The organism is Butyrivibrio sp. LC3010, from assembly GCF_000424385.1.
Taxonomy (GTDB): domain Bacteria; phylum Bacillota; class Clostridia; order Lachnospirales; family Lachnospiraceae; genus Butyrivibrio.
Window position 1 is genome coordinate 57,672 of record NZ_AUJU01000022.1, and the last position, 48,670, is coordinate 106,341.

Here is a 48,670-nt window from a genome sequence, read left to right on the forward strand (position 1 = left end):
TGTTGTCGACTGTCGCAACACTGTCATCTGTTGATCCCCACAGTACCGGTATCTCAGCATATTTCGCAGGCTTAACTGTTGCAGTTAACTGGAATGTACCCTTATCCTTTTTGAATTCCTTAGAGGTCTCATTGAGCTTTATGTTCTTAACCTTTACTGTCTTTGCAACGGTCAGGTGCAGCAGATAAACATTGCCGTCCTTCTTGTCGGTGATCGTAATATCACATTTACCCGCCTTTACCGTTGTAACTACGCCCTTTGCTGAAACCTTGGCAATCTTTTTATTTGATGATCTGAATTTATATGCAGATTTGTTTTTCGTGGTCTTTACAAGTGTTCCGTATCTTGTCACGCCTATCACGAATTTCATGCCGGTCATGACTCTGACATTCTCTTCCTGGGAAGCCATGACTACGCCCGGCTGAGCTGCCGGTGAAAAAGGTGTTGCACCCTGAGTGTTAACCGTTGCTGCCTCAGTGCCGGATCCTGTGTCTGTACTCTGACCTGCTGCAGCACTATTGTTCGTATCTATAACAGCATTATCTGTGGTCGCCAGAGCCTGTATTATCGTAGCTGAATCATTCCCGCCTGTACTTGCTGCTGAAGCAGGCGCAGCTTCCTCTATATCAATTTCCTTGGTGTAGGTACCTGCATACTTAAGCTTTGCAGCACTTACATTCACAGCAGGAAACGATGTGAATAAAACAGATGCAGCTATCACACCTGCCAATATTTGATTTTTTAGTCTCATGAAAATACCCCCGAAATTTACAAAACTTTTATGTCAGCATAATTGTATCACAAATAAATTAAAAAAACTCCCCATTTCAGAAGAAAAAGGGAGCTTTTAATCTCAATATCGTACAAAATATAAATCTATTTCGTATTTTCAGTCTTAAGGAATGTGCTTTTCACACTCTTTTTGCTATGATCACAAGTCTGTGGGTAGCTATATAAAAATGGGGCCTCACTCTGGATGAATCATCATCCGGAGTGATAGCCCCATTAAACTTTATACATACTTCGCCATGCGATTAAGATTAGAATTTACCAGCCTTAGCAGCTTCTTCGATTGAAACGGCTGTAGAAACAGTCATACCAACCATCGGGTTGTTACCAGCGCCGATAAGACCCATCATCTCAACGTGTGCAGGAACTGATGAAGAACCAGCAAACTGAGCATCTGAGTGCATACGACCCATAGTATCTGTCATACCATAGGAAGCAGGACCTGCTGCCATGTTATCAGGATGAAGTGTACGTCCTGTACCACCGCCTGAAGCAACTGAGAAGTACTTCTTACCAGACTCAGTACGCTCCTTCTTGTAAGTACCTGCAACGGGATGCTGGAATCTTGTAGGATTGGTTGAGTTACCTGTGATAGATACGTCAACGTTCTCCTTCCACATGATAGCAACACCTTCCTGTACATCGTTAGCGCCGTAGCAGTTAACCTTTGCACGAGGTGAATTTGCATCCTTTGAGTAGCACTTTCTGAATACTTCCTCTACCTCACCTGTGAAGTAGTTGTACTTTGTCTCTACATATGTAAAGCCGTTGATACGGGAAATAATCTGTGCAGCGTCTTTTCCAAGACCGTTAAGGATAACACGAAGAGGCTTTGTACGAACCTTGTTAGCCTTCTCTGCGATACCGATAGCACCCTCAGCTGCTGCGAATGACTCGTGACCAGCAAGGAATGCGAAGCACTCTGTATCCTCTTCAAGAAGCATCTTACCAAGGTTACCATGTCCAAGACCAACCTTACGACGGTCTGCAACAGAACCGGGGATGCAGAAAGCCTGAAGGCCGATACCGATAGCTGCAGCAGCCTCAGAAGCCTTACGGCAGTTCTTCTTGATTGCGATAGCAGCACCTACTGTGTATGCCCACTTAGCGTTTTCAAAGCAGATAGGCTGAATGCCTTCGATGAGGCTGTATACATCAATGCCTGCTGCCATTGTAATATCTTTACATTCTTCAATAGAAGAGATTCCATATTCCTTAAGGCAAGCCAGGATCTGGGGCTCTCTTCTTTCATATGATTCAAATAAAGCCATTATATTTTCCTCCTTACCTTTATCACTGTTTTCTGGGATCGATGAATCTTGCAGCATCAGCTACACGGCCATACTGACCCTTAGCCTTATCAAGAGCTGTGTTAGCGTCGTCGCCAGCCTTGATGAAGTCCATCATCTTTCCGAAGTTAACATACTTATATCCGATGATCTCGTCATTCTCATCAAGAGCGAGGTCTGTGATGTAACCATCTGTAAGCTCAAGATAACGAGGTCCCTTATCAAGTGTTCCGTATGTAGTACCAACCATTGAACGTGATCCCTTACCAAGATCCTCAAGACCAGCACCAATCTGAAGTCCATCCTCTGAGAATGCAGACTGTGTTCTACCATAAACAATCTGAAGGAACAGCTCTCTCATAGCTGTGTTGATAGCGTCACATACAAGGTCTGTATTGAGCGCTTCAAGAACAGTAAGACCCGGAAGAATTTCAGCTGCCATAGCTGCTGAGTGAGTCATACCTGAGCATCCGATAGTCTCTACAAGTGCCTCCTGTATAATGCCTTCCTTAACGTTAAGGGAAAGCTTACAGCAACCCTGCTGAGGAGCACACCAGCCAATACCATGTGTATAACCGGAAATGTCCTTAATCTCTTTGGACTGAACCCACTTAGCCTCTTCAGGAATGGGAGCAGCACCATGATGTACCCCTTGTGTTACGGGACACATATTTTTTACCTCTGTTGAGTAAATCATAAGTACCTCCTTAGAATTTAAGATATAGTGATTTTATAGTGATGATCTTACAATCTATCTGCAAAGAAACGATTACGTCCATAGTATTATATATGTCAAAAGGGCGCACTCTTCCCTGCTTACTAAACACTACAATTGAGATACTACCAAAAATACCTTGTTTTATCAAGATTTATCTAGACTTTTCCTTTATAAAATATTGATAAACAAAATCCCTACTGCCATATTTCGGCAACAGGGATTCTATAATCATTTCGATATGCAATTAATTATTCAGATACTCTCTTATAGGTCCTGAAGGTATAGGTTGTATCAAAATATGCCTGTTCTTCACTCTCCTCATAAAGTACCCAGTCAGGATCCTCGTCTAGATTAGTAAAGAATCTGTCTGCCTCAAAGGTTCTGTCAATCTTTGTTACAATGCAGGTATCGCACATAGGAAGAAGCTGCTCATAAACGCTGGCACCGCCTATGCAATATACGATATCAGTATCATACTCTTTAATAGCTTCTTTGAGTTCATCAATATCATGAACAACAGTGGCATTCTTTACCTCATAATCTGAATTGGTTGAAAGTATTATGTTCTTTCTTCCTTCAAGAGGCTGCTGTCCGGGAAAAGTCTCAAGTGTTTTTCTTCCATAGACAAGAACCTTCCCCATGGTCTCTGCTCTGAAATTCTTCATATCATTGGGAATTCTTATAAGGAGCTGTCCCTTATTTCCTATTGCCCAATGTTCGTCTGCTGATAAGATAATCTTCATTTTATTCCTCCTGTATAAACAATAGTCTATATCTGACTAAACCGTAAACATCCAAAAAACGTACTCTAATGGTACTCACACAACTTCTACTTTTTTATCATAAAAACCCCTGATATGTAAATAAATATCACATATCAGGGGATTAAGTTTTATATTGCTATCGGTATATTCTGTATCTGCTCTCCTGCTACTTCATAGTTTTCAAGAGATACATCGTTTCTTGTAAACTGATAAAAATCATGGATATCAGGGTTTAAGCTGAATTTCGGTGCCGGCTTTGGCTCTCTCTTAATCAGCTCCTTGATGATATCTACATGTCTGTCATAAATATGTGCATCAGCAATTACATGTACCAGCTCACCCACATTCATATCACATACCTGAGCCAGCATGTGAACAAGAACAGAATACTGAACAACATTCCAGTTATTTGCTGCAAGTACATCCTGTGAGCGCTGATTAAGGATTGCATTAAGTGTCAGCTTATCTTCACCTTTTTTCTGTGTAACATTGAAGGTCATGCTATAGGCACAGGGGTAAAGGTTCATCTCAGACAGATCCTGGTGTACATAAATGTTAGTCATTATCCTTCTGCTGAAGGGATTGTTCTTAAGATCGTAAATCACTCTGTCTACCTGATCGAACATTCCCTCTTTATACTTGTGCTTGACGCCCATCTGATAGCCATAGGCTTTTCCTATAGATCCGTTCTCATCTGCCCATTCATCCCACACATGGCTGTGAAGATCATTGATATTATTGGACTTCTGCTGCCATATCCAGAGCATCTCATCTGTAGCACTCTTAAGTGCGGTCTTTCTAAGTGTCATAATCGGGAACTCTTTTGAAAGATCGTAACGATTGACTACTCCAAATTTCTTGATAGTGTACGCCGGAGTCCCGTCCTCCCAGTGAGGGCGAACTTTTTCACCCTCTGTACTGGTTCCGTTTTCCAGGATATCCTTACACATATTTATAAAAATCTCATCAGCTTTACTCACTGTACTTCCTCCGAGTTATTATTAAAGCTTATATTTTGCGCCTGCAGTGATCTTCTTCTTCAGAAGCTTTTTGTATGCTGTCTTATGAGCTCTGTCAGGGCAATATACAGATGCCTTCTTCTGAACATTTTTGAATGCGTCTTTTCCTACTATGTTAAGAGACAGGGTCTTGAATCTGATGTTCTTAAGATTCTTGCAATCACAGAAAGCAGCCTTCCTGATTCTGGTGATGTTTGAACCGATCTCAAGGTTCTTAATCTTTGCGTTGCCCTTAAATGCATTCTTCTCAATCTCAGTTACAAGATAAGGAATACCACCGATTGTTACCTTATCCGGAATCTTAAGTGTCTTGGGTACGCTGTTCTTATTAGTAAGACCTGTAACAGTAACAGTACCTGTTCCGTCACCCTTTACACTGGTGATCTTGTATGTAAAGCCATCTGACTTTGCCTGAGCATTCTTAGGAACAACTATTGTGTAATATTCAGTAGGTGAATATACACAGTTGGAAACCTCTATTGTGCTCTCAAGTGCTGATCTGTAGTTCTGGATTGAACCAAGTCTGATGCGAATCTTATTTGCAGGATAACCAAGTGCAAGAAGATCAGGATCGTTAGCCTTTAAGGTATATGTCTTTACTCCGCCGTTTCCAATATACTTTGTCCTTGTGTTGTCTCCATACTTAAGCTCAAGCTGGAATCCATCATATGAACAAAGGCTGTTATAGGTATTGGCCTTCTGCTCATTGTTCCAGGTAAAGGTCATGGATCCATCAGGATTGGCAACTGCCTTGAAATCACCTGCAGGAACAAACGGAACAAACTTAACGCAAAGCTTGTTTACAACGTCGATATGTCTTGAAGTGCTGTCACCATCAAAGGTTGACATGTGAATATAGTAAAACTTTTCCTTCTCAAGACCGCTGACAGGCATAACAATGTCAATTATTCTGGTGCCGCCATCCTCTCTGTAGGAAACGCCATCACCGCCTGTAGCTTCCTTTATAACAGTGCCGTACTGATCCTTGATCTGTACAGTTGTCTTACCGTTTGTCTTCTTATCTCCACACTTGATCTTGGTTGCAAAGCTAAGGAGATATACTCCTTCATCTTTCCCTGTCTTGAATTTGTAGAAATATGAAGCATTATCAGTTACAGCCTCTTCATAATAATGTGTGTTGTAGCTAAGCTCTGTAGCCTGCTGCTGGGTAGAATACCCATGGATAAGATCCCCTTCTTCTGCGTGTACACTCATAGGAAGTGCTGCTGCCAGCATCAAGCATGCAAACGCAGTTACTATTCTTTTTTTCATACCATTTCCCTCGCTATTAAAAAATACAAAACTTCCGGCACATTCATAAAACTAAACAAATAATGTGTTTTACAAACATACCACATACAACATATAGTCTACCACAAAGAATTCTTAGAAACAATTAGCCGCAAAAAAACTTCCCGCACCTCCTGTCAGAGTACCTGGGAGGCGGTGTGGGAAGTCGTTTTTACAGAATATTTAATTCATTGATATAGGTTTCAAGCGATACTTTTTACACCTACATCATTTACTATATTTTGACTTATTGATTACTCAATTTTGAAAATTTACTCCTTACCGGTTATGACTTTTCGAACGATAAAAAGGAAAAACCGTTCAAAATCCTGTTTATAAATACTCAGTTCTCCCACTTATCACATAGGGCAAGAATCTGATCAGCAAATTTTGCCTTATCCTTATTGGTCATACCCTCGCTCCTTGCAATGATCGCAGTAAGTCTTGCACCTGCAGCCTTAAGTCTTGTGAATACATCAGATACCAGCTTGCCGGCTTTCTTAACTGCTGCCTTGGGAACGCCCTCTTTAATTATCTGTCCCGAGATAAGGTCAACCTCTGTTCCGCTGTAGGGTGCATAGGTTTCGTATCCGTACTCATCCCTTAGACAATTGGCAAAAGAGGTACAGGTTCCGTCTTCACCATGGACGATAAATACTCTCTTTGGTCTCTCCTTAAATCCCTGAAGCCAGTTTATGAGTCCTCCCTTGTCGGCATGTCCCGAAAGTCCGGAAAGTCTGCATATTTCAGCCTGAACATCAATAGTTTCACCGAAAAGCCTCACTTCATCAGCGCCATCAATTATGCTTCTGCCGGTAGTGCCGATAGACTGATATCCCACAAACAGTATCGTTGATTCAGGTCTCCAGAGATTGTGCTTCAAGTGATGCCTTATTCTTCCTGCCTCGCACATACCTGAAGCCGAGATAATTACCTTTGGAGTCTCCTCTTCATTTATGGCTCTTGATTCCTCAGTTGTAATTGCAAGGTTAATCCCCGGAAACGATATCGGATTGATATGCTTTTTAACAAGGTCCATAGCCTCATCGTCATAACATTCCATAGCGTGATCCGTGAACACTTCAGTTGCTTCAACCGCCATGGGGGAATCCACGTAAACAGGGAAATCATCCACCGCTGTCACGAGATGTTCTTTTTTAATAGTCCTGAGGAAATACAGCATTTCCTGAGTTCTTCCAACCGCAAAGGAAGGAATTACAACATTTCCGCCCCTTGCAAAGGTTCTGTTCAATATCTCAGTGAGCTCTGCAACATAATCAGGTCTTTCCTCGGCGTGATATCTGTCACCATAGGTGGATTCCATGACCACATAATCTGCCGTGGAAGTATAGGCAGGGTCCTTAATTAATGGCTGGTCCTTATTCCCTATGTCACCTGAAAATACAATTTTCTTTTCGGCGCCCTTTTCCGTAAGCCAGACCTCTATGCTGGCAGATCCTAAGAGATGTCCGATATCAGTGAACCTTATTACCACACCGTCACATACTTCTATTTTCCTGTTATAGTCACAGGGAACTATGTGTCTTAAGGTGTTATCTGCATCTTCCATGGTATAAAGCGGCTCTATCTGCTTTATATCCTTGTTACGCTTTCCCTTGCGGCTTCTCCACTCTGCCTCCTGCATCTGTATATGCGCACAGTCGCGAAGCATTATGCTGCACAGATCCGCAGTGGGTCTTGTCATAAAAATTTTACCGCGAAATCCTCTTGCATATAACAATGGTAAATTGCCGGAATGATCCACGTGGGCATGCGTAAGAAATACATAATCTATCTCAGCGGCACTGACCGGGAGCTCCACATGTTCAAATGAAATGCGCCCCTGCTCCATGCCATAGTCAACAAGAATGTGCTTATCACCAATCTCCAGGTAATGGCAGCTGCCTGTAACTTCATGATCCGCACCAATGAAACCAAGCTTCATAGGCACCTCCTTTTTGCAAAATCCATTGCAGTCTATATATTAATTTTAAGTCTAATAAATCGAGCTTGCAAATTAAGAAACTATAAACCGAAGCAGTATTATATTTTTCTGTCTGAAGCCATAAGAATACAATTCCCTCCGCCGGGACAGGGAACAATTCTTGTATATCTGAAAATGGTTTTCAAAATGGAATTCGTCATATGAGTCTGCATGGAAATGACATCCGGAGCCTCGTTTATCATATTGAGGGCATATATTCCTCCGGGATTCATCATGGAATATACACTTTTTAATGCGTATTCGGAAAGAATAGTTTTAGACACTTCACTTCCAGTATAAGCATCGAAGATAACCAGATCATATTTACTTACAGAAAGGGAATTACCTGAAAAATTAAAGTCCCTGATGAACTCGTAGCCATCCTGAATTTTAACCGTGATTCTCTTATCACTAAGATCGAGGTCAAAGAACTTTTTGGCAAGTTCAACATAGCCTGCATCAACCTCCACCACGGTGATACGTCTTTCCGGATGGTCCTTAAGATAGAGCTTTGGAATCACAAAACCGCCGCCACCGAAAAGCAGGCAGTTATTAAGTCCTTTATGATGTGCTACCATAAGCTTTAGTGTTTTCATATAGTTAAAAAGAGGGTCTCTGTCCCCATATTTATCAAGGTACATGCCCGACTCTCTCACGTTATCACACAGAAGGAGCCTGACCGCTCTGCCGTTTTCAATGGTATCTCTTATCTCGATGTGTTTGTCTGCCGATTTAAACCTGGTCCTTGGAAACAGATATAGTGAAAGCTGCTCGAGCAGATTCATGTAAACGTCCTCCCAAAAGTTTTCTTACCTGGGATTTTATCATATTTGATATGGAGAGTTTAATTATTACTCATCCTCACAGAAAGTAAACTTATTACCCTCTACCTTTTTGCTTAAGTAAGTTCCCTTATCTGCAAGCTCATACAGCTTTTCGAAGGGCTGCTTTTTTTCTGCATCATAGAATGCAACTCCCATGCTGATGGATATTTTCTTACCATTCATCTCAGGAATTTCTATCTGATCTATTTTATTAAAAAATCGCTGCAGGATCCTTGAACCAAGCTCAGTATCTTTTACTTCCACAACGAATGCTGCGAATTCATCGCCTCCAAGTCTGAACACAACATCGGAATCACGGAAGGAGTCTTTAAGGGCTTTTGCAATGGCTATCAGAACCTTGTCTCCAACTGCGTGACCAAAGGTGTCATTGACAAGTTTAAACTTATCTGCATCCATCAGGCAGAACATTCCACAGGATACGGTAGGGAGCGTTTCGCGAATGCGCTGCTCTCCGCTTCCTCTGTTCATGATTCCTGTCAGGCGGTCGGTCTCAGACAGCATTCGGAGTTTTTCCTGCTTCTTTTTATCATCATCAATTGACTCAACTGCAAGAAGCACCTGCGCTATCCTGCCATCATCATGTCTTTTCATTGAAATGTAGCGCATGCGCAGCCAGTGTTCATTTGCATCCACAAACTCGCAGGTTATTGTATTGACGCTTTCCATTCTTTCATCAAGTGTCGACAGATCAAGAAAGCTCCCCAACATCCCAACGAAACGCTCTGCACATATCATCTTCACGAATTCACTTATCCTGGAGCTGTAATTCTGATAATTTCCGCCAAGGACAACATCTGTATCTTCATTTTTCCGGATTACAGATATCATATCCGTCTCTATATCTATAGCAATCATTGCCATATAAATATCCGCAACCGCCAGCACTTCATTGCCCAGATGCTCTACTTCATTCTGTTTATAGCCTATATAATTAAAGGTCACAAAAGTCGCTGCCATGACTAAAAAAAGCACTACAGCAGCTGCAAAATAAATTGTCCTTAAGGAGCTGAAAGCATCCTTCTCATTGATAATAACCGCGATGTACCAGTCTTTACTGCACCTGTCAAAAAAGGTTGCATATTTCTTCCCGTTGTTTTCCAGGATAGTGCTGCCATCATAGCTTTTTATAAGGGAATCCACCAGCGCTTTGCCGAATTCGCCCCTGTCTTTACTGTAATCTTTCCCGACCTCCAGATAATCGGAATGAGCTATGACCATTCCGTTTTTATCCAAAATAATAGCTTCCTCGGCGTTATTCTGAACAATTATTCGCTGCAGAAGATCCTGGAATTCAACCATAAAAAGGTCAACAGCAATAACACTCTCCCCGTCACTTAAAAGTTTGCTGGCAGAGATCATCATTATATGTGTCTGTTCATTAAGGAATGGATTGGAAATAACCGTGCGTCCTTTATTGGATATGGCATCGGTGTACCATGGACGCTCCTTCGGATCATAGGAATCGTTCGGAACCCAGCCGCTTCCATCCAGATATTCTCCTCTTATATAGCCATATAGACCTGTGTTGATCCCTTCGATAAGACCAGAATACACCTCGGTCTCACCTTTCAGATATTCACGTATCTCATCACTTGATGAGCCCTTATTTATCATTTCATCTATTGTGATCGAAGAGAAATTTACAGCATCGATAGGTGCTTTCAGATAGTAATCAACCGAATTTGCAGCCTCTGTTACATTATTTTTCCACGCACTGACAAGACTATCCTTGGCTGATATGTATAAGCCATAGAATAATCCACTCATTAAAAGCCCGGTAATGATCATTACCACAAAAGCCATAAATAATAACTTCGCATTTAATTTGAATTTTCTATTAAACAGTCGGAATTTCATCATGGATCCTCATAATGCGAATGTCATTCTTTGGTCAGCGCGGTCCGCATCTCCTTCTCGCACGATTTTAAGACATCATCAACACTTGCATTCCTGTCGAATACAATTTTATCCATGTTGTTTCCAAAAATTATATTAAGATCAGTAAAGTGTTCAGAGGTTTCATCCGCAGCCATCTTGGGATCAAGCGTGGTTGCTATCTCCTTGAACAGCTCCATCTCTTGCTTGTGATTTGCATAAGTAAGCTCGGTTTCCAAAAGACTCTTGCGCACAGGGATAAAGTCGCCTATTTCACAGAAAGTCTTCATCTGCTCCTTGCTTGTTATATACTCTGCCACTATAGCTGCTGCTTTAGGATATTTTGTATCTTTATAGCAAAATAGTGCATTTCCGCCCATATCAGTGCCTGTCTTGCCATTCTTTTGAGGCATGTAGGTCACACCCCAGTTGTCTGGCATGTTTTTCTGCATAAATGAGCAGTGCCAGCTTCCGGCAAAGTCAAATGCAACTTCCTCAGAGACGAAAAGGTTATTGGCTTCCTGGGGACCTGTGAAACCGGACTCAGAAAACAGATTTTCATCTCTCATGTCCTTATAAAACTGAATAGCCTCGCGAAACTCCTTGGAATCAACTGTTATTTTGGTCTGATCCTCACTAAGAAGTGCTCCACCGTTCATATAAACAAATGGAAGAAATCTGTAGCCTAAATTGTTTTGCCATATTCCCGTACCTGCATAATAAAGTCTGTTGTCTTCCTTTACTTTGCGGGCAATTTCCTTTAATTCATCCCAGGTATACGCATCAGCCATGCTCTTGGGGATTCTGATGCCGGACTTCTCAAACATGCGCTTGTTATAAAACAAGGCGATGACATCAGTGTGATGCGGCAATGCAACCACCTTTCCATTATGAATGCCACCCATCATGAAACCTTCATTGATATCCTCAAGGCTTTCTCTTGACAGATAAGGTGTAAGATCAAGCATGCTGTCCTGTAACTTGAACTGTCCCAGGTACTGATACTGATATCTCATGACATCAGGCCAGTCTCCCCGGCTGATTCTTGAATTTATAACATCTCTGTACTCTGTTGAGGGGTATCTTTGTCTGATGATTGTTATCTCAGGATGGTCATTCTCGAGCTGGTTTAAGACAGTATCCCATGCCTCCATATCCGTAGGAGATCCGTCCCAGAAGGTAAATTCTATGGTTGCCCCTTCTTCTGCAACAAGATTCTCAGGATTGCCGGCATTATTTAAAACCTCCTCAATAACTGCCTGCGCGGAGGGTGTTGCTTCGACACCTGCAGTATCAGCAGTGCCATTACCGCATCCCAAAGAAAAAACTGTTGAAACCAACAACCAAGATGAAATGATTTTTTGAAGTTTGTTATTCCATTTAAATCCCATCGCAAAATCCCCTCAAATTCATTTAATAGTAAACAGTTTAATTTGTTTCCATTATACTTTAAAACTGTGGCTAATAACTGACTTTATAAAGATTTAACAGACTTTGAGGTCATCGACATATGACAACATTTTTGACAACATTGGAACTGTTTCAGGGTGCTTTTGGGAAGATTATCCACGATACCTGATAAACAAAATGTTTGCTCACAAACTCAGATAAAATCAAATAAAAATGGTTGTTCAGGACTAATCATGAACAACCATAAAAAATCCTGAGCATTAGCCCAGGATTTCATGTTCATCATACCATGGAATTAATTGATTCCATCGCAAATATCAGGATCTGTACGGGCAGCATACTAAAGAAAAGCCTTGATAGCATTCCTAAGGTTTTCTCGTTATGCATACTTCTCTCGCCTCTTTTCAATTATGTCGTTTTTTTACATTGTCTCCATATATTGTCTTAAAGTCATCTTTCATTGAAATAACAACCCAGCCATGCTCACGCCATTTTTCCGCTTTTTCCAAAGCTTTTTCAGGATTTCCGTTGTCGCATTCATTATCATCAGCAATCAGCATGAAGGCCTTACTGTAATATGGATTATTAGCAGTAGTATAAACACCCATACTCTCATCTCCACTGCTGTTTCCAAAACTAAGCACCGGCTGTTTTCCCAATTCCTGCGCCAACTGGCTGACTTTATTCATCTTAACGTTTTTGATCAGGAACTCATCTGTGCGGACCACTGCATCGTCTGAAGTAAACGTGTATTCCAGACCATCGGTATTACCCTGACCCCTGGCCTTTAACATAACATCCATGCCAATTACATGGTTCTCTTCTATTGCAAGTACTCCATCGATAAGCTCCCGACAAAGGATCCTATCTGTACCGCTACAGATATAAACAGTAAACCCGTTTTCATTAAGATAATCCACCACTTCGATCATAGGCTTATAAAAAGCCTGCTTATAGGTCATGCCTTCAAAACCCATCACCGGCCTGTTACAATAATCGCGAACATACTGCCTATAGCCTTCTACAGTCATTCCGGCATAAACCCTGGCATTCTGCACAGCGTGTTCCTTCTCAAGATTTTCGGGGATAACGCCTGTTTTAATCACTTCAACAATCTGATCAGCTACTGCTTTTTCTGCATCATCCGCAAGAAATCCCGGATCCTCATTCACGCGATAGTCGTACAACAGCCATTCGATATAGGTAGGCGCAAGTTCACCATACACTGTGCCATCCATATCAAATACTGCAATTCTGTCCTCTTCCGGAATAAAATGAGAAGAAGATTTATCAGTCACATCCTTCACATATTCTTGTAGTTCGGCAAGTGACTGAGCATCCTCATTCCAATACTCAAACTTTACATTTTCGTTCTTTCCACCGCATCCAGCCAGGCAAGAAAACAAAATCGCCATTCCAAAAATAACTGAAAAAACAAAAGGTTTTCTTTTCATAATCTCACCATAATTCACGATAAAGAAGTATAATCAAGTATCTTCAGGTAGAGGTTAGTCGACCTCTTCCGGACTGAAATCCCTGTATTTTGAGGCAATTTTTAAAGCGTCCATGAAGCCTCTTGTGTCATTTAAAGCTTTTATATGACTATAATCTCCCTCCCTGTTACTGGATGAGTCTTTCCGCCATCTGCAGATCCTGAATGGCCCCGGGGTTTGGGGATTGAATACAAAAACACCCGGTTCTGCTGCATACTGCATCCAGGTATAACAATCCTCAGAAATCGTCATGCCTTCCGTAAAGGGATGTTTGACTGCCAGATCCGTTCATACGTATGTTTCCATAATAGCTACACGCTCCAGGGAAGTCTTACATTGGGAATAGCCAGTTTTTCCGTATATTTATGCTCAAATCTGATTCCGTTGCTACTAAGTTCTTTTAAAAAAGCATCAAAATACACAGGATCCGAAAAGTTCTGTATAAACTCAATAGTTACCTCATGATTTACTGCAGATACCTCAAGCAAAATGCTTTCATTCAGAGGATGTGCCCATGTATGAAATTCTTTAATATATTTTTCAGCCTCACCAAAATTAGCCTTACCAATATAACTGACCGTGGCTGAAAGAACAGCTTTAAGAGACTGACTGTTTTCTTTGGCGGCTTCAAACCGCTCTTCATCTGTTTGAAGTGCCAGAAGCTTTCGCGTGAAACTGTTTATTGAGGCTTGCGTAGATAGCACACTCTCATCCCGCGTCTGAGCAAATACCATTCCCCGGAAGCACATAGCCTGTTTATCAATTGGCCATGTCCACATTTTTTCTTTGTACTCGAGCCATGCTCCACCAACAAGACTTTGGTGTGCAAGCGGAGCATTCAGTGCTTTTCGCTGGTTAACGCACATGCTGATCCTTATAGGACTGACCTTATCAGGATGAACATCAGCTATAGCTCTGCTTAGAAATAGAGCAGTCATCGTTCCGGGGCTTCCATCATTAGCAGAAGAAAAGCGCATTAACTCTGATTCATCTATAGAAATTCCAAATACAGTCCTGACATCGCCTTCTCTTTTCTTCTCTATCTCAGGATTTAGAGAAGGTAGAATTTCTCCGCCGCCACCCGAGGGTGGATCAGGAATGTTGATCGTGGGGTCATCCCACTCCTGTGGCGGAATTATATCTCCCTTAAGACGAATCTTATCTCTGCTGAGCTTAACATTATAAAATTCAGAGCAATAATAATACAGTAAAGTTCTTAAGAGTTCATAAGCCCCCGTTCCATCTGTAAGAGCATGACAGATATTCAGTACGATAATGTCGTCATGCCAGGAAAAAGCCAACATATGGAAGTTAGATTCTTTGCTGTTTAGCTCAATGTCTTTTTCAGTATTTACTACTGCGACAGGTTGCTCATTCGATTCAAAAACATACCGGTCATCCATTTTAGTCAGCTTTACAGCAAAATAAGGATAACGCTCCATAGTAGTATCAACTGCATGTCGAAGTATATTTCCATCGATAGTGTCCTGCATCCTCATTATGAAGTGAATGACATTGGGGCTTTCTTTACTTGATGCGTATAAAGAATTGATTTCAGAAAAAAGGAATCTTGTCATCTTTCTTCTCCCTGGTCATATGCGATAAATCACAAATTTATTTTTGCATATAATGGCAATACGCTCGCCCTTCACAACAGTCAGGTCGATTCCCTTGATTGTTTTCCAGGAATCTCCTTTACTTAGAATCTTGTATTGCCGTTTAGCGCTTATAATTGTAGCATTTTTTCGTATATATAATTGTATGCCAATTCTTACTTAAATATTAAATAAATATAAAGTACTCCTAGAGCCCTAGGCGCTGCATGTTTACAACTGTTGTCTTCCTACTTGACTCCATCTCAGATCAAATGAATAAAAGCATATCATATATCATTATGTCCATACGGAAAGCTGTCCACATTCAAATATTATTGGACTTATAGGATGAATAATCCCTCTTACAATCTCAATGTTTTTCATATTATCTGACAAGCCTGTATGCTTCCCATATGTAAAATGATCAGAAAGGTTTATGCTCATTTTTTCCCCTACATTTCATGTATCAATGTCATTATCTTTGTCTCCGGTTTATCTGCATACTCTGCAAGTTTAAGTGCTGACTTAGCTATCTTTTTCATGAAGCCGTCAATAGTCTCCTCTTTGTAGAGTGCACTATTGTAGACTATGATAAGCTGTGGAAAGATTTCTCCGTCAATCATTTCTACATTAATTATATTTTCTGTTGCCCCGTACTTATCCGGAAGTTCTACTAACTGATACTTAAGTACTCCTTCAGCATTGAACGCCAACAGGTTTGATTGATATATAACACACGTGATATCGTCACTTACGATTTGATGTCCTTCAGGCATAGTAATGTCATAATCGTAATATGTTATACCCATTTCAATCTTTTTAACTATCGTCTTAAGAAAATCCGACAGTGTCATATCATCAAGCAGTCTTACACATAACAGTTTATCCTTAATCACCAAGCCCACCTGACTTTTTTCAAGTTCATTTACTCTACCGTCAAAAATCCATCCAAGCAAGATATCATTCTTTTTCGTTTCAGCCGCCAGGGCCATTACGGTAGCCGCAATGATAAAGGGATTCTTACCAACCCCATACTTTTCCGATATAATATCAAAAGAAGCTTTTGAAACAGGAATATCTGATTTTATAATACCTCGAGTATTATCCCTGCTCTCTATATCAATCTCCGGTTTTGCTGTCCAGTCTGTGATCTCATGAAAAGACTTCTCATAATTCTCAAATCCTTCCGGGGTGTCGGAAACATATGTACTGAGTTTGTTCAGATAAGCATAATAATAGTCTTTGTCAAGAGGTTCTCCCTGATAAGCTTTCTGTATATCCCTGAGCAAAATATTCAGGCTGGTTCCGTCAGCGATACAGTGATGAATATCTATGAACAGGTATCCTCCACGTTCAGTCAGAAAAAGTCTCATCCTATATAGATAATTATCGACCATTTTATAAGGTCTGACCAGAGTCTCCATTATATCAACCATATCCGCTTCAGATACTTCTTCCACCCTTATCTCCGGTTCTGATGGGCAGAATTTTTGCATAACTCCCTCTTCCGTAAAGAAAAATTTGGTCATAAATACGGGGTGTCCCTTAATGACCTCCTTTATAGCCTCCGCCAGTCTGTCCATATCTACATCATTTAAAAATCTTATCATTATTGCAAGATTATACATGGTTGACATAGGAGTATATAACTGATAATCAAAAAAGTACTGCTGTTCGTTTATCATCGGAAATAACTGCTTCTCCGCCTCCTCTTCCAAAAGGTCATAGTCTTCTTTTTGGGCACCTTTTATTTTCTCATAAAGCTTTGCCATACCCCTGGAGGTTCTTCCCCTGTATACAAACGCAACAGTGAAGTCAGACCAGGAAAGTTCGCTCACCAGCATAATAGAACGAATGGAATCTCCTCCCATCTCATAGAAATCTGTATTCACACCAACCGTTTCCAGTCCAAGCACTTTGGCTATTGCTTCACAGAGAATTCTTTCTGTTTCAGTTGCAGGTTTTTCATCATCAATAACTTTTACTTCAGGCAGCGGAAGAAGCTTCCTGGAAAATTTCCCATTTGCGTTTTTAGGTATGCTGTCTATCTTCACATATCTCGATGGTATCATATAGCCGGGAAGGTGTTCTGAAAGCTTTTCCCGAAGCTCCTCCGTAGTTATGTTTAGTTCCTCCAGGTAATACAGGCACACGAATGCATTTTTTTCAGTAACGAATGCTTTCGCACCTACCCACTCAAGTCCGGTTACCCTTTTAGCGACTTCCTCTATCTCTGAAACCTCGACACGGTTACCGTTTATCTTTACCATATCATCATTTCTGCCAAGAATCAGAAGCTCTCCCTCAGGTGTAATCCTTCCTATATCACCCGTATGCAATACGTCATTTCTTTTTGCCTCCGCAGTCATTTCGGGAAGCCCAACATATCCTCTGAAGTACGGCGCTTCTATACATACCTCGCCTTCTTCTCCTGCATTTAATACTTCACCGTCTTCGCCCAGGATCATGATATTCTTTCCTATGGCGTTTCTTCCTACAGGGGGCCTGTCATAGCTCTTGTCAATTCTCATTGCGGCTATCATGAAACCGGTTTCAGTCTGTGAATAGCCATTAAACAGATCCACTTTATCGGTATACACATTTGCAGATGGCTCTCCACCCAAAGTTACGCTTTTTAAAGTCTTAGGCAGACTATCAAACAGCCTGAAAAACGAAGGTGTGAAGAATATCGTATTAATCCCTTCATTCTCTATGAATTCAGACAGAATTCTGACATTTTTAACAATATTAAATGGAATTATATTGATACTTGCTCCGACATAAAGAATAGAAATAATCCAGAATAATGATGCAGTGAAAGTAAGCGGCGATATCAATCCCATTATTACAGAGTCTGCATTTTTCTCATCTATTACAGCTTTTTGACTCTCAAATATTTCTTCAAGAACTCCATATTCCTGCATAACACCCTTAGGATGCCCTGTTGTGCCCGAGGTGTAGATCACATATGCCAGATCATGAGGCCTTCTTCGTTCATAACCATATAAGGGTTCCGCTTCAAGCATCTCTGCGTAAACTTCCGTTGTTATAAGAATTTTACTCTTACTATTATTTAATACATATTTAATCTTCTCTGCAGGATCACCTGCATCCATTATGATAAAGGCTGCCCCGGAACGGAGCACACCTACCATTGCAGCTATTACAGAAGCCCCTCTGGGCAGATTTATGAGAGCTATATCTTCTTTACCAATACCTTTTGCTTTCAGGTATGAATATATTTTCGCTGAAATATCATTAAGCTCACCATAGGTGATCTGTCTGGTTGTGTCCTTAACCGCTACTGTATCAGGTTTATTTTTGCAGTTTTCTTCTAATCTCTGTAAAAAATCCATATTCAATTCATCCCCCTTTAGTCAAATATCATTTAGGCAAATAATCCTAATATAACAATTATAAGCTAGTGCCTTGGCTATTATCGTGTATTTATCAATTATTTAGATACTTTTAACATGTCCTTTAGCCTTTTTTTCCTGCGGAACAAAATACGGTTAACCCCGGCAATAAAATCATTGCAATATAACCCCTAACGCCCTATGAATACTGCATTTACACGACTACAAATCTGACTACATTTCTGACTACATTAACTCTGTTTTTAGGTACTTTTTGGAGATATTCCACGATACATAATAAGCAATGTGAAAGTAAAGAAAAATCAGTATTCATCTAGTGTTTCGGTACTTCCATAACACTCTATGAATACTGATAAAAATAAATGCAGAAGATGGGACTTGAACCCACACGCCTCGCGGCACAGGAACCTAAATCCTGCATGTCTGCCAATTCCATCACTTCTGCTAACTGTTCTAATATACAGCGTGAATCTCATTACGTCAAGTAACTGCCTCGGCTTTTGCGTCCTTGGGGATAGGGCATACATATCCGCCTGCAGTGCGCTTTTTGAACTCCTCTTTTGCTTCCGTAAGAAGTTCCTGATTCTCAAAAAGGTCAATTGCGGCTGCACACATTACTTTTCCTGCGTGCACTGCTGCCTTGTGGCCTATCTCAGTTCTTGCTGATGAGACGTTCTGCCAGCTGTGTCCGGGGCAGCCGTTTGGCCAGGCTGCAACGTGTATCTGGGCTGTAGGGCAGCACCAGCTAACATCTCCAACATCGGTTGAGCCGGGTTCAAAAGCCTCTCCTTCAAAATGAGGCAGAAGGAATCCGTTCATTCCTCCGACTCTTTTATCAGAAGCCTTTGCACCGGCAACTGTTTTGATATTATTATCTTCCGGTTCCTCATTATCCCCAAGGCTCTCATATGCTTCCCGGCATTGTTTAGCATATTCACCCCTTAAACCTTTGACATTTTCAGCATACATAATATCAAAAGCTGAGCCAAGACCCGGAGTATGATCACTGTCTTCATAAGTCATGGAAAGCTTTTTTGCATAAAGAAGCTCTTCCTTTGTATATTCCGGAACTCCAAGCTCCTCGAAGTTTTTATATAGTACTCTCTCCAGTACTCTGTTTGTAACTGTGTCGGAGAGGCCATCAACAAATTTTCGCTCGTAGGTGGTCTCTGTCATCAAAGCTGCGCCTTCCGCGATCTTGTCCACACGCTTCTGCAGTTCAACCGCTTCAGACACATGATTAGAACGAACCATATAAAGAACCTGCGCCTTGGCCTGAACAACATTGGGGCTGACACCGCCTGCATCAGTTATTGCATAATGAACCCTTGCTCTGTCGCTCATATGCTCTCTTAAGAACTGAACGCCTATATTCATCAGCTCAACTGCATCGAGAGCACTCCTTCCCTTATCAGGAGTTGCCGATGCGTGAGAAGCAATTCCATGAAAGGTGTACTGAACCTGAATACATGAATTGGATGAACCTGTGACAACTTCATTACAGTCCTCAGGATGCCAGGTAAGAGCTGCATCAATATCATCCCACTCTCCGTCCCTTGCCATGAAAGCCTTGGAAGCACAGCCTTCCTCGCCGGGACATCCGTACAGGATTACCGTTCCCTTATTTTCACCTGCGCTCTCCAGATACTTTTTTATTCCGAAAGCAGCAGCAAATGCCCCTGCTCCAAGTAAATTGTGGCCGCATCCGTGACCGCCGCCTCCCTGTATCACAGGAGAATGTTCCAATGCTCCGCCTTCCTGTGAGAGCCCTGAAAGAGCATCATATTCAGCAAGGATTCCGATCACCGGTTTTCCATTTCCAAAGGATGCCTTAAAAGCTGTCGGAATATCACAGATTCCTTTTTCAACAAGAAATCCTTCTTTTGTAAGCGTATCGCAATACAGGTCACAGGATTTATACTCCTGAAGTGAAAGCTCTGCATACTCCCAGATTTTGTCTGCAACCTCAGCTATAAGTTCATGTTTGTCTTCAATTTCACTAATCGCAATTGTCTTCTGTTCGTTCATATGTTCCGATACTACCTCAAAGTACCTTACTTAAAAATTCCTGAAGTCTGGGGTGCTTGGGATGTTCGAAGATCTCCTCAGGAGTTCCATGTTCAAGAAGCTTACCGTCAGCCATGAAAAGAACTCTGTTTCCAACTTCCCTTGCAAATCCCATCTCGTGAGTAACAACCACCATGGTCATGCCTTCTTTTGCCAGCTGTTTCATAACATCCAGAACTTCACCTACCATCTCAGGGTCAAGTGCAGATGTAGGCTCATCAAAAAGCATAACCTCAGGCTCCATCATAAGCGCACGCACAATTGCTATACGCTGTTTTTGTCCGCCTGAAAGCTGAATAGGATAAGCATCAGCTCTGTCCTCAAGCCCTACTCTAGCAAGAAGCTCTAATGCTTTTTTCTTTGCTTCTTCCTCAGGGACCTTTTTCACCTTAACAGGTGCAAGGATCATGTTCTGCATAATCGTCTTGTGAGGGAAAAGGTTAAAATGCTGGAAAACCATTCCCATCTTTTGTCTGTGAAGGTCTATGTCCACCTTGACCCACTTACCGTTTTCATCTTTGTATTTCTTCTTGGTGATATCGATATCATCAAAAATTATCGCTCCACCTGTAGGTTCCTCCAGAAGATTGAGTGAGCGAAGAAATGTTGATTTTCCGCTTCCTGACGGTCCTATAACCACCATCACATCTCCTCTGTCGATATCGATGGTCACACCGTCCAAAGCCTTAATTGCTCCAAAATTGTAATGTTTTTCCAGGTCTGTAACCCTGATGAGTTTATCTCTTGTCGCCACGGCTCATCCTCCTCTCAAAATATGCAATCAGTTTACTTGTAGGGAAGCACAGGCAGAAATAAATCGCCGTAGCAACTAAAAGCGGCTCTATGATAATAAATGTCGCGCCTCTTACTGCGTTAACTGCTGACATGATATCCTGAACGCCGATTGTATATGTAATAGCTGATTCCTTGATAATTACAACGAACTCATTTGCAATCGCAGGCAAAATGTTCTTAATAGCCTGCGGAAGAATTATGTATTTAAGGTTCTGAAACTGGCTCATTCCCAGTGATCTTGCTGCTTCAGTCTGTCCTCCGTCGATTGACTGGATTCCTGATCTCATGATCTCGCAAAGATATGCTCCTGAGTTCATTCCCAGAGCAACCACGCCGGGAAAGAAACGCTCAAATTTTATAAATCCCAGGAAGGTAAAACTTGGCAGCTCTATAAGCGCACCGAAAACGCCATAGTAAATTATGGCAACCTGAACGATAACAGGTGTTGATCTCAAAATCTCAACATAAGCTGTTGCAAGAAAACTTAAGGGGTTAAATTTTCCTATCACTACGCCTATTCCCTTTTCCTTCTGATGACCCTCAGAATCAAGTCCAAGAAAAGCCAGCGGATAGAATCTTGACATTCTCATGGTAGAGAGAATCAGTGCCAGCACGAAGCCGATGGCAACAGTAAAAAGAGATAACATGATTGTAACCACTACGCCCTGCCAGAACAGGCTTGCATATGGCGAGATTTTTGAGAAATTCTCAATTTTGATAAAGCTGTCCATAGTGTTCCTCATTTCAAATTTGTTGGTTGTTTTATCCCGTATCAAATTTACGAAAATCCGATACTTTTATTCATTATAACAGAAAACAAGACTCGGAAACACTTTCATTCCCGAGTCCTGACAGAATTCGTATTGTCTGCGGATTTTATCTTGAATACCTATCCTTCAGGCAGATTACTGCTGGTCAAGAAGTCCCTCGATAATATCACCACTTGCCTGCTCATTTGCAGTAGCAACAAACTCATCCATCTTTCCTTCTTCGATTGCCTTGGCAATAGCTTCGTTAACACCTGCCTTAAGAGCTTCGTTACCCTTGCTGATGCCGATTGCAGAACCTTCTGCTCCGTCATAGGGAACATCAAGTACTACGCAAAGCTCAGGATAATTCTTGGCATAGCTCTCAGCAACTGCAGTCTCGATGTAAGCGCCGTCAAGCTTTCCTGCAAGAAGCTCAGCAATGATGTCTGTAACCTTAGTAAGCTGAATGATCTCTGCATCAGGGCTGTTGGTCTGAGCAAGGTCAACCTGGATTGAACCTGTCTGTGCACCTACTTCGATATCAGAATTGTTTGTATCTTCAAGGCTTGTGAACTTGTCCTTGTTCTCCTGTGTGCATACGAATGACTGTCCGCCTTCGTAATAGATATCAGAGAAATCCATAATGGATTCACGCTTCGGATCAGGAGAAAGTCCTGCAACACCAAGATCAACTGCCTTAGTCTGAAGCTCCATGAGCACACCATCAAAATCAACAGGTACTACTTCAAGCTCAAGTCCAAGGTAATCAGCGATGTACTCAGCAAGAGCAATATCAAACCCTGCGAGCTTAGGTGTTCCTGACTCATCAACTGCATAAAACTCATAGGGAGCAAAGTCAGGTGAAGTAGCTACCGTAAGCTTACCTGCCGTTACGGTTGAGATGTCAGCAGAAGCGCTCTCTGTGTTATCTTCAGCAGTTTCTGTCTCTGCGCTGTCATCAGCAGCCTCTGTATTCTCCTCAGCGGTTTCTGTGCTCTCTTCTGCAGCTGCGCTCTCAGCCTCTGTTGAAGCCTCAGCAGTGCTCTCAGCCTCTGTAGCAGCGCCTGTGTCCTTGGCAGATCCACCGCAGGCTGTCATACTTAATGTCATAGCACCTACTAACATAGCAGCAATAAATTTCTTCTTCATAATAAATCCTCCTTCAATATCCGCATTTACTTACTGAATACGAATTGTGATCAATAATGCATTATTAAATGCATAAATATTCATTTCCATGTTCGTTTTATACATAATAATACAGTTGATGTATTTTATCAACCCCTTAAATTAAAAAACATCAATAATTGTTTTTATAAAAGGGCATGAAAAAAGCGCCTGAATAAACAAGCGCTTCTCTCATCCTTAATTATTATAGAGGGAACTATATAATAGAGGAAATCATTTGGGACTTTATTATCTCATATATAGTGTCACAAAAGTGTCACATCCACTAAATACAGTAGTGGTGCGGTTTTGCGCCTCATAGTTATGAACAAATTAAATTTTATAAAACATTATCAGACAGTTGAAAAAGTTTTCCAAGGGTGGATTCTGCCCAGCTATATTGATTCATATACTCACCCACGAAACCGGTCTCATTTCTATTTCCGGCCAGGAAATCAAAATAGTCACAATCAAAATATTCCTTGTTTATTCCGGCCTCTCCTCTTCTTCTGATCAAAGCCTCTGCGCAGCCATGCTCAGCAAATATGTTGCTCATATCCGCAAACAGGTTCCTCATATAGGATCTGTGGCTTCCCGCATCATCTTCATCCTGCCATATTTTTTCCATGATCTGATTCAAAGTCTGCATTGCTCCGTTCGCGTCTATAAGCACCGCCAGAAGCTCCCTTGTCTTACTGTAAACAAAATCCAGAGGTACGCCGTTTGAGGTGAAAACCTCAAATTCTCCAAATGTATGTACCTTCAATTTGTTACTCTTTGAATCATCCTCTTTTTCCACCGGAAATCGTAAATGTTCCAGCTCTGCCTTAACCTTGGCAGCGGTAACAGGCTTCATGATATACCCACTTGCATAAATCTCAAAAGCCTGCTGCATATAATCTGAATATCCTGTGACAAAAATGATATTTATTTTAGGATTTTTCTCCTGAAGCTTTTTTGCCACATCGATTCCATTATCCGTTCTCATTTCAACGTCGAGAAAAGCCACCTCCGGAGCGATCTCGTCCGCTTTTTGAATAGCTTTTTTCCCACTTGTAAAGCCGTTAATTGATGCTGATGGTTCAACCTTCTTTATAGCATTTATACATCCCTCAAGTGCCAGTTCCTCATCGTCAACTGCTATAATTCTCATTTTCCCATTATCCCCTCTATAAACAATAATCTATTTTTATGCATATATTATTCAATTATAACCCACTTTTGGAATTTTGATAGTTGATTTTGTGCCGACGCCCTTCGTACTTTCTATTATCAAAAGGCCTTTACACATGGTAAGCAGACGCTCCCTTAAATTATCCAGTCCGATATGAAGTCCGTCGCTGTTCTTAATCTCCTCTGAATCAAATCCGACTCCGTTATCCTCAACAACTACATAATAGTAATCTTCATCTGAAAAACTTTCAACACGAACAATTCCACCTTCTTCTTTTTTATGTATTCCATGCTTAACCGCATTTTCCACAAGAAGCTGCACAGACAGTGCCGGGAGCAAAAATCTCTCATCTTTGATATCATATTTTATTGTAAGTTTCTCTCTGAATCTCATTTTTTCAAGACTAAGGTAATTGGTCACATGGTCCATTTCCTTTTGAAGGGTTATGCACTCCGCTTTTTCAAGACTGTCAAGATTGCCCCTGAGATAATCAGCAAAACGTCCAATGGCTTCCTGGGCCTTTTCAGGATCTTTTTCACACAGTACATAGATGGAATTAAGCACATTATATAAAAAATGCGGTCTTATCTGGCTAAGCAGGATCTTAATCCTGTCTCTGGAAATCTTATCTTCCTGCTCAAGGATAAGCCTCTCCTGCTCATACTGGAATGTATTATCCATAAAAATCAGTGACAGACAAAAGGAATACGGCAATACCTCAAGGTCAGGAACAAACGACCGTATGATGACACCGATAAGCGGAAAAAATACAATCGACAGAAGTCTTAGGATATTATTTAATTTCAGATACTGACGATAGACCACCATATATATGAAGGTAAGGAAAAGAAGCGAATACCCGCCAACCTGTCCAATAAAGTAAAGAGGACCTTTTTCAAAGTTATTCCCGTCAAATGATATGACTCCGCCCCTAAAAAGATAAAATACCAGCATCACCAGATAACTGATCACAAGAAGCAGTATAAACACTCTGATCTTGAGCTTCTTACCGCTCATTCTTGAAATATAGTAGGTAACGTAAACCGAATAAAATCCAAGCAGCATATAAAACCCCACAAAATAAACTGCATAGGCCACTGTGGACAAAAAAATCAGAAGCATATCGTTTTTGATAGTGCAGACAAAAATTTTGCCCAGGATAACAGCCAGAAGCATAATGGAATTCGCAACAAGCATCTTAGTGAACTGTAAACGTTCTTTATTGGACGCCTTCCTCAGATGAATATCTCCGAATAATTTGATGCACATTATCGCCAAAAGGAAGGCTGCTATTCCCAAATTGACATAATCAATAGTATGATCCATAAAAAATTACTCTCCCACTAAAAAATTTTAAAACCTGTTGTATCCGAAAAGGCAGATATTTACTGCATTCTCGGCATCGTCTTTCATAATATAACAAGTTTTTCAAAAAATTTCAAAAAAACTTTGAAAATGTGTTGACATCTAAATCACTAGATGATAATATCTTACTTGCGTTGCGGGACAGGCAATGATCGAAACGCTTCCAAACGGGGTGTGGCTTAGCTTGGTAGAGCGCCTGGTTTGGGACCAGGAGGTCGCAGGTTCGAATCCTGTCACCCCGATTTTAAAAATCCAATATTTGTATATGCGGGTGTAGTTCAATGGTAGAACACCAGCCTTCCAAGCTGGATACGTGGGTTCGATTCCCATCACCCGCTTAAATAATAACCTAGATTTTGTCCTAGGTTATTTTCATGAATAGGTCGCAGGTATGAATCCTGTTACCCTGATTTAAAAATCTAATATTTGTATTTGCGGGTGTAGTTCAATGGTAGAACACCAGCCTTCCAAGCTGGATACGTGGGTTCGATTCCCATCACCCGCTTTTTTGTTTGCCCAGAATCCATGCGGATTTGAGGGCATTTTTTTGCGTTGACCATAGTGCATAGTAGCTGAACCTTGCTTATAATCTTCCATTATCGCAGTTGTATAATCTCACATCAATTGGAATCATTTTGTTTTATAGGTTAAAAAACATCAAAAAAGAGTTCTATTCACCGCTCAAATTATCAGATGTGTATAAAAATAATCCCATGGGTTGCGCCCATGGGATTATTATACTTACTAATCATTATCATTCCTCGCTTGGATTCTGGTGGAGGTTCACCAATCAAGACCAATATAATTATATAGTTCGCCCTAATGCAAATACTAGACAAGCTCTATATTTGCAAGTTTTTCCACTTCTTTAAGTGTCAAGCCTGCGCATTCAGCTATTTCCTCAAGTGACATTTTTCCATTAGCAATCAGCTTTTTTGCTATGCTCTCTGCTTTATCTTTTTCAACGCTCAAATCATGTCTTCTTGAAATTTCTTCTTCGTCAAATAATGCTGTCATGATATCCATAACCTCCACCTCTCTTTCTCTCAGGTACTCCGTAAGGACATTCTCATCCTTGCAGATTCGGATGGTTTCTTCTATAGCCTTCTTTGTTCTGCCGTATTTTTTGATTTGATCATTAGCAACTTTTGTGAACCTGACATATTGATTTATAATGTCTCCGGGCTGCCCGTCATAGATTACTTTTACTTTCGCATCTATCGTAATATCCTGGTCAGGAAAAAACTCGTCCTTAAAGGAGATAAATTCTTGGCGATTTTTTCTTTCACCTATATACAGGACATACAGCTCAGGTCTTGGAAGTTTAGCCTTCTTACTATGATACAGGTCAATACCGTTTGTTGTGCAATACTCGTTGTAGGTCTGCATCAAATACATAAGTTCGCGAATCACGATATTTACCGACCATGTGGATTGCTGCTCCAGGAGCAACAGCACTGTATCCCCAATTCTGAAGGCTAAATCATTATAAGGAGCATCCGTTAGGATATTCTTTATAGTCACATCTGTTATATCATTTTCTTCGGTTATTTTATCCTCGGGATGAAGAGCTCTATACAATTTTATAAGGTATTTGGGAATACCAAACAGGTCTGTAAATACACTGTCCTTGATGGTACGTTTCATAACTGGCTCAGTTGCTGACACAATATCTTTATTTTCCACGCTTTTACCTCTATACTTATTTCTAATATAATTTTACCATATTGAAATCCTTTATGAACTGATAATATGCTCCAGATATAAAAAATCATTGACTTGCTTGATATCAGATTGTTTATTCAAAAAAGGATGGAGCCAATCTGACCACATCCTTCATAAACCTAAATTATCATAGAATTTCCTTATTTACAGAAAAATTTTCAAAGCCTTGTTCCAGCAATCTTTGATGTTTTTTGTATCATCCTCAAACAATCCATATTTCTTAATTATATAATACTCCGAATCATGTGATACTCTCCGGAGGTACTTATATCACATCATAAGTCGAAAAAGCCTGTATTTATAGTACACTCAAGGCTTTTGTGGCTTCACATGTTTGCTTAAAAGAGTCGTTCAGTAAAAAAAAAGGGGCTGTCGCACTAATTTAGTGTGACAGCCCCTTTTTTTTAAGCGAGCGGAGCCCTCGAACCCATGGTTCGAGTCTCCGTTCCACTTCGGTCGTTGCTAAACGGATGTCCCCCGGACATCCAGCAAGGGTCGGCGCTGAACGCTCGGTCTTCGTTTCACTCCGGTCGTTGCTAAACACTCGTCCCCCGGACGAGTAGCAACCCCGGACGAGCAGCGCCCCATCACCCGCTTTTCCCGTTAATTTTCTTTCAGGAGTTCAAGATTTCTGTTTATAAGTTCATCTCTCTGTTTTACGCACAACACCGATCTTCCGGGATCCTGCGGTGTTTCGAAGCAGAAATCAAGGAGTTTGTCGATGGTGGTTGTAGCTACATGCATTCTGGTGTCTGATGATGCATAGTAGATGAACACTTCGTTTTTATCATTCACGATAGCCCCGTTGGTGAATACTACATTGGAGACATCCCCTACTCTCTCCTCACCTCTTGGTCCTATCAAAAGTCCTGAGGGCTCGGCAATCACCTTTGAAGGGTCATTTAAGTCTGTCACAAAACAATACAGAACATATCTAAGACCCGCGGCTGTATTTCTAACCCCATGTGCAATATGAATCCATCCTCTGTCTGTCTTTATAGGCACAGCGCCGGCTCCGTTCTTAGCCTCAGTAATGGTGTGGTATTTGCGAAGGCTAGTCATCTTTTCCTCATCGATAACCGCCTTTGTTATATCTTCACACAGACCAAAGCCAATTCCGCTGCCACTTCCTGTTTCGATAAAATCATCCATCGGTCTTGTGTAGAAGGCATACTTTCCATCAACAAATTCCGGATGAAGCACCACATTCCTCTGCTGAGGACTGCGAAGTGTAACAAGGTTAGGGAGTCTTTCCCAGTTTTTCAAATCCTTTGTTCTTACTATACCGGCTGCTGCCACAGCTGCAGACAGATCATTTACAGAGATATCCTTACTCTCAGAGCAGAAAACGCCATAGATATAGCCATCTTCATGCTGAGTAAGTCTCATGTCATATACATTCGTTTCTTCTTTGCAAGTGTCCTCCAAAAGAACAGGATGATCCCAGAATCTGAAATTATCTATTCCATTGTCACTCTCAGCAACCCCAAAGAAGGACTTCCTATCATTCCCCTCGATCCGGGCAACAAGATAATATTTTCCGTTTAAATAAATTGCTCCCGAATTCATGACCGCATTCACACCAAGTCTCTCCATAAAATAAGGATTGGTGTCCTTGTTAAGATCATATCTCCAGGTAAGCGGAATATGCTCTCTTGTGAGAACAGGGTATTTATATCTATCGTACAGTCCGTTATAAAAGGGTGCCGGTTCATTCTTTCTATTAATGAGTTTTTCCTGTTTTTCAAGCTCCTCATAATACTTTTCGTGAATCATTTATTGTTCCTCTCCTTTTCGCAATCTTTTCGTTATCTCAAAGCACATCCTTCCGTTGTGATAGGGACACTTCCAGGGCTCTACAATAGGCCTTTGTCCGGGATTTGCATATTCATCAACCTGCCAGAACCACTCGGAGCCCGGTCTTTTGTCGATCATATGATTTTTCGTATATTCCCAGATGCTTTTCGCAGCCTGAAGATATTTAGTCTCTCCGCTTCTTTGATATCCGTTCACGAATCCCACCATTGCTTCTGACTGTACCCACCAGATTCTTGTTTTATCAACTTTTCCTTCTTCACACTCGTTGACAAAGGAGCCGTCAATAAAGGCTTTGTTGTAGGTATTCTCCACCATTTCAAGATTCATACTTCTTATTTCATCTGCATCATTTTTATCAAGATGCTTTCCATCCAGGGTATCAAGAGCCAAATCAATAAGCCAGGAAGCCTCTATATCATGTCCATAGCTGTGAAGATCAAGAAGGCTATTATAGTTCATGTCAAAAAAGACTTCCTGCCTGCGCTTTTCCTTGTTGTAAATCCTGTCCTTCACAATAAGTAAAAGCTCAGCAAGCCTATCTCCCACAGCTCCTTTTTGTCCGGAGTCCTCTGTCACTTCATACAAAAGCGTGTAGGCTTCAAGCACATGAAGAGCTGTATTCATTGTTCTGTCAGCCATAACTCCGTTCTCTGAAAGCTTGTCATTTGGAAGGAGGTTAAAATCTTCATCAAAAGCTTCCAGATATCCGTCATTATCCCTGCACTTTTCCTCAATCACTGTAAAGAGTTCATGAGCCATCCGAAGAGCCTCACGCTCCCCGGATGCTCTGTAAAACTCAGAGAGGGCATATATAGCAAAGGCCTGATTGTATGTGTGCCTTGTACCATCAAGCACTTTTCCATCATAGGTAACAGACCAGCATATTCCGTTTGTTCCGTCGCCGATCATTTTTTCTTTCATAAATCTGTAGGCATGCTCCGCCTCTTCAAGAAGAGACTTGTCTCTTAACTCATTAAACGCCCTTGAAAAGAACCAGAGTATACGGCTGTTAAGTATGGCACCCTTTTTAGCCTTTTTATCAAGCTTAAGGTCATAGTCCAAATATCCGTAATAACCGCCATATTCATTGTCTTTAAGCCCTTTCCAGAAGGGAATGATGTGTTCATTTAATTCCTTTTGTATTTCATCTATCATTTGGTATCCTCAAAAATATTACTAACGAATTCCTGTTGGCAAAAAGCAGATAGTTTGCAAGGACTTATCACCTGTTATCCCTACTCTATCTGAAATAATGCCGGCATCATCATAAGCTGCTATTTTCATATAAAAATGTCACCGAATCCACCGTCTCGTTGCTACCCGGTGCAAGGAAAAGTCTGAAGTTGTAGTACATTTTCTTATCACTTACATTTAAAACATCTTTGATTTCTTCATAGTTCGTTCCATCCTCTGATGCGCATAGCCTGATTTTATCGGGATTCCCGTGTAATTCCACATTTACGCTTTTGATAGGAATACGTGAGCTATATTCGATAAAGCCTTCCTCAGAGTCAGAACAATTGAATATTTTTCCATCCTCGCACTTGATGCAAAGGCTGTGAAAACTACTGTAGGTGCGACGGATTTCGGTAGGATTTGGATCATCGATAGATACGGAAATAAGATCAAGTGGATCCACCAGCTTATGGCAGACCTTTTTCACAGTGACTATGTTTGACCACAGGCCTTTTCCGCTTTCATTGCAGGCTCTTAGCCTATAGGAATAGGTTCGTCCGTCTATCGCGGTCTCATCATTAAAGCCCGCTATGCAGTCTCTGTCATCCTCCCAGTTTCTTCCGCTGTCATATATTTTTTCATTTTCCGAAGCTATTGTCACCCAGCTGCTCTCATCTGTGTTCTCATCTGCTACGCCTTCCATTCTTTGGATTTCGTAGTAGGCTCCGCCCACAACACCACGCCATTTAATGTCTGAAACACTTGAGCCTTTAAAGCTCTCTTCGTATAGCAAAGGTGCCTCATCCGTCTCAGGCGCAGGAATAGGAATATTTTTCGCCTCATCATAATTTGATGCATTATTATTCACTATCTGTGCATAGGCATAAATACTTCGCAAAATCTCACGCTCACCGTAATAGCTTCCTGCGGGGAATCCAGGCCAGTGATAGGATGCCCAGTATCCATCCTCATCATGAAAATAGAAACCATATCCATCCTTGTGAGCTCTGAGACTCCACATCATTGTGCCGTTTGCATTATGCTTTACAGCCTCCTCAAACACACGGTTGCAGGGCTCAGCTGATACATAGGTTCCAAACTCCCCTAGAATGTAAGGCTTTTGCGCCTCGCAGTGGACTATATCAGTCTCTTCCGCACATCTTTTGGCAAAATCACCTTCATAATAATGAGCTCCCAGAATATCTGAGGGGTTATCACTTTTTCTGCTGCTCGTTGTTGTTGACATTCTTCCGTCCAGCACCAGATGGTTTTCATCCAGACTCTTAACAAATCCTGCAATATCTCTGGTCCACTCAGTTAGCTCTGCATCATGATCCTCCTGCGCCTTGGGATTGCCCCCAAGTTCATTTCCCGTCTCCCAGCAAAGGATTGCTTTATCATCCTTGTATTTCACCCCGGTGACAGTGTTCTTTCTATCAAGAAGGTGTTCTATCATCTGCTTGAAATAATGCCTTGGTTTTTCTTCCGAATAGAATTTCCATGCCCAATCGTAGAAGGTTCCTCTCCTTGGGGTATCGCCCTCTGAAAGTCCTGCGAGCCACACATAGCTCTCCATTCCTCCTACCCAGTGCCAGTGATCCACGAAAGGAATGATCACTCTGATTCCATGCTTATTGCAGATCGCCAGAAGATTATCCAGAGCATTTAAGGCGTCTTCGTTAAAAATCAGGTTGTCATCAGCATCAACTCCCGTGACATATGCCCATTTTTCATTCTGACTGTTATAAACAGGCATAACATAGGTTCTTGTCACTTTACCGCCCATTGCCTTGATGGTCTTTATGGCATTTTCCTGTTCCCAGGGATTGTCGCTTGTTGCCTGGGGATAATTGAGGGATATGAATCTCAGTTCCTTATCGCCATCCATGAGCCTTGTTCCCTCACAGGTTATAAAATTCTTAAAACTACTCACTTAAAACTACTCCTCATTTATAAACAATTTTTACTTAACAGCTCCATCCGTAACACCGCTAATGATGTATTTTTGCAGGAAAATATAAATAACGATGGTGGGCACGGCTACAAGAATTATTGCTGCCGACATCAGCGGCCATTCAGCCAGCTTGTCTCCTGAAAAGGAATACAGTCCTGTCGCCGCAGTTTTGATCTTGGGCATGTACATGTAGGGGGTAAAAAAGTCGTTATAAATACCCAGAAGCTTTAATATTACAGTTGTTGCAATAGCAGGCTTTAGCTGTGGCAGAATTATCTTGTAATAAATCTGAAGTCTTGTGGCTCCGTCGATTCTCGCACTTTCATCCAGCGCCTTTGGAACCTGATTTATAAACTGCATGAAAATATAAATTTGCATGATATCGGTTCCGATGTAGAGAATGATTCCCGCTAAGATTGAGTTATAAAGTCCCAGAGTTTTTATAATCTGGAAAGTCGCTATTGTTACAGTCATTCCGGGGATAAATGTTGGAATCAGAAATGCCATATAGACCAGCATTTTGCATTTGAAATTGAATCTTGAAAGGGTGTATGCGACCATGGTTCCAAAAAGTATCGCAAGAGGTACACTTATAAGTACCAGAATTGCAGTGTTCATGAAGCCTGTCACAAATTTTCCTTCATTAAAAGCTCTTATGTAATTTGCGAAATTCACTATATTTTCAGGAATGGAGTAAACGCCCTTCATCATGTACTCATCATTGGTCTTAAGTGACACGTTCAGTATTATGAAAAGCGGTGCAAACACGCCTATTACTCCAATGACCAGTAGAAAATATATGCAAAATCTTCCGATTTTATTGTTAATAACAAATGGAGAGGAAGGCATATCCTTCACTTTCTTAATTTTACTCATCTGCTTTTTCCTCTCTTAATAGTACTCTTTGAACCAGCACAAGGAGAATGATCATAACAAGAAGTATGACACCCATTGCTGCTGCTTTTCCGTATTTCCTATAGTTGTAAGCAAGCTCTAAAGATTTGCTGATAAAGGTTGCAGTTCTTCCGTTCGGACCACCCTTTGTGATAAGGAAGGGCTCGAAGTAAACCTGCAGCGCACCATTTAAGCTAAGCAGCAGCGATACCTTCAGCATGCTCTTTATATTAGGGAACGTAATGTATGCTATCGTTCCGAAGAATCCGGCTCCGTCAATTCTGGCTGCTTCGTACACTTCACTTGGAATTGACTGTAGGGCAGCCAGGTAAATTACCATGGTGTACCCTACATATTTCCAAAAACTGATAAAGGACAAAGCAAAATTAGTCATATAGGAGGAACTGATAAAGTGTACCGAGCTGACTCCAAGTGCATTCAGAATGAGGTTAATTGGAGAATTACTGTAGTCATACATGTAGTTGAACATGAAGGCTACTGCTACACCGTTGATGATGTAAGGCATGAACAAGATTGCCCTGAAAGTGGTTTTCATTCTGATATTGCTGTTAAGGAGCACAGCCAGGAAAAGTCCCGCAAACTGCTGCAGGATTGCTGTCAGCACATATGCCATGTTATTGGCAAATGTACTGAACAGTTCCTTCTGACTGAGTATATCCTTATAGTTCCTGACACCTATATAGTTAAGCTTCGGGCTCATACCGTTCCAGTCCGTAAAGCTCAGCTGTATGAGCTTTGCCAGTGGATAGTATGAAAACAGCCCCAAAAGGATCATCGGTATAAATAAAAATCCAATGATTAAAATTCTATCTTTTGCTTTTGAACTCATTCTTAATTTCCTTCTACCCAGTTCGGGCGCTCTGCTGCCCATTTTGCATTCCATTCATCCACAAGCTCTTTAGCTTTAGCATCATCCTGCTCCATTACATATGTAAGGAAGAACTGCTGGCCATCAAGCTCGATTGCATTTCTGATATTACTGAACTCTGCAGTACCAACGATTGGTGAAAGAGGCTCAACGCCATAGCTAAGAAGTTCAGCTACGAAAGGATCATCAACCTGAAGGTTCTGGTTGGAAGGTATATCTGCATCTGAAATAGGATTCTCAAGCATGTAGCTCAAAAATGCCTTTGCAAGTTCAGGACTTTCAGTGTCCTTGGAAACGCCCCACTGTTTTCCTGAACCTGCTTTAATATTTTTTGCACCCGGGAAGGGGAACATACCTATATCATCAGGGTTTGCACCAAGCTCAACAAACTGAGTGGGAAGCCAGGTCTCTGAATAGTGCATTGCAACTTTACCCTGTGCAAGGTCAAGCTTAAACTGATCCCAGTTTGCTGACATAATGTCATCTTCAAGCTCGCCCTTTTTATTAAGTTCTCTAACGATATTCATTGAGTTAAGCATTACGTCATCATAGATTTCGTCCTGCTGTGCGTATTTGTTTTCTCCGCGCTCATCTCCTGCTGTCAAGTTAACTTCGCCCCATCCGCACCATGCGAAGATCGGCCATACATCCTTGAAAGCTGTTCCTACAGGTGTAATTCCTGCCTCTTTGAGCTTGTCGCAGTCAGCATAGAATTCATCAACTGTCTTGGGTACTTCTTCGATTCCTGCTGTCTTGAATGCCTGCTTGTTGTAGATCATTCCGCAGTAGGAAACAGTAAGCGGAAGGACGTAAAGATTGCCGTCTGAGCCACGTCCATTCTCATAGAAAAGAATGTCATCTGCTGTATATTTAAGGTCATCTATAGGAAGGAAATAATCTGCATAGGAATCCTGGTTAATAGGATCTACTACATAGAACAGATCAGGTGCTTCGCCACCTGCGATTCTGGTAGCTACTACGTCGTCGTATTCCTTAATTGTTTCAAATTCTACAGTTGTTCCGGGATTTTCTTCCATAAACTTTGCTGCATAAGCATTGAGGTCATCCTCAAGGTCTGTTCTGTTACTTGCTACAACAATCTTACCTGAAAGATTTGCAGTTTTCCCGGTTTCAGCGTTTTCTTCGCTCCCTGTAGTTTCAGCGCCTTCTTCACTCTCCGTTGGTTCAGCGCCTTCAGCATTATCGCTACCCGCCTCAGCTTTAATGCTTTCTGTATCCTGTGATCCGCATGCTGCAAGTGATGATGCGGTCATAATCATAGTCAGTCCAAGTGCTAATTTTCTCTTCATAATTGTCCTCCAATACTTTTAATATGAGTTTTTAGCTAATATAAGTTGCAACTTGTATGATTATATTACTTTAATTTACCTTATTTTTAAATTACATATTTTTGTTTTTATATACATATTTTTAGATTAATTTACCTAAAAACAGTCATATATTCCACTTAAACAAAAAAATCCTGCATCCATTACTGAATGCAGGAAATCACTTGTTCACGGTATTGTCCGGGGGACATTTTAAACTTTTTCCTGAAGGCTCTGCCGAAGCTTACCACATCTTCATATCCTACCAGGATGCCTATTTCATAGATCTTGGTTCTGGGATCACACAAAAGCTCAATCGCGTGATTCATTCGAACATCAAGAAGATAGTCGGTAAATTTTTTCCCGGTTTTTAACTTAAAGAAATTGCTGAAATACGATGTATTTAAATCCACAGCTTCCGCCACCTCTTTGAGGGGCAGCTGCCTTGCATAATTATCATTTATGTATTCCTTGGCCATACCTATTCTGCTGAGAGGTTTTCGCCCGGAAATACCGGTTCCATCCACATATAACATATCCATATTAAAACTCCTAAAACACAGCAGAAATACCGTTTTCAATAGCAGACTCAACTAAGCTCGTGAAATGCCCCGTTAAGCGCTCTGCTCAAAACAATAATTAAGTCATGCGAACAGGCCGAAGATATATATCACAAAAGGTATCGTAATAATCGAAAGCAATGTGGATATCACGACCGTCTCAGCGGCATAACTTTTATCTGCATTATAAAGATGTGCATATACCGCAACATTTGAACCTACCGGGCATGCAGTTGCAATAAAGATTGCCATTTTCATAGCTTCGCTTGCAAAGCGCTCCGGAATCAATATCAGAATCAACATAATCACAAGAGGAATGATAACAAGCCTTGTTGCCGAAACAATATACAGTACCGGCTTTTTAAGCATCTTCAAAAGATCCGTCTGAGCCAGGTAAATTCCCGTTGTAAACATCGCAAGAGGTGTATTCAGTTCAGCGATGTGATTGATACTTTTCAAAACAAATGACGGAAGCGTAATTCCTGACAAATAGAAAAACAATCCTATTATTATAGCTATAAAAAACGGCGCCGTCACAATCTGCTTGAGGGTAATCTTCTCAATCTTATTGCCACCCTTTAAAAGGGAAACTCCATAAGTCCACTGAAACATATTTAAAAATCCAATGAACGGAGCTACAAAAAATACCGCATCTGCACCAAGAGAAGCTGTGATGATCGGAACTCCAAAAAATCCCGGATTACTATAAGCTCCCGCAAAAACAGCTACTTTATCCTTTCTGAAAATCAACCTTGATACGATAGTTGAAATGCAAAGTGCCAAAAAGGACAGGGCAGCCGCCACGATCAGTAGCGTAAGCTCACCCTCTGTTCTTTCCCTGAAAAAGCTCCTCATAATAACGCAGGGGAGGGATAAGTAAATAAGTATGTTACCTATTGTTTTACTGCCTTCGTCGGTGATTTTTCCTGCCTTGTATAAGCAGTAGCCGCATAAAGCCAGCAAAAACATTGTGCAGATCTGAAAGAATATTGTTTGTACCATCTAAAATCTCCATTTCTAGTAATTTATTTAGTCCGTAGGCAGATTTCAGTGCAGCTCTTTCAGCATCGGGAGCATGTTTTCCAGGATAACCTTGTAGCCGTTGGCAAAAAAGTGCATTCCATCTATTGCGAACTCTTCCTTCAGATACCCTTTATCATCCATGAGGCCATCGTTAACATAAACCCAGGGTAAGCCTCTTTTTTCGGCAAACTCTTTTACGTCCTCATTAGCCTCCTTTATCCTCTCATTTGATCTGTAAGACAAAACCTCTTTCATGTAAGGAAGCTTTTCACCAAATTCAGGATTAGTCGGATAATAACTAAGTAAAGTAACCTTGGTATCAGGAAGTCTGTCCTTAATTATATCAAGTATTTTTCCATAATTGGCAAGCAGTTCCTCTTTATTATATGTAGGACCGCTTATGTCGTTTGTTCCGATGTTTATGAAAATATACTTAGGCTCCAGTTCCAGTATGCATGCATCAATATTGTCAAGAAGCTCTGTAGTAACATAGCCGCCGATTCCTCTGTTATAGATTTCAAGCGGTATGTCTATCTGTCTTTGCATCTCATCTATAGGGAACTGTTCCATGAGGCTTGAGCCCACAAAAAGAATCTGTCCTTTCTTTGCAAACTTGTTTAATCTTCTGTACCTTTCAACCTTCAGAGCTTTTTCCTTAAGCCCCTGCTCTTCCATAAATTTTCTGATCTCGTCTTCCATTTTTCCTCCTTCTTCGACCTAAGGGGTATCGCTTACGGTAATCCTACATAAGAATGCCCCATTTATGGCAGGAGCCCTTATGTCATCTATTCCTTAGGTCAGTCCAATGTTTTCATATTTGATTTGACACTATCTTAGCGCTCTTACGCTGCTTTTCTCAACCAGGTGTCCGGTTATTATATGTGTCTTTGAAGAAAAATCTTCGTTCCTCATAAGTTTATTAAGTACTTCAACGGTCTTCTTAACCATGACAGGCATGTCTACCTCATAGGTTGTGATCTCAACATCACAGGTTCCAGGGAAAATGAAGTTATCATATCCAACCACGGAAAAGTCCTTGGGAACTTTGTAGCCATCCTTTTCAAGCTTCTTTATAAGCACCCCTGCGGTCAGGTCGCAGTTACAAACAAAAGCTGTAGGAAGTTCATCCGGGAGCTGCAGGATTTCTGGAGAAAAGATTATTCCTGTCTTCTCATCTCTGTCCTCAATGACCCATTTATCATTTACCGGCACTCCATGCTCCATCATTGACTTCAAATAGCCAAGGTATCTGTCCGTGATGGAGGAGGTCTTAAGAACCGATCCCACAAAAGCTATATCCGTGTGCCCTTTATCAAACAGATAATTCGTAAGGTAATATCCACCATAGAAACTATCCGATACTATGGAGTTAATCTCCTCACTATTATCATTAAAGTCAAGATACTGGATAGGGACTGACAACTTGGATCTCAAAAATGTACAATATTCCTTAGAGAACTCTCCAAGAAGAACTACCGCGCTGACATTCCCCTCATTTACAAGATTCGGAAGAATTAAATCCTTCTCAAAATCATATCTCACAAGTTCAAGCAGATTAAAATAGCCTGCTGCCGAAAGCTCTACAGACAACATCTGATACATCTGCAGATAAAAAGAGTTGTACTTGCTAAAATGCTTCTCATGGATCAGTATTCCAATACTCTGCCCTTTATTTAAATTAACCTTTTCAACTGCAGAGGGAAGTCTGTATCCCAGCTCATCCGCAAGTGCTATGATTTTCTCCCTGAGTTCCTCTCCAACTCCCTTTTGTCCGGAAAGTGCCTTGGAAACCGTAACAACGCTCACCCCAAGCCTGTCTGCAATATCCGCCAACTTCACTGTCTTTGCCATTTTTATCTCCGATCAATTAATTTAATTATTTGATAAATTAAATTTAGCTAATCAAAGTATAATAAATTAAGCTAAATAAATCAATAGACATATTTTGATGATTTAGTGCATTAATGCAATATTGCCTGATAGTTGCTGCTCGCACCTTACGGTGAGCAGAGCTGTGTGAACAGTATCTTCTGATAAACTATAGGCAATATGTGCTGTAGAATTTAGACTTTCTGATATGCGCAGCTCTTTTTAGTTAATATGGGCTGCGAAATAAAGACTTTCAGATATGCGCAGCTCTTTTTCTGTAATATGGGCTGCAAAATAAAGACTTTCCGATATTCGCAGCTCTTTTTAGATAATTTGGGCTGCGAAATAAAGACTTTCAGATATGCGCAGCTCTTTTTCTGTAATATAGGCTGCGAAATACACAATTCAATTATTTGGGAATATGAGTAACAATTCGATTTTTGCCGTTGTTTTTTCCGTAATACAGGTTCTGATCTGCTTCGTTGATAACCTGCTCATACTTATGCGGATCATCACATGATGCCAACCCTATAGTTGCTGTAAAAGTGACCGTTTTGTCTTCAAACTTCACCTCACAGACACGTATTTTCTCTAGCATATGCTCAAGGCGCCCTTCTGCTTCCTTCTCATCAATTCCGGGCATGAACAGAATAAATTCCTCTCCGCCCCATCTGACAGCTATATCATTCTCATCAAGGGATTCAGTAAAAATCTCCGAAAGTGCCTTTAGCACCTCATCTCCGCATTCATGACCATAGGTATCATTTATTCTCTTAAAGTTATCCAGATCCACCATGGCAAGTGAAAACAATCTGGTGGACTTTCTTATGGTTTCAATAGCTGTGTAAAAAAACCTTCTGTTATACAGTCCTGTCAGCTGATCATGATTGATATTGTATTCAAGCAGGGCCTTATTTTTTTCCTGCTCAGCCATATACAAAAATGACACATAAACCATGGTACTGACTGTTACAACAAGATTAGAAGCCACAATAAACGCCTGAAACTCACTAAGGTCGTTAGCAATACTTTTAATCGGAATAAAGCCTGTGATATTTACACCATAAATAACGAATGTGCCGATGATGGCAAGAAGTTGCAGTAAAGCTCTCTTAGCTTTGGTAGTAGATACAAGATGAAATATAACTGCAACCATACCGAGAGGATAAAATATGAACCCGTAAGTACCTACGGTCAGCATCTCACATGTAACAGAGAAAAAGATGATCTCGATAAATGCAATCATAATATTCCTGTCACTACCTGCTTTGTCAGTAATAAGAAGAATCACATACATCAAGCTACTGATTGCATTCGTGATTGCCAGGTAAGGAGCGTCATAATAGGCATAAAAAAGGAGTGATGTCACATGGACATAAAGGCATGTAACCAGGAATACCTTATTTTTCTTATTTACCAGAAACTCCAATAATTTACCCATTTTATAACTCCCAAGGATCAAGGAAATTGTGACAAAAATAATATCTCCAGTAAATATATTGTATGGTTCTAACATTTTTTCTTCAAGCTCAATTCAATTGAATAGCATATATTTAAGAACTTTTTAATATATATTTAATATTATAAGGATTTCGCTTGCGAAATCCTCGTGCCAAGCGCAATTGCTTCAGCAACTATATTCCTCCCGTGCCAGGTGCGATTGCTTCAGCAACTATATTCCTCCCGCGCCAGGTGCGATTGCTTCAGCAACTATATTCCTCTCGCGCCAGGTGCGATTGCTTCAGCAACTATATTCCTTTCGAGCGAGTGCACATCCTCGCGAAGAGTTTTTAATCTCATAGCTCCTATAAAATTAAAAACTCTGAAATATAGAAAACCTATATTTCAGAGTCTTATAAGTTCAGAAACACAACTGACAATTACTATTTGTTTTAACAAAATAGCAATACCACAAAAATAACTTTTAATTATTTAACCTTAGACTTCTTGTGGGCCTGCTTCTTGATTTTCTTGATAAGTTTGGTCTTGTAACTGCCCTTAGCGCCCTTTACCTTGATCGTAGCTTTCTTTTTAGTCTTGAATGCACCCTTGCCAATTGTAACTTTACCCTTCTTGTCGGTCTGAATAGAAATTTTTGTGAAAGCAGAATCTTTAAATGCATCTTTGCCAATCTTCTTAATATCCTTACCAATGTTGAGAGTCTTACCTGCTGCGCCTTTAAGAGCTTCGGGAGCGATACCTGTCACTTTGTAAGTATTACCACTGCGATCTTGAACCACTTCAGGAATTGTAAATGTACCGGTCACTGCCCTGTCAGCATCTGTACCTTTGAATTCAACCTCTCCGGCACCAGCTGTCGCATTTGTTACTACAAATCCGGTTGTTGTGCCGTTAGCATCTTTAAGTTCGTTACCTACAGGTGCAGGTGTTCCAGATGTAGAGCCGTCAGACTTAGCTGCTTCTTCAGCTGCTTTCCTTTCTTCCTCGTCTTTCTTTTTCTTTTCTTCCTCAGCCTTCTTTCTCTTTTCTTCCTCTGCCTTCTTTTTCTTTTCTTCCTCTGCCTTCTTAGCAGTTTCTTCAGCTGCTTTCAAAGCCTCCTTTGCTGTACTGAGTTCATTATCACTTGCCCCTGCCTTTTCAGCTGCTGTGATAGCATCCTTAGCTGCCTTAATCTTATCAACAGTAGGATCTTTCTTCGCTTCTTCTGCTGCTGTATTTGCACTTGTAATTGCTGCCTTTTTAATAGCTTCTTTGTCTTCTTCCCACGTATAGAACCAGCGGGTTGTCAGTCCACCATTATGCTTTCCATTACTCATAGTACCTGTAGTAATCTCAAGCTCTATGCACAATCTTTCGCCCTCATTTTCTCCTTCAGGGAACTTGTAATAGACAACATCACTATCTGAATACTGCCTATTTGTTGTGGGGCCTGTCCAAACAGAAACACTGCTACCCTCTGTTTTTTCGGTGGATTTTTTTGTAAACTTTCGTCCATATCCCATTGTCCCATCACTGTCTATGTAGCGAGTATATAAATATACATTATTAGAACACAACAGATTATCCATTCCGCCCTGAACAGCTGCACTTACATTAAGAGAAACTATTTGACCTCCATTTATGGTAGCCGGTGGAATATCAGACTTTGTAGTATATATACCAGTAAAGGTACCGTCAATGTTGGAAAATGTGCGCGTAATATTGTAAATTATCTGCCCATCTTTTTCTTCATGTTTAAAATTCCAGACATCACCTAAATATTCTGAGTTACCGTACTCAGTTTTAGAGGATTTAAGAACCCATTTGTACTGTGTAGCAGCATTAACTTTCACAGGTGTTTGAATAAACATACCGGATACAAGCGATAATACAAGAGTTAAATTAACCAGCCCGGATATTATTTTCTTTGATATCATAATATACCTCCTCTATGCTTTGATTTGATATATATCATCTAAATTAAGTATATTTGTAATACAAAGGAAAATGAATAATTGCAAAGATTAAATATTTCTAAACTACATGATTAAGCATTTAAAATATGTCTGTAAAAGAATGACCTTTTTACAAGCGAGTCATTTAGGTTTGTAAGGAAAATTAATCCTAAAAGGGTCTGGCAATCGCCTTTTCAAAAAGAAAAAACTCTGAAACATAGATAAAATCTATATTTCAGAGCCATATTTATAATGAGACACGTGGGAATCGAACCCAGTTAATCTTTTTTAAGAAATCCAGTAAGGAAGGAGGTTCCCGCACATCGATCGTGTCTCTGGTAATTAATTTGGTAATCAATAAAACTATTTTGTAATCAATCCAAAATGTCTCTCTAATGCCAAAAGATAGTCATTACTTATAGCTTCTTCAGGACACGCGAGCAATGTCGTTTCTCCTGTAATCCTACTGGTTCCAATATGACTATCCATCGTTTTTATCACATCCATTCCAAGTAGGATATTACCTGTTGTATAAGGTGTTACTCTAACCGGAATATCAGTAAATTTCAATCCACCTACTTCTATCTTATCAGCAATAACACTAATAGCCATTCCTTTGTAAGATTTTATAAAACTATCCGTTTCGCTCCTCAGTTGATTATTGGAAATAGTGTTAATGCTTTCTACGCCATTTATAACTGATAAACTCTCTCTATGATACTTAACAGCATCATCAACCAGTTGTTGTATTTCCGCATCAGCCCAACATAGAGTCCTCAACGGAATCAAAACACCATGTGCACCGGTGTCTACTTTTATTCCAGACTGTCTAATCCCCGGGAAATATATAGATTCTCCATGAATACCATATATATCAGACTTGAAATCACATCTAAATTCCAAACTTTTTGTAAGCTTTAACTCTAAAAAATCAGTCATAAATTGCAGCATCCTCATCTTCATAGAATTTGGGCTGATATATCACAGTAGTCTTCCCGAATCGATTTCGTATCTTCTCAATCTCTGTATCATCTTTTGTATTCTCATCACAAAAATATACTATATCAAAACCATCCTCCCTTACAGTCTCCGGATTTATGAATACCCACACTCCATATAAGTCCGACAGCTGTTCTGGCTCAACATGCATTCCAACTCTAAGATCTTCCATTGTTAGTTTAGCTTTAACCATAGCATTACCTCTCTTTCAAAACTTCTCAAGAAAGCATTCTCTTGGCACTTTTAATGTTACACTCTTAACGTGAAAAAGCAATTAATTTTGTCAAAAATATTTCGTTGAAAAATTATGATAAATATGGTAACACACATACCCTACTGACAGAATCATATCAAGATTATAAATCTTAGGTTTTCTTCCGCCGGTACTTTTATCGGAAAAACCGATAGAAGTCCCATCGAGTTCTCCGGTATCAATGATATTATTTATATGCTCACTTAGAGTAGATCGCTTAACACCAAACAGTTCTCCCATGATCTTCGGTAACAGCCCTCAAACTATCAATCAGAACTACTTCACTACTTCAAATATGAGGACTGCTCGTGAGACACTAAACAAGAGAAAACCCGGGCAGAAAAATGGTAATCATAACAAGCGTTTGGTAATCAATATTTTTGATAATAAAAAAATCTGAGACGCAGATATTATCTACATCTCAGACCTATTAAACCAATGAGACACGTGGGAATCGAACCCACGACAACTTGATTAAAAGTCAAGTGCTCTACCAACTGAGCTAGTATCTCATATATATAAACTGCAAAGCAGTGATATATCAAAACTGGGCTAGCGGGATTCGAACCCACGAATGCAGCAGTCAAAGTGCTGTGCCTTACCGCTTGGCGATAGCCCATCATACACAGCAGATGTGCTTACTTAATGATAACTCAGAACTAACTAAATGTCTAAGTTAACGCCCTTAAAAAATCAGGGTGGATAGTGGGACTCGAACCCACGGTCTCCAGAACCACAATCTGGCGCGCTAACCAACTGCGCCATACCCACCATACACTCAGATCAACAAATATCTTATTCATCTGAAAATGTGCCCGAAGGGATTCGAACCCCCGACCCACGGCTTAGAAGGCCGTTGCTCTATCCAGCTGAGCTACGGACACATATCGTCGCTCTCTATCGCAGCGACATTTATAGATTATAAAGTAGGGTTACTATGTTGTCAATAGAATTTATAACTTTTTTTTATTTTTTTCAAAAAAATTATAGATTTTGTATTTCTGATAAAAAACGGAATCTGTCAAAGCAGGTCCAGATACTTTATTTCATAGGATAATTCGCCCTCATCATCCACAGTAAGGATCAGATAGGAAGGTTTTCTTCCCTCCTGTCTGGGGTAAGAAAGACTCCCCGGATTAAATACATACATTCCGTCAATCTCAGCAGCAACAGGTTTGTGTGTATGACCATAAATTACAACGTCTGCGCCTCTGCTAAAAGCCTCTCTTCTGATCTCATCGCTCCCCATGTTCACCAGATATCTGTGCCCGTGTGTCACAAAAAAGGTATGGGGCCAGACTTCAAAAATCTGTTCATCCGGCAGTCCACAGAAGAAGTCATTATTCCCCCTGACAATGCGCATAGGAGCCCCTGCAAGCTGTTGCATTTGGGTCTCGCTGCCTTCTGTATCTCCACAATGGATTATGAGGCTTAAAGGGCTTTCTTTCTCAATTACCTTATAAAAATTTTCATCTTTTCTATGAGTGTCGCTAACTACTAATATCTTAAGCATCTAATAATCCCCTAAGCTTCTCTTCCATCATTCTGAGTGCTTTTCCTCTATGGCTTATGGCATTCTTTTCCTCAGGGGATATCTCAGCCGAAGTCTTGCCATATTCAGGCAAAAAGAATATCGGATCATATCCAAAACCGTTTTCTCCGGCTATTTCATGACCAATTATTCCTTCCATTGTCGCTCTTACAACCGATTCTCTTCCATCAGCTAAAACTGCACTAATTGCACATACGAATCTTGCGGTACGCTTTTCATCAGGCACTCCGTCAAGCTTCTCAAGTATCTGCTTATTTTTCTCAGAATAGGGCGTATCATGTCCTAAAAATCTCGCTGAATATATCCCCGGTGCCTTATCAAGATAATCAATCTCGAGTCCGGAATCATCTGCCATTATACAAAAATCCGTCATTCCCCTATCCTTACAGTAAGCAGCTACGGCTCTTGCCTTTATCATGGAGTTTTCCTCAAAGGTGCTTCCATCCTCAACTATATCAAGATCAATCCCCTCATCCTTCATTGAATTGATTTCAGATGTAAGATTTCCCAGTATTTCTCTGATTTCCTTCATTTTATTGTTATTTCCGGTTGCAAAAATTATCTTCATTCGTATCATATCTCCATTTATGATTATTATTTACCATCGCTTTCAGGTTCGTCTGCTATAGGGCTATTAATGCTAAATGATGTCCTTATTCCTTCAGCAAGGCCTTCTGCGCATTTTTCTATATAGCTATCTTTTCCAAGCCTTTCAAGGTCCACTCTGTTATTGATATTACCTATTGTCGCAAAAGCTGACGGTACCACTGAATATGAAAGCTTCTGATTACTCTCATCTGCTGCTGCAAGTCCAAGTGCATTACACTCTGCAGCCTTTGCCAGATTCATTTCCAGTTTATCAGCAAGCTGGACATTCCCGAAGCCCCTGATAAAAAATCTGTCATTATAGTACGTTCTGATTCCCGAATCGCTCTCCCTGGTGTCATCAACTCCAAGCTGTATGTAAAAATCCGCCTGGGAATCTTTTATAAGTCCCATAACTTCTTCATCTCCGGCAAGGTGGTCGTCAAGAGTTGTGAAATAAAGGATGATATCATCATTTCCCAAAGCTGTTTTTATATAAGGTATCATCTGAACACCGATCTCATCCATCGGATCAATGACAACCACATTTTCACTTTCATAATCAGGTTTATTGAAGCTGACATTTATTTCTCCGTCGCCAAGAGAAGTCTCGTTTTGATATAAGCCATCGAGCTCAAAAGTAAGACACACCATTCCCTTATCATTTAGAGGGGCATATGTGCCGGATTCAATGCATTCCAAATCCGAAATCACGCTGTTATTACTGTAAAAATCAGGTGTTTTTCCATTTATATAAAGTACAAACTGGTGTCTTGCATGTTTTTCCACAAACTGGATATTATCTGAAGTAACTCCGCTTTCAAGAGGGATTACAAGTACGCCTTCTTCGCTGTCTTTATCAGGTTTATCAAATCTCAGATCATATTGCCTGATATCACCGACGTTTGTCTTATAGGCATCTCCCGCTTCTGCAATCATTACACTTTTTGTGGCAGCCCTATAAAACATAATGCTCAGGGATAAAGCAACGAATATCCCTGTAAATATGGCTGTTTTCTTTAGTTTATCCTCAATCATTATCCAAAATCCTTCTGGGCGGTTTAGGTCCCATGTACTGATAAAAATATGTCTTAATCATTCCGTTATAAATTTTGCGGTTTTTATCAGCCTTTTTACCGATGTCCCTCTCAGCCTTGTCGTAGGCTGTAATGAGATACATGGACCAGGAATCCAGGTTTTTGAATCTCTCACCCAGGGTCTTATATAATGCAGGAAGTTCCTTCTGTTCGCCGATTCGCTCTCCATAAGGAGGATTTGTAACTATAAATCCATACTTTTTCCTATGACTAAGCTCAGCAACCGGTCTTGCCTGAAAATGAATCATTTTCTCAACTCCGGCTTTTTTTGCATTAATTCTGGCTATCTCTATGACCTCAGGATCTATGTCATAGCCCTGAATGTCAGTTTCTACTCCATAGTCTATTTCATCCATGCATTCTTCCCTGACATCCTTCCAATTCTGAGGTGTGATGATATGAGTCCACTTTTCAGCAGTAAAATGTCTGTTCATTCCGGGTGCAACATTAGCCGCAATCATGGCTGCCTCGATAGGAAATGTTCCACTTCCGCAAAAAGGATCCACAAGGATTCTGTCAGGTCTCCAGGGTGTAAGCATCAAAAGTGCAGCAGCAAGATTTTCAGCTATAGGTGCCTTAGCCTCTAATTTCCTGTAACCTCTCTTGTGAAGTGAATCACCTGTAGTATCTAGGGCTACGGTAACTTCATCCTTCATCAGAAAGACTCTGACAGGAAAGCTCTCGCCATCCTCTTCAAAGCGTCGAATTCCATAGATATCGCTAAGTCTGTCCACCATGGCTTTTTTCATAATAGACTGTATATCTGATGGGCTAAACAGCTTACTTTTGACACTGCTGGCCTTTTTTACCCAGAATTTCCCGTTCTTGGGAATATACTGCTCCCACGGAAGAGACTTGGTGCCCTGATATAATTCTTCAAAAGTTATGGCCTTGAAAGAACCTATCTTGATAAGGACTCTTTCTGCCGATCTAAGACCAATATTAGCCCGCACAACGGCATCTGCATCTCCGGCAAATGTCACTCTGCCGTCTGCTACCTCCCTTATCTCATATCCGAGGTTTATTATTTCTTTTTTTAATACTGCTTCAAGCCCAAAATGGCATGGAGCAATCAAATCAAATCTTTGCATACTTATTCCTTTTCTCAGTTTACAATCCGTTATATTCTATCACAGTTTGAAAAAAATAAAAAAAGTTAATTTTGGGTATAAAGTTTTAAAAAGACTTGTCGATATACTTATTGCAGAACAAAAAGGACAATCTCCTTTTCTTAATGACCGGTATGGCGTCCCCACCCATGCCGGTCTCCTCCCATTAATAGGGTAAAATAATGATTTTTATGCGTTGCATTTAGTCTGGCAAATTACCTCTTTTGAGAAGTGCAGCTTGATGTTGTTGCAGGTGGAAATGGTCCCACAGGAAAAGCGAAAAAAGACACATCAAAACCCATGAAGAAAATTATCGCATTTTAAAGACAAAGAAACAGGCGCCTTATAGCGCCTATTAAAATATTCGAACATAGTGTTGCGGTTACTTTGAAAAATAACTTTAAAAAAAAAGAAAAAAATCTATTGACATTTATATGTTGTATGCTATAATTGTTTTTGCTGCACGAAATGTTCGTGAGTTTGTGTGTGTAGCTCAGCTGGATAGAGCGTCTGGCTACGGACCAGAAGGTCGAGGGTTCGAATCCTTTCACACACGTTAAAGAAAAAAGAAGACATGACATAAAGTCATGTCTTCTTTTTTGTTCTACGCCTATCGGCTTCGAACGGGTTCGATCTCCGCTTCGCTCCGGTCGGCGCAAAGCCGAAGTCCCCTGGACTT

At 40.6% G+C, this 48,670-nt stretch carries 39 protein-coding genes and 9 tRNA genes (1 of these 48 running past the window's edge); 4 read left to right on the plus strand and 44 right to left on the minus strand.

Annotated features, from left to right (window positions below; all coding sequences use genetic code 11):
* The 21 genes from G622_RS24750 to G622_RS0113930 form a co-directional block, all read right to left on the minus strand.
* Positions 1-751, minus strand: partial view of a GH25 family lysozyme gene (locus G622_RS24750; protein WP_026511196.1) — the 5' portion only. The gene continues 746 nt to the left of window position 1, outside the view; only the first 751 of its 1,497 coding nucleotides appear in the window; it begins with the start codon at positions 749-751; its stop codon lies beyond the left edge, outside the window.
* Positions 752-1,040: 289 nt separating this feature from the next.
* Positions 1,041-2,060 (minus strand): GGGtGRT protein, encoded by a 1,020-nt coding sequence (locus G622_RS0113830; RefSeq protein ID WP_026511197.1) that lies wholly within the window; start codon positions 2,058-2,060, stop codon positions 1,041-1,043.
* Positions 2,061-2,082: 22 nt separating this feature from the next.
* A complete protein-coding gene (locus tag G622_RS0113835) occupies positions 2,083-2,775 on the minus strand; it encodes an iron-sulfur cluster assembly scaffold protein (RefSeq protein ID WP_026511198.1) in 693 nt (230 codons plus the stop codon).
* A 269-nt stretch (positions 2,776-3,044) separates the two neighbouring features.
* A complete protein-coding gene (locus tag G622_RS0113840; RefSeq protein ID WP_026511199.1) occupies positions 3,045-3,539 on the minus strand; it encodes a dihydrofolate reductase in 495 nt (164 codons plus the stop codon).
* A 149-nt stretch (positions 3,540-3,688) separates the two neighbouring features.
* A complete protein-coding gene (gene thyA, locus G622_RS0113845; protein ID WP_026511200.1) occupies positions 3,689-4,540 on the minus strand; it encodes a thymidylate synthase in 852 nt (283 codons plus the stop codon).
* A 21-nt stretch (positions 4,541-4,561) separates the two neighbouring features.
* Entirely contained in the window at positions 4,562-5,851 is a 1,290-nt protein-coding gene (locus G622_RS0113850; RefSeq protein WP_026511201.1) for a leucine-rich repeat protein, read from the minus strand.
* Between the two features lie 361 nt (positions 5,852-6,212).
* Entirely contained in the window at positions 6,213-7,814 is a 1,602-nt protein-coding gene (locus G622_RS0113855; RefSeq protein WP_026511202.1) for an MBL fold metallo-hydrolase RNA specificity domain-containing protein, read from the minus strand.
* Positions 7,815-7,912: 98 nt separating this feature from the next.
* On the minus strand, positions 7,913-8,638 hold the full coding sequence (locus tag G622_RS0113860) for a spermidine synthase (RefSeq protein ID WP_026511203.1): 726 nt from the start codon (positions 8,636-8,638) through the stop codon (positions 7,913-7,915).
* A 66-nt stretch (positions 8,639-8,704) separates the two neighbouring features.
* Complete coding sequence (locus G622_RS24755) at positions 8,705-10,558, minus strand: sensor domain-containing diguanylate cyclase (protein ID WP_081675325.1); 1,854 nt, start codon at positions 10,556-10,558, stop codon at positions 8,705-8,707.
* A 20-nt stretch (positions 10,559-10,578) separates the two neighbouring features.
* Complete coding sequence (locus G622_RS0113870) at positions 10,579-11,964, minus strand: ABC transporter substrate-binding protein (protein WP_026511204.1); 1,386 nt, start codon at positions 11,962-11,964, stop codon at positions 10,579-10,581.
* 423 nt (positions 11,965-12,387) lie between these two features.
* Positions 12,388-13,437 (minus strand): haloacid dehalogenase-like hydrolase, encoded by a 1,050-nt coding sequence (locus tag G622_RS0113875; protein ID WP_049945871.1) that lies wholly within the window; start codon positions 13,435-13,437, stop codon positions 12,388-12,390.
* Between the two features lie 350 nt (positions 13,438-13,787).
* Complete coding sequence (locus G622_RS0113885) at positions 13,788-15,053, minus strand: hypothetical protein (protein ID WP_026511207.1); 1,266 nt, start codon at positions 15,051-15,053, stop codon at positions 13,788-13,790.
* Between the two features lie 315 nt (positions 15,054-15,368).
* The gene (locus G622_RS25825) at positions 15,369-15,515 is read right to left on the minus strand and encodes a hypothetical protein (protein WP_155831496.1); all 147 of its coding nucleotides are present in this window, start codon (positions 15,513-15,515) and stop codon (positions 15,369-15,371) included.
* Between the two features lie 8 nt (positions 15,516-15,523).
* Entirely contained in the window at positions 15,524-18,427 is a 2,904-nt protein-coding gene (locus tag G622_RS0113895) for a non-ribosomal peptide synthetase (protein ID WP_026511208.1), read from the minus strand.
* 384 nt (positions 18,428-18,811) lie between these two features.
* Positions 18,812-18,893 (minus strand) — tRNA-Leu (locus G622_RS0113900).
* Positions 18,894-18,928: 35 nt separating this feature from the next.
* Positions 18,929-20,476 carry an amidohydrolase gene (locus tag G622_RS0113905; RefSeq protein ID WP_026511209.1) on the minus strand — a complete coding sequence of 516 codons (1,548 nt, stop codon included), beginning with the start codon at positions 20,474-20,476 and terminating at the stop codon, positions 18,929-18,931.
* 16 nt (positions 20,477-20,492) lie between these two features.
* Positions 20,493-21,269 (minus strand): amino acid ABC transporter ATP-binding protein, encoded by a 777-nt coding sequence (locus G622_RS0113910; protein ID WP_026511210.1) that lies wholly within the window; start codon positions 21,267-21,269, stop codon positions 20,493-20,495.
* The gene (locus tag G622_RS0113915) at positions 21,253-22,041 is read right to left on the minus strand and encodes an amino acid ABC transporter permease (RefSeq protein WP_026511211.1); all 789 of its coding nucleotides are present in this window, start codon (positions 22,039-22,041) and stop codon (positions 21,253-21,255) included. Before G622_RS0113915 ends, G622_RS0113910 begins: the two co-directional genes overlap by 17 nt.
* A 174-nt stretch (positions 22,042-22,215) precedes the next feature.
* Positions 22,216-23,208 (minus strand): transporter substrate-binding domain-containing protein, encoded by a 993-nt coding sequence (locus G622_RS23030; protein WP_049945872.1) that lies wholly within the window; start codon positions 23,206-23,208, stop codon positions 22,216-22,218.
* A 358-nt stretch (positions 23,209-23,566) separates the two neighbouring features.
* Positions 23,567-24,379, minus strand: a complete 813-nt coding sequence (locus G622_RS0113925; protein WP_026511212.1) for a LytR/AlgR family response regulator transcription factor — start codon at positions 24,377-24,379, stop codon at positions 23,567-23,569.
* Positions 24,380-24,430: 51 nt separating this feature from the next.
* The gene (locus G622_RS0113930) at positions 24,431-25,726 is read right to left on the minus strand and encodes a sensor histidine kinase (protein WP_026511213.1); all 1,296 of its coding nucleotides are present in this window, start codon (positions 25,724-25,726) and stop codon (positions 24,431-24,433) included.
* 207 nt (positions 25,727-25,933) lie between these two features.
* Between G622_RS0113930 and G622_RS0113935 the strand changes: the two genes are divergently transcribed.
* The 3 genes from G622_RS0113935 to G622_RS0113945 all read left to right on the plus strand — a co-directional run bounded on the left by G622_RS0113935 (position 25,934) and on the right by G622_RS0113945 (position 26,270).
* Positions 25,934-26,007, plus strand: a tRNA-Pro gene (locus tag G622_RS0113935).
* A gap of 25 nt (positions 26,008-26,032) precedes the next feature.
* A tRNA-Gly gene (locus G622_RS0113940) sits at positions 26,033-26,103 on the plus strand.
* Positions 26,104-26,199: 96 nt separating this feature from the next.
* Positions 26,200-26,270, plus strand: a tRNA-Gly gene (locus tag G622_RS0113945).
* Between the two features lie 326 nt (positions 26,271-26,596).
* Here G622_RS0113945 and G622_RS0113950 read toward each other — a convergent pair.
* From G622_RS0113950 to G622_RS0114065, 23 genes are all read right to left on the minus strand, one after another.
* Positions 26,597-27,451, minus strand: coding sequence for a hypothetical protein (locus G622_RS0113950; protein WP_044957721.1), 855 nt, complete (start codon positions 27,449-27,451; stop codon positions 26,597-26,599).
* A gap of 642 nt (positions 27,452-28,093) precedes the next feature.
* Positions 28,094-29,266 (minus strand): glycoside hydrolase family 130 protein, encoded by a 1,173-nt coding sequence (locus G622_RS0113955; RefSeq protein WP_026511215.1) that lies wholly within the window; start codon positions 29,264-29,266, stop codon positions 28,094-28,096.
* Positions 29,267-30,463, minus strand: coding sequence for an AGE family epimerase/isomerase (locus G622_RS0113960; RefSeq protein ID WP_026511216.1), 1,197 nt, complete (start codon positions 30,461-30,463; stop codon positions 29,267-29,269).
* 109 nt (positions 30,464-30,572) lie between these two features.
* Positions 30,573-32,417, minus strand: coding sequence for a cellulase family glycosylhydrolase (locus G622_RS0113965; protein ID WP_026511217.1), 1,845 nt, complete (start codon positions 32,415-32,417; stop codon positions 30,573-30,575).
* A 30-nt stretch (positions 32,418-32,447) separates the two neighbouring features.
* Positions 32,448-33,314: a carbohydrate ABC transporter permease gene (locus tag G622_RS0113970; protein ID WP_155831497.1), complete on the minus strand. Its 867-nt coding sequence runs from the start codon at positions 33,312-33,314 to the stop codon at positions 32,448-32,450.
* Complete coding sequence (locus G622_RS0113975) at positions 33,307-34,182, minus strand: carbohydrate ABC transporter permease (protein ID WP_026511219.1); 876 nt, start codon at positions 34,180-34,182, stop codon at positions 33,307-33,309. The genes G622_RS0113970 and G622_RS0113975 overlap by 8 nt, the downstream gene beginning before the upstream one ends.
* 2 nt (positions 34,183-34,184) lie before the next feature.
* The gene (locus G622_RS23035; protein WP_049945873.1) at positions 34,185-35,531 is read right to left on the minus strand and encodes an ABC transporter substrate-binding protein; all 1,347 of its coding nucleotides are present in this window, start codon (positions 35,529-35,531) and stop codon (positions 34,185-34,187) included.
* A 182-nt stretch (positions 35,532-35,713) separates the two neighbouring features.
* Positions 35,714-36,091, minus strand: a complete 378-nt coding sequence (locus G622_RS0113985; protein WP_026511220.1) for a helix-turn-helix domain-containing protein — start codon at positions 36,089-36,091, stop codon at positions 35,714-35,716.
* Positions 36,092-36,193: 102 nt separating this feature from the next.
* Positions 36,194-37,111: an AEC family transporter gene (locus G622_RS0113990; protein ID WP_026511221.1), complete on the minus strand. Its 918-nt coding sequence runs from the start codon at positions 37,109-37,111 to the stop codon at positions 36,194-36,196.
* A gap of 45 nt (positions 37,112-37,156) precedes the next feature.
* Positions 37,157-37,831, minus strand: coding sequence for an SGNH/GDSL hydrolase family protein (locus G622_RS0113995; RefSeq protein WP_026511222.1), 675 nt, complete (start codon positions 37,829-37,831; stop codon positions 37,157-37,159).
* 129 nt (positions 37,832-37,960) lie between these two features.
* Positions 37,961-38,983, minus strand: coding sequence for a LacI family DNA-binding transcriptional regulator (locus G622_RS0114000; RefSeq protein WP_026511223.1), 1,023 nt, complete (start codon positions 38,981-38,983; stop codon positions 37,961-37,963).
* Between the two features lie 427 nt (positions 38,984-39,410).
* Positions 39,411-40,442 (minus strand): GGDEF domain-containing protein, encoded by a 1,032-nt coding sequence (locus tag G622_RS0114005; protein ID WP_026511224.1) that lies wholly within the window; start codon positions 40,440-40,442, stop codon positions 39,411-39,413.
* Between the two features lie 487 nt (positions 40,443-40,929).
* Entirely contained in the window at positions 40,930-42,378 is a 1,449-nt protein-coding gene (locus G622_RS0114010) for a hypothetical protein (protein ID WP_026511225.1), read from the minus strand.
* Positions 42,379-42,759: 381 nt separating this feature from the next.
* Positions 42,760-43,335: a hypothetical protein gene (locus tag G622_RS0114015; protein WP_026511226.1), complete on the minus strand. Its 576-nt coding sequence runs from the start codon at positions 43,333-43,335 to the stop codon at positions 42,760-42,762.
* Positions 43,328-43,588, minus strand: a complete 261-nt coding sequence (locus G622_RS0114020; RefSeq protein WP_026511227.1) for a hypothetical protein — start codon at positions 43,586-43,588, stop codon at positions 43,328-43,330. Before G622_RS0114020 ends, G622_RS0114015 begins: the two co-directional genes overlap by 8 nt.
* A gap of 499 nt (positions 43,589-44,087) precedes the next feature.
* Positions 44,088-44,160: transfer RNA gene (locus G622_RS0114030), tRNA-Lys, on the minus strand.
* Positions 44,161-44,195: 35 nt separating this feature from the next.
* Positions 44,196-44,267, minus strand: a tRNA-Gln gene (locus G622_RS0114035).
* 78 nt (positions 44,268-44,345) lie between these two features.
* Positions 44,346-44,419: transfer RNA gene (locus tag G622_RS0114040), tRNA-His, on the minus strand.
* A 39-nt stretch (positions 44,420-44,458) separates the two neighbouring features.
* Positions 44,459-44,532, minus strand: a tRNA-Arg gene (locus G622_RS0114045).
* A gap of 137 nt (positions 44,533-44,669) precedes the next feature.
* Positions 44,670-45,161: a metallophosphoesterase gene (locus G622_RS0114050; RefSeq protein WP_026511228.1), complete on the minus strand. Its 492-nt coding sequence runs from the start codon at positions 45,159-45,161 to the stop codon at positions 44,670-44,672.
* The gene (gene rdgB / locus G622_RS0114055) at positions 45,154-45,768 is read right to left on the minus strand and encodes an RdgB/HAM1 family non-canonical purine NTP pyrophosphatase (RefSeq protein ID WP_081675328.1); all 615 of its coding nucleotides are present in this window, start codon (positions 45,766-45,768) and stop codon (positions 45,154-45,156) included. The genes G622_RS0114050 and rdgB overlap by 8 nt, the downstream gene beginning before the upstream one ends.
* Before the next feature lie 26 nt (positions 45,769-45,794).
* Positions 45,795-46,823: an N-acetylmuramoyl-L-alanine amidase gene (locus G622_RS0114060; RefSeq protein WP_026511230.1), complete on the minus strand. Its 1,029-nt coding sequence runs from the start codon at positions 46,821-46,823 to the stop codon at positions 45,795-45,797.
* Positions 46,816-47,973: a THUMP domain-containing class I SAM-dependent RNA methyltransferase gene (locus G622_RS0114065; protein WP_026511231.1), complete on the minus strand. Its 1,158-nt coding sequence runs from the start codon at positions 47,971-47,973 to the stop codon at positions 46,816-46,818. The genes G622_RS0114060 and G622_RS0114065 overlap by 8 nt, the downstream gene beginning before the upstream one ends.
* Positions 47,974-48,473: 500 nt before the next feature.
* Here G622_RS0114065 and G622_RS0114075 point away from each other — a divergent pair.
* Positions 48,474-48,547: transfer RNA gene (locus tag G622_RS0114075), tRNA-Arg, on the plus strand.
* Positions 48,548-48,670: the final 123 nt, after the last annotated feature.

What these genes read in the sequence shown, in the direction of transcription:
- G622_RS0113995 (WP_026511222.1), bottom strand. Translation starts at nt 37,831, where the DNA reads ATGGAAGACGAGATCAGAAAATTTATGGAAGAGCAGGGGCTTAAGGAA.
- G622_RS0113840 (WP_026511199.1), bottom strand. Translation starts at nt 3,539, where the DNA reads ATGAAGATTATCTTATCAGCAGACGAACATTGGGCAATAGGAAATAAG.
- G622_RS0113895 (WP_026511208.1), bottom strand. Translation starts at nt 18,427, where the DNA reads ATGGATTTTTTACAGAGATTAGAAGAAAACTGCAAAAATAAACCTGAT.
- G622_RS25825 (WP_155831496.1), bottom strand. Translation starts at nt 15,515, where the DNA reads ATGAGCATAAACCTTTCTGATCATTTTACATATGGGAAGCATACAGGC.
- G622_RS0114000 (WP_026511223.1), bottom strand. Translation starts at nt 38,983, where the DNA reads ATGGCAAAGACAGTGAAGTTGGCGGATATTGCAGACAGGCTTGGGGTG.
- G622_RS0113835 (WP_026511198.1), bottom strand. Translation starts at nt 2,775, where the DNA reads ATGATTTACTCAACAGAGGTAAAAAATATGTGTCCCGTAACACAAGGG.
- G622_RS23035 (WP_049945873.1), bottom strand. Translation starts at nt 35,531, where the DNA reads ATGAAGAGAAAATTAGCACTTGGACTGACTATGATTATGACCGCATCA.
- G622_RS0113875 (WP_049945871.1), bottom strand. Translation starts at nt 13,437, where the DNA reads ATGAAAAGAAAACCTTTTGTTTTTTCAGTTATTTTTGGAATGGCGATT.
- G622_RS0113855 (WP_026511202.1), bottom strand. Translation starts at nt 7,814, where the DNA reads ATGAAGCTTGGTTTCATTGGTGCGGATCATGAAGTTACAGGCAGCTGC.
- G622_RS0114010 (WP_026511225.1), bottom strand. Translation starts at nt 42,378, where the DNA reads ATGATATCAAAGAAAATAATATCCGGGCTGGTTAATTTAACTCTTGTA.
- G622_RS0113990 (WP_026511221.1), bottom strand. Translation starts at nt 37,111, where the DNA reads ATGGTACAAACAATATTCTTTCAGATCTGCACAATGTTTTTGCTGGCT.
- G622_RS0113915 (WP_026511211.1), bottom strand. Translation starts at nt 22,041, where the DNA reads ATGGACAGCTTTATCAAAATTGAGAATTTCTCAAAAATCTCGCCATAT.
- rdgB (WP_081675328.1), bottom strand. Translation starts at nt 45,768, where the DNA reads ATGAAGATAATTTTTGCAACCGGAAATAACAATAAAATGAAGGAAATC.
- G622_RS0113955 (WP_026511215.1), bottom strand. Translation starts at nt 29,266, where the DNA reads ATGATTCACGAAAAGTATTATGAGGAGCTTGAAAAACAGGAAAAACTC.
- G622_RS23030 (WP_049945872.1), bottom strand. Translation starts at nt 23,208, where the DNA reads ATGAAGAAGAAATTTATTGCTGCTATGTTAGTAGGTGCTATGACATTA.
- G622_RS0114015 (WP_026511226.1), bottom strand. Translation starts at nt 43,335, where the DNA reads ATGACTGATTTTTTAGAGTTAAAGCTTACAAAAAGTTTGGAATTTAGA.
- G622_RS0114065 (WP_026511231.1), bottom strand. Translation starts at nt 47,973, where the DNA reads ATGCAAAGATTTGATTTGATTGCTCCATGCCATTTTGGGCTTGAAGCA.
- G622_RS0113925 (WP_026511212.1), bottom strand. Translation starts at nt 24,379, where the DNA reads ATGAGAATTATAGCAGTTGACGATGAGGAACTGGCACTTGAGGGATGT.
- G622_RS0113960 (WP_026511216.1), bottom strand. Translation starts at nt 30,463, where the DNA reads ATGATAGATGAAATACAAAAGGAATTAAATGAACACATCATTCCCTTC.
- G622_RS0114020 (WP_026511227.1), bottom strand. Translation starts at nt 43,588, where the DNA reads ATGGTTAAAGCTAAACTAACAATGGAAGATCTTAGAGTTGGAATGCAT.
- G622_RS0113885 (WP_026511207.1), bottom strand. Translation starts at nt 15,053, where the DNA reads ATGACAAGATTCCTTTTTTCTGAAATCAATTCTTTATACGCATCAAGT.
- G622_RS0113975 (WP_026511219.1), bottom strand. Translation starts at nt 34,182, where the DNA reads ATGAGTTCAAAAGCAAAAGATAGAATTTTAATCATTGGATTTTTATTT.
- G622_RS0113930 (WP_026511213.1), bottom strand. Translation starts at nt 25,726, where the DNA reads ATGGATCATACTATTGATTATGTCAATTTGGGAATAGCAGCCTTCCTT.
- G622_RS24755 (WP_081675325.1), bottom strand. Translation starts at nt 10,558, where the DNA reads ATGATGAAATTCCGACTGTTTAATAGAAAATTCAAATTAAATGCGAAG.
- G622_RS0114050 (WP_026511228.1), bottom strand. Translation starts at nt 45,161, where the DNA reads ATGCTTAAGATATTAGTAGTTAGCGACACTCATAGAAAAGATGAAAAT.
- G622_RS0113905 (WP_026511209.1), bottom strand. Translation starts at nt 20,476, where the DNA reads ATGAACGAACAGAAGACAATTGCGATTAGTGAAATTGAAGACAAACAT.
- G622_RS0113850 (WP_026511201.1), bottom strand. Translation starts at nt 5,851, where the DNA reads ATGAAAAAAAGAATAGTAACTGCGTTTGCATGCTTGATGCTGGCAGCA.
- G622_RS0113830 (WP_026511197.1), bottom strand. Translation starts at nt 2,060, where the DNA reads ATGGCTTTATTTGAATCATATGAAAGAAGAGAGCCCCAGATCCTGGCT.
- G622_RS0113870 (WP_026511204.1), bottom strand. Translation starts at nt 11,964, where the DNA reads ATGGGATTTAAATGGAATAACAAACTTCAAAAAATCATTTCATCTTGG.
- G622_RS0114060 (WP_026511230.1), bottom strand. Translation starts at nt 46,823, where the DNA reads ATGATTGAGGATAAACTAAAGAAAACAGCCATATTTACAGGGATATTC.
- G622_RS0113985 (WP_026511220.1), bottom strand. Translation starts at nt 36,091, where the DNA reads ATGGATATGTTATATGTGGATGGAACCGGTATTTCCGGGCGAAAACCT.
- G622_RS0113860 (WP_026511203.1), bottom strand. Translation starts at nt 8,638, where the DNA reads ATGAATCTGCTCGAGCAGCTTTCACTATATCTGTTTCCAAGGACCAGG.
- G622_RS0113970 (WP_155831497.1), bottom strand. Translation starts at nt 33,314, where the DNA reads ATGAGTAAAATTAAGAAAGTGAAGGATATGCCTTCCTCTCCATTTGTT.
- G622_RS0114005 (WP_026511224.1), bottom strand. Translation starts at nt 40,442, where the DNA reads ATGGGTAAATTATTGGAGTTTCTGGTAAATAAGAAAAATAAGGTATTC.